At 60.2% G+C, this 56494-nt stretch carries 50 protein-coding genes, 1 tRNA gene and 1 pseudogene; 27 read left to right on the top strand and 25 right to left on the bottom strand.

Annotated features, from left to right (window positions below; translation table 11 throughout):
- Position 1: 1 nt before the first annotated feature.
- From ACSSNI_RS06845 to rpsU, 4 genes are all read right to left on the bottom strand, one after another.
- Positions 2-78 (bottom strand) — tRNA-Ile (locus tag ACSSNI_RS06845).
- Positions 79-196: 118 nt separating this feature from the next.
- The gene (gene rpoD / locus ACSSNI_RS06840; protein WP_200636388.1) at positions 197-2053 is read right to left on the bottom strand and encodes an RNA polymerase sigma factor RpoD; all 1857 of its coding nucleotides are present in this window, start codon (positions 2051-2053) and stop codon (positions 197-199) included.
- Positions 2054-2120: 67 nt separating this feature from the next.
- Positions 2121-4055 (bottom strand): DNA primase, encoded by a 1935-nt coding sequence (gene dnaG, locus ACSSNI_RS06835; protein ID WP_200636390.1) that lies wholly within the window; start codon positions 4053-4055, stop codon positions 2121-2123.
- A 138-nt stretch (positions 4056-4193) separates the two neighbouring features.
- Positions 4194-4409 carry a 30S ribosomal protein S21 gene (gene rpsU, locus ACSSNI_RS06830; RefSeq protein ID WP_003283508.1) on the bottom strand — a complete coding sequence of 72 codons (216 nt, stop codon included), beginning with the start codon at positions 4407-4409 and terminating at the stop codon, positions 4194-4196.
- A gap of 196 nt (positions 4410-4605) precedes the next feature.
- Between rpsU and tsaD the strand changes: the two genes are divergently transcribed.
- A complete protein-coding gene (gene tsaD / locus ACSSNI_RS06825; protein WP_200636392.1) occupies positions 4606-5631 on the top strand; it encodes a tRNA (adenosine(37)-N6)-threonylcarbamoyltransferase complex transferase subunit TsaD in 1026 nt (341 codons plus the stop codon).
- Positions 5632-5642: 11 nt separating this feature from the next.
- On the opposite strand, the gene plsY is transcribed toward tsaD, so the two are convergent.
- Positions 5643-6212 carry a glycerol-3-phosphate 1-O-acyltransferase PlsY gene (gene plsY / locus ACSSNI_RS06820; protein WP_200636394.1) on the bottom strand — a complete coding sequence of 190 codons (570 nt, stop codon included), beginning with the start codon at positions 6210-6212 and terminating at the stop codon, positions 5643-5645.
- Between the two features lie 75 nt (positions 6213-6287).
- On the opposite strand from plsY, the gene folB reads away from it, so the two are divergent.
- Complete coding sequence (gene folB / locus ACSSNI_RS06815) at positions 6288-6641, top strand: dihydroneopterin aldolase (RefSeq protein WP_102837367.1); 354 nt, start codon at positions 6288-6290, stop codon at positions 6639-6641.
- On the top strand, positions 6632-7168 hold the full coding sequence (gene folK / locus ACSSNI_RS06810) for a 2-amino-4-hydroxy-6-hydroxymethyldihydropteridine diphosphokinase (RefSeq protein ID WP_148923831.1): 537 nt from the start codon (positions 6632-6634) through the stop codon (positions 7166-7168). Before folB ends, folK begins: the two co-directional genes overlap by 10 nt.
- A 56-nt stretch (positions 7169-7224) precedes the next feature.
- On the opposite strand, the gene ACSSNI_RS06805 is transcribed toward folK, so the two are convergent.
- From ACSSNI_RS06805 to ACSSNI_RS06755, 11 genes are all read right to left on the bottom strand, one after another.
- Positions 7225-8442: a multifunctional CCA addition/repair protein gene (locus ACSSNI_RS06805; RefSeq protein ID WP_200636396.1), complete on the bottom strand. Its 1218-nt coding sequence runs from the start codon at positions 8440-8442 to the stop codon at positions 7225-7227.
- 93 nt (positions 8443-8535) lie between these two features.
- Positions 8536-10089 carry a SpoVR family protein gene (locus tag ACSSNI_RS06800; protein ID WP_148923829.1) on the bottom strand — a complete coding sequence of 518 codons (1554 nt, stop codon included), beginning with the start codon at positions 10087-10089 and terminating at the stop codon, positions 8536-8538.
- Between the two features lie 10 nt (positions 10090-10099).
- Positions 10100-11371 carry a YeaH/YhbH family protein gene (locus ACSSNI_RS06795; RefSeq protein ID WP_046162877.1) on the bottom strand — a complete coding sequence of 424 codons (1272 nt, stop codon included), beginning with the start codon at positions 11369-11371 and terminating at the stop codon, positions 10100-10102.
- Between the two features lie 93 nt (positions 11372-11464).
- Entirely contained in the window at positions 11465-13387 is a 1923-nt protein-coding gene (locus tag ACSSNI_RS06790; RefSeq protein ID WP_159969146.1) for a PrkA family serine protein kinase, read from the bottom strand.
- A 270-nt stretch (positions 13388-13657) separates the two neighbouring features.
- Positions 13658-13987, bottom strand: a complete 330-nt coding sequence (gene glpE / locus ACSSNI_RS06785) for a thiosulfate sulfurtransferase GlpE (protein WP_148923827.1) — start codon at positions 13985-13987, stop codon at positions 13658-13660.
- Complete coding sequence (locus tag ACSSNI_RS06780; protein ID WP_200636398.1) at positions 13984-14805, bottom strand: symmetrical bis(5'-nucleosyl)-tetraphosphatase; 822 nt, start codon at positions 14803-14805, stop codon at positions 13984-13986. Before ACSSNI_RS06780 ends, glpE begins: the two co-directional genes overlap by 4 nt.
- Positions 14802-15185: a Co2+/Mg2+ efflux protein ApaG gene (gene apaG / locus ACSSNI_RS06775; protein WP_148923825.1), complete on the bottom strand. Its 384-nt coding sequence runs from the start codon at positions 15183-15185 to the stop codon at positions 14802-14804. The genes ACSSNI_RS06780 and apaG overlap by 4 nt, the downstream gene beginning before the upstream one ends.
- A 25-nt stretch (positions 15186-15210) precedes the next feature.
- On the bottom strand, positions 15211-16008 hold the full coding sequence (gene rsmA / locus ACSSNI_RS06770; RefSeq protein ID WP_200636400.1) for a 16S rRNA (adenine(1518)-N(6)/adenine(1519)-N(6))-dimethyltransferase RsmA: 798 nt from the start codon (positions 16006-16008) through the stop codon (positions 15211-15213).
- 291 nt (positions 16009-16299) lie between these two features.
- Positions 16300-17283, bottom strand: a complete 984-nt coding sequence (pdxA, locus tag ACSSNI_RS06765; RefSeq protein WP_200636401.1) for a 4-hydroxythreonine-4-phosphate dehydrogenase PdxA — start codon at positions 17281-17283, stop codon at positions 16300-16302.
- Positions 17284-17369: 86 nt separating this feature from the next.
- Positions 17370-18677, bottom strand: a complete 1308-nt coding sequence (locus ACSSNI_RS06760) for a peptidylprolyl isomerase (protein WP_200636402.1) — start codon at positions 18675-18677, stop codon at positions 17370-17372.
- Positions 18658-21420 (bottom strand): LPS-assembly protein LptD, encoded by a 2763-nt coding sequence (locus ACSSNI_RS06755; RefSeq protein ID WP_200636403.1) that lies wholly within the window; start codon positions 21418-21420, stop codon positions 18658-18660. Before ACSSNI_RS06755 ends, ACSSNI_RS06760 begins: the two co-directional genes overlap by 20 nt.
- 131 nt (positions 21421-21551) lie before the next feature.
- Between ACSSNI_RS06755 and ACSSNI_RS06750 the strand changes: the two genes are divergently transcribed.
- The 3 genes from ACSSNI_RS06750 to ACSSNI_RS06740 are packed head-to-tail and all read left to right on the top strand — an operon-like array spanning position 21552 to position 24007.
- A complete protein-coding gene (locus ACSSNI_RS06750; RefSeq protein ID WP_200636404.1) occupies positions 21552-22574 on the top strand; it encodes an aminoglycoside phosphotransferase family protein in 1023 nt (340 codons plus the stop codon).
- Entirely contained in the window at positions 22571-23236 is a 666-nt protein-coding gene (murU, locus tag ACSSNI_RS06745; protein ID WP_200636405.1) for an N-acetylmuramate alpha-1-phosphate uridylyltransferase MurU, read from the top strand. Before ACSSNI_RS06750 ends, murU begins: the two co-directional genes overlap by 4 nt.
- Positions 23237-24007: a DnaJ domain-containing protein gene (locus tag ACSSNI_RS06740; RefSeq protein ID WP_200636406.1), complete on the top strand. Its 771-nt coding sequence runs from the start codon at positions 23237-23239 to the stop codon at positions 24005-24007.
- Positions 24008-24023: 16 nt separating this feature from the next.
- Here ACSSNI_RS06740 and ACSSNI_RS06735 read toward each other — a convergent pair whose 3' ends face one another.
- Positions 24024-25037, bottom strand: a complete 1014-nt coding sequence (locus ACSSNI_RS06735; protein WP_200636408.1) for an alpha/beta hydrolase family protein — start codon at positions 25035-25037, stop codon at positions 24024-24026.
- A 104-nt stretch (positions 25038-25141) separates the two neighbouring features.
- Between ACSSNI_RS06735 and ACSSNI_RS06730 the strand changes: the two genes are divergently transcribed.
- The 15 genes from ACSSNI_RS06730 (at position 25142) to trpC (ending at position 43970) form a co-directional block, all read left to right on the top strand.
- The gene (locus ACSSNI_RS06730) at positions 25142-27565 is read left to right on the top strand and encodes a PAS domain-containing sensor histidine kinase (protein ID WP_200636410.1); all 2424 of its coding nucleotides are present in this window, start codon (positions 25142-25144) and stop codon (positions 27563-27565) included.
- A gap of 4 nt (positions 27566-27569) precedes the next feature.
- The gene (locus tag ACSSNI_RS06725; protein WP_148923815.1) at positions 27570-28199 is read left to right on the top strand and encodes a response regulator; all 630 of its coding nucleotides are present in this window, start codon (positions 27570-27572) and stop codon (positions 28197-28199) included.
- A gap of 204 nt (positions 28200-28403) precedes the next feature.
- Entirely contained in the window at positions 28404-29513 is a 1110-nt protein-coding gene (locus ACSSNI_RS06720) for an ABC transporter ATP-binding protein (RefSeq protein ID WP_200636412.1), read from the top strand.
- 54 nt (positions 29514-29567) lie between these two features.
- Positions 29568-30599: an ABC transporter substrate-binding protein gene (locus ACSSNI_RS06715; RefSeq protein ID WP_148923813.1), complete on the top strand. Its 1032-nt coding sequence runs from the start codon at positions 29568-29570 to the stop codon at positions 30597-30599.
- A 78-nt stretch (positions 30600-30677) separates the two neighbouring features.
- Positions 30678-31931, top strand: a complete 1254-nt coding sequence (locus ACSSNI_RS06710) for an ABC transporter permease (protein ID WP_159969132.1) — start codon at positions 30678-30680, stop codon at positions 31929-31931.
- Positions 31932-31995: 64 nt separating this feature from the next.
- Complete coding sequence (locus ACSSNI_RS06705; RefSeq protein WP_159969131.1) at positions 31996-32823, top strand: ABC transporter permease; 828 nt, start codon at positions 31996-31998, stop codon at positions 32821-32823.
- A gap of 19 nt (positions 32824-32842) precedes the next feature.
- A complete protein-coding gene (gene gabD / locus ACSSNI_RS06700) occupies positions 32843-34303 on the top strand; it encodes an NADP-dependent succinate-semialdehyde dehydrogenase (RefSeq protein WP_234484364.1) in 1461 nt (486 codons plus the stop codon).
- A 158-nt stretch (positions 34304-34461) separates the two neighbouring features.
- On the top strand, positions 34462-35742 hold the full coding sequence (gabT, locus tag ACSSNI_RS06695) for a 4-aminobutyrate--2-oxoglutarate transaminase (RefSeq protein WP_200636416.1): 1281 nt from the start codon (positions 34462-34464) through the stop codon (positions 35740-35742).
- A 101-nt stretch (positions 35743-35843) separates the two neighbouring features.
- Positions 35844-36518, top strand: coding sequence for a ribulose-phosphate 3-epimerase (rpe, locus tag ACSSNI_RS06690; protein ID WP_148923808.1), 675 nt, complete (start codon positions 35844-35846; stop codon positions 36516-36518).
- A complete protein-coding gene (locus tag ACSSNI_RS06685) occupies positions 36515-37216 on the top strand; it encodes a phosphoglycolate phosphatase (protein ID WP_148923807.1) in 702 nt (233 codons plus the stop codon). The genes rpe and ACSSNI_RS06685 overlap by 4 nt, the downstream gene beginning before the upstream one ends.
- A gap of 185 nt (positions 37217-37401) precedes the next feature.
- Entirely contained in the window at positions 37402-38880 is a 1479-nt protein-coding gene (gene trpE, locus ACSSNI_RS06680) for an anthranilate synthase component I (RefSeq protein ID WP_200636418.1), read from the top strand.
- 143 nt (positions 38881-39023) lie between these two features.
- A complete protein-coding gene (locus tag ACSSNI_RS06675; RefSeq protein ID WP_200636420.1) occupies positions 39024-41189 on the top strand; it encodes a putative bifunctional diguanylate cyclase/phosphodiesterase in 2166 nt (721 codons plus the stop codon).
- A 308-nt stretch (positions 41190-41497) separates the two neighbouring features.
- Positions 41498-42091, top strand: a complete 594-nt coding sequence (locus tag ACSSNI_RS06670) for an aminodeoxychorismate/anthranilate synthase component II (RefSeq protein WP_159969125.1) — start codon at positions 41498-41500, stop codon at positions 42089-42091.
- Positions 42091-43137, top strand: coding sequence for an anthranilate phosphoribosyltransferase (gene trpD, locus ACSSNI_RS06665; protein WP_200636422.1), 1047 nt, complete (start codon positions 42091-42093; stop codon positions 43135-43137). The genes ACSSNI_RS06670 and trpD overlap by 1 nt, the downstream gene beginning before the upstream one ends.
- Positions 43134-43970 (top strand): indole-3-glycerol phosphate synthase TrpC, encoded by an 837-nt coding sequence (gene trpC / locus ACSSNI_RS06660; protein ID WP_200636424.1) that lies wholly within the window; start codon positions 43134-43136, stop codon positions 43968-43970. The genes trpD and trpC overlap by 4 nt, the downstream gene beginning before the upstream one ends.
- Before the next feature lie 60 nt (positions 43971-44030).
- Here the strand turns inward: trpC and crp are convergent, their stop codons facing one another.
- Positions 44031-44675: a cAMP-activated global transcriptional regulator CRP gene (gene crp / locus ACSSNI_RS06655; RefSeq protein WP_045430655.1), complete on the bottom strand. Its 645-nt coding sequence runs from the start codon at positions 44673-44675 to the stop codon at positions 44031-44033.
- A gap of 218 nt (positions 44676-44893) precedes the next feature.
- On the opposite strand from crp, the gene ACSSNI_RS06650 reads away from it, so the two are divergent.
- Complete coding sequence (locus ACSSNI_RS06650; protein ID WP_102837394.1) at positions 44894-45316, top strand: OsmC family protein; 423 nt, start codon at positions 44894-44896, stop codon at positions 45314-45316.
- Positions 45316-45526 (top strand): annotated as a pseudogene (locus ACSSNI_RS06645) (adenosylmethionine decarboxylase); the annotation flags it as partial. The gene ACSSNI_RS06650 and the pseudogene ACSSNI_RS06645, both read left to right, overlap by 1 nt.
- 109 nt (positions 45527-45635) lie before the next feature.
- Here the strand turns inward: ACSSNI_RS06645 and coq7 are convergent.
- Entirely contained in the window at positions 45636-46283 is a 648-nt protein-coding gene (gene coq7, locus ACSSNI_RS06640) for a 2-polyprenyl-3-methyl-6-methoxy-1,4-benzoquinone monooxygenase (RefSeq protein ID WP_200636426.1), read from the bottom strand.
- Positions 46284-46347: 64 nt separating this feature from the next.
- Entirely contained in the window at positions 46348-46689 is a 342-nt protein-coding gene (locus ACSSNI_RS06635) for a histidine triad nucleotide-binding protein (RefSeq protein ID WP_102837397.1), read from the bottom strand.
- A 78-nt stretch (positions 46690-46767) separates the two neighbouring features.
- Between ACSSNI_RS06635 and ACSSNI_RS06630 the strand changes: the two genes are divergently transcribed.
- Positions 46768-48243 carry an AAA family ATPase gene (locus tag ACSSNI_RS06630; protein WP_200636428.1) on the top strand — a complete coding sequence of 492 codons (1476 nt, stop codon included), beginning with the start codon at positions 46768-46770 and terminating at the stop codon, positions 48241-48243.
- Positions 48244-48269: 26 nt separating this feature from the next.
- Here the strand turns inward: ACSSNI_RS06630 and ACSSNI_RS06625 are convergent, their stop codons facing one another.
- The 3 genes from ACSSNI_RS06625 to hemJ form a co-directional block, all read right to left on the bottom strand.
- Positions 48270-49193, bottom strand: coding sequence for a DUF805 domain-containing protein (locus tag ACSSNI_RS06625; RefSeq protein WP_200636430.1), 924 nt, complete (start codon positions 49191-49193; stop codon positions 48270-48272).
- A 107-nt stretch (positions 49194-49300) separates the two neighbouring features.
- Entirely contained in the window at positions 49301-50275 is a 975-nt protein-coding gene (locus ACSSNI_RS06620; RefSeq protein ID WP_200636432.1) for an NAD(P)H-dependent flavin oxidoreductase, read from the bottom strand.
- 21 nt (positions 50276-50296) lie between these two features.
- Positions 50297-50722 (bottom strand): protoporphyrinogen oxidase HemJ, encoded by a 426-nt coding sequence (gene hemJ, locus ACSSNI_RS06615; RefSeq protein WP_200636434.1) that lies wholly within the window; start codon positions 50720-50722, stop codon positions 50297-50299.
- 133 nt (positions 50723-50855) lie between these two features.
- Here hemJ and argC point away from each other — a divergent pair, with 133 nt between their 5' ends.
- Positions 50856-51890 carry an N-acetyl-gamma-glutamyl-phosphate reductase gene (argC, locus tag ACSSNI_RS06610; protein WP_200636436.1) on the top strand — a complete coding sequence of 345 codons (1035 nt, stop codon included), beginning with the start codon at positions 50856-50858 and terminating at the stop codon, positions 51888-51890.
- Between the two features lie 135 nt (positions 51891-52025).
- Positions 52026-52376, top strand: coding sequence for an iron-sulfur cluster insertion protein ErpA (gene erpA, locus ACSSNI_RS06605; RefSeq protein ID WP_045430630.1), 351 nt, complete (start codon positions 52026-52028; stop codon positions 52374-52376).
- A 94-nt stretch (positions 52377-52470) separates the two neighbouring features.
- Here the strand turns inward: erpA and ACSSNI_RS06600 are convergent, their stop codons facing one another.
- The gene (locus ACSSNI_RS06600) at positions 52471-53562 is read right to left on the bottom strand and encodes an anhydro-N-acetylmuramic acid kinase (RefSeq protein ID WP_200636437.1); all 1092 of its coding nucleotides are present in this window, start codon (positions 53560-53562) and stop codon (positions 52471-52473) included.
- Positions 53563-54960, bottom strand: coding sequence for a peptidoglycan DD-metalloendopeptidase family protein (locus ACSSNI_RS06595; protein WP_200636438.1), 1398 nt, complete (start codon positions 54958-54960; stop codon positions 53563-53565).
- A 183-nt stretch (positions 54961-55143) separates the two neighbouring features.
- Between ACSSNI_RS06595 and tyrS the strand changes: the two genes are divergently transcribed.
- Entirely contained in the window at positions 55144-56343 is a 1200-nt protein-coding gene (tyrS, locus tag ACSSNI_RS06590; protein ID WP_200636439.1) for a tyrosine--tRNA ligase, read from the top strand.
- The last annotated feature ends 151 nt before the right edge of the window (positions 56344-56494 follow it).

Genomic DNA, 56494 nt, shown 5'->3' with positions numbered 1-56494 from the left:
TTGGTGGGCCCACACGGACTCGAACCGTGGACCAAAGGATTATGAGTCCTCTGCTCTAACCAACTGAGCTATAGGCCCTCAGAGGCGGGCGGATTATACCGGTGGTGTTGCGCGTGCGCCAAGCGAAGCTGTGCGTGCAGGGCTGTTTTGATAGGCCAGAAATGCAAAACCCCCGGCGCGGGCCGGGGGTTCTGGTTTACTCGTCGAGGAAGGAGCGCAGATGCTCGCTTCTCGTCGGGTGGCGCAGCTTGCGCAGCGCCTTGGCTTCGATCTGCCGGATTCGCTCGCGGGTGACATCGAACTGCTTGCCGACTTCCTCAAGGGTGTGGTCGGTGTTCATGTCGATGCCGAAGCGCATGCGCAGTACCTTGGCTTCCCGTGCGGTGAGGCCGGACAGCACTTCGCGAGTGGCTTCCTTGAGGCTCTCCACGGTCGCCACGTCGATCGGCGATTGCATGGCGGAGTCTTCAATGAAGTCCCCCAGATGCGAGTCTTCGTCGTCGCCGATCGGGGTTTCCATGGAGATCGGCTCTTTGGCGATCTTCAGTACCTTGCGGATCTTGTCCTCGGGCATTTCCATGCGTTCGCCGAGCTCTTCAGGCGTGGGCTCGCGGCCCATTTCCTGCAGCATCTGACGGGAGATGCGGTTGAGCTTGTTGATCGTCTCGATCATGTGGACCGGGATGCGGATGGTCCGCGCCTGGTCGGCAATGGAGCGAGTGATCGCCTGGCGAATCCACCAGGTGGCGTAGGTCGAGAACTTGTAGCCGCGGCGGTATTCGAACTTGTCGACCGCTTTCATCAGGCCGATGTTGCCTTCCTGGATCAAGTCGAGGAATTGCAGGCCGCGGTTGGTGTACTTTTTGGCGATCGAGATAACCAGACGCAGGTTGGCCTCGACCATCTCTTTCTTGGCGCGGCGAGCCTTGGCTTCACCGATCGACATCCGACGGTTGATGTCCTTGATGTCGGCAATCGCCAGTACGCATTCCTCTTCCAGTGCGAGCAGCTTCTGCTGGCAGCGCTGAATGTCTTCCTTGCGTGCAGCAATGGCTTCGGCGTACTTGCTCTTGCCGCTAGCCAGCTTATCGGCCCAATCAAGGTCAGTTTCATTGTTAGGAAACTGGCGCAGGAAGTCTGCGCGCGGCATGCGTGCGTCGCGAACGCAGATCTGCATGATCGCGCGTTCCTGGGCTCGGATCTGGGCCAGGGCGTCGCGTACACGTTCTACCAGCGCATCGTACTGCTTGGGGATGAGCTTGATCGGCATGAACAGGATGGCCAGTTCCTGCAGGGCATCGGTCGCCTGCTGGCTGCCGCGTCCATGCTTCTTCAGCGCCTTCTTGGCGACGTCGAGCTGTTCAGCGACTGCGCCGAAGCGAATGCGGGCAACTTCCGGATCCGGACCGCCATCGCCTTCTTCTTCTTCGCTGTCAGAATCGTCTTCGTCTTCGTCGTCCTTGTCGTCACCGGCCGGCTTTGCCGCTGTCTGCGGTGTAACTGGCTCGACTTCTGCCTGCGGGCCGGCTGCGCCGTCATCGTCAGGGTCGATATAACCGCTGAGAATGTCGGAGAGACGCCCACCTTCGGAGGTGACGCGATCGTAATCGGCAAGGATGCTGTCGACGGTGCCCGGGAAATGGGCAATAGCACTCATCACCTCACGAATGCCTTCCTCGATGCGTTTGGCGATTTCAATTTCGCCTTCGCGGGTCAGCAGTTCGACGGTACCCATTTCACGCATGTACATGCGCACGGGGTCGGTGGTGCGGCCAATGTCGGTTTCGACAGCGGCAAGTGCCGCCGCGGCCTCTTCGGCTGCGGCTTCATCGGTATCGGCTTCGGCCAGCAACAGGGCATCGGCATCCGGGGCAACCTCGAATACATTGATACCCATGTCGTTGATCATGCGAATGATGTCTTCCACCTGTTCCGGATCGGAAATATCCTCCGGTAGGTGGTCATTGACCTCGGCGTAAGTCAGGTAACCCTGCTCACGGCCACGCTGGATCAATTCTTTGAGACGGGACTGCTGTTGCGCTTTTCCGGACATATAACCCTATCCACTGACGGTTCTGGCGGGCTGAAAACAAGCTGAGCATTATAGCCGAGCAAGGACCTCACGCGCCAGTTGAGGTCGATATAGCGGGTGTTGAGTTGCGATTTAGCAGGCTGCGCAGCTGCTCTTTCTCCTCTGCGCTGAGTTCACCCTGGCGAGCTTTACGTAGCAGCGTTTCAAGGCTGCGTTCGCGTTGTCTGGCAGCAAGGCTTGTTATGGTGTCGAAAAACTGTTGTTCAAGGTTATCGGCCGAGATAAGCCATTCTTTCTCGGCAAGCGCGCGTAAAAGGCGCCCTTGGTCGGTTCCATGCCAGCGAGCTATCAATTGCAGGCTGCGCAGTTTGGGGTTCTTCTGCAGGGTTCCAAGTAGTGCGACCAATAACTGCGCGTAAGTGTCGTCTTCGGCCGCGAAGTGGCTGACATCTTCGACTTTCTGTGCGAGCTCCGGATGGTGTAGGAGGGTGCGCAGCGTTGTCAGAGCCGGTGGTTCGACTGCGGCGGGGGTTCTTGGGGCACGCGGCTTTTTAAAGTCTGGACGCTGGCCAGGTTTTTTCCAGTCCTTTTTCCACTCTTTCTTGCTGCCGGGCTTTGGCTCGGGTGGGGTGGGTGGTGCGTAATAGTCGCCTTCGTCGTGCGCGGAGGCGGTGTCGTAGTAAATGCTGTCGTCATATTCCGGCGCGGCGCTCGGCGCTGCGGTGCTCATCTGCTGGAGTGCTTCGCTGTGCAGACCGGTGATCTCCCCGAGGCGCTGCCGCATCAGTGCTCGCAGGTTGTTGCCGGGGATTTTTTCGATGAGCGGTGCCGCCAAGGTCGCCAGGTGGGCTTTGCCTTCCAGTGAGCGTGGGTCGGCTTCTTCACTGAGCTGCTGGAAGAAGTAGTCGGCCAACGGTTGCGCCTGTTGCTGGATTCGAGCCCTGAAGGCGTCGGTGCCTTCGCGGCGCACCAAGCTATCCGGGTCTTCGCCTTCCGGCAGAAACAGAAAACGCGCGCGGCGGCCGTCCTGCAGGTTTGGCAGCGCCGATTCCAGGGCGCGCCAGGCGGCCTTGCGGCCGGCTGCGTCACCGTCGAAGCAGAACAGTACGCTGGGTACGATACGAAACAGCCGCTTGAGGTGCTCGTCGCTAGTCGCTGTGCCCAGTGTCGCGACGGCATTGCGCAGCCCTTGCTGCGCCAGTGCAATGACGTCCATGTAGCCTTCTACGACCATGATTTCATCCAGGTCGCGATTGGTTTTGCGGGCCTCGTAGAGCCCGTAAAGCTCTTGGCCTTTATGAAATACCGGTGTTTCCGGCGAGTTCAGGTATTTCGGCTTGTCATCGCCCAGCACACGGCCGCCAAAGGCAATGACGCGCCCGCGGCTGTCGCGGATCGGGAACATCACCCGGTCACGGAAGCGGTCATAGCTTCGGCCGGTTTCGGCGTTTTCGATCAGCAGCCCGGCGTCAATCATTGCCTTTTGTTGAAGGGCGTCGCCGCCCAGGTGCTTCATCAGATTGTCCCAGCCGGGTGGGGCGAAGCCGAGGCCGAAATCCCTTGCGATAACGCCTGAAAGGCCGCGTCCTTTCAGGTATTCCACCGCGGCCTTGCGTGCCGGGTGCCCCTTAAGAGACTGCCGATAGTACTCGGCGGCGGATTCGAGCAGCGGATACAGCGGCGAATCCACGGGCTGGCGTGGTTTGCGCCCTGGTCCGCTTTCTTCGCGCGGCACTTCCATGCCGGCGCGCTTGGCCAGCTCCTCGACTGCCTGCGGAAATTCGAGGCTGTCGTGATCCATGATGAAGCCGAGCGCGTTGCCTCCAGCGCCACAACCAAAGCAGTAGTAGAACTGCTTGTCCGGGCTCACGCTGAAGGATGGGGTCTTTTCCTTGTGGAACGGGCAGCAGGCGGTGTAGTTCTTGCCTGCTTTTTTTAGTTGGATGCGCGAACTCACCACTTCGACGATGTCAGAGCGGTTGAGGAGGTCGTCAATGAAAGATTGCGGGATCAAGCCGGCCATAGGGGTATGAGAATACGCTCGCAGTGTTCAGGCCGGAATGAAAAAAACTCCGGCCATTCGCCTGTTAGCGAAGCGGAGTCTCCTTCAAATGCAAAGCCCGGCATTGGCCGGGCTTGATGCAGCGTCAGCTGTACTGGATCAGTACAGGCGAACGCTGCGGCGCTGTTCGCGCTGCACTTTCTTGGCGTGACGCTTGACTGCGGCAGCAGCTTTACGCTTGCGCTCAGCAGTAGGCTTTTCGTAGAACTCACGGCTGCGGACTTCGGCCAGAACACCGGCCTTTTCGCAAGAGCGCTTGAAGCGACGCAGAGCTACGTCGAATGGTTCGTTCTCTTTAACTTTAACGTTGGGCATCCAGGACGTACCTTCACTTGTTTACCGGTTACAACGCGCTTCGGCAAATATCGCGAGCACGCTGGTTTTAAGGGTTGCGGATGTTAACGCCTTGCCGCGTGGATTGCAAAGCCCCCTGATCGAAAAGCGCTGGTCGGTCGCTGGCCCCGGCGATTAATATGCGCGGCTTCATTCGCTTCTTTGGAAGGTCGTGCCCATGTTGGTACTGGGGCTGGAAACTTCATGCGACGAGACCGGCGTCGCGCTATATGACAGCGAGCACGGCCTGCTGGCCGACGCCCTGTTCAGTCAGATCGATCTGCACCGCGTCTATGGCGGGGTGGTGCCAGAGCTGGCGTCCCGTGATCACGTCAAACGGATGCTGCCATTGATCCGTCAGGTGCTTGAGGAAGCCGGGCGCGAATCGAGTCAAATCGATGCGGTGGCCTACACGGCAGGCCCTGGTCTGGTCGGGGCGCTGTTGGTTGGCGCCTCCTGCGCCCAGGCAATGGCGTTTGCTTGGGGTGTGCCTGCAGTGGGGGTTCACCATATGGAAGGGCACCTTCTGGCGCCAATGCTCGAAGAACAGCCTCCGGCGTTTCCCTTCGTTGCGTTGCTGGTTTCCGGTGGGCACACACAGCTGGTTCGAGTCGATGGCATTGGCCGCTATGAACTGCTGGGCGAATCAGTGGACGACGCCGCCGGAGAAGCGTTCGACAAGACGGCGAAGCTGATGGGGCTACGCTATCCCGGCGGTCCCGAGATCGCAGCGCTTGCCGAGCGCGGCACGCCGGGTCGTTTCACTTTTCCCCGACCAATGACCGATCGCCCCGGGCTCGATTTCAGTTTCAGCGGCCTCAAGACGTCCACCCTGACGACCTGGCAGCAACGCCAGAGTGCCGGCGATGAGGGCGAGCAGACCCGCTGCGATATCGCGCTGGCTTTTCAGCAAGCCGTTGTCGATACGCTGACCATCAAATGTCGACGTGCTCTGCTGCAGACGGGTTTGCACAGTCTGGTCATCGCCGGTGGCGTGAGCGCCAATACGGCATTGCGCCAGAGTCTGGAAAGGATGCTCGCCGAACTGAAAGGGCGGGTGTTCTATGCCCGTCCGCGTTTCTGTACCGACAATGGGGCGATGATTGCCTACGCCGGCTGCCAGCGTTTGCTGGCTGGCCAGCAGGATGGTCCCGAGATTTCGGTACAGGCGCGCTGGCCAATGGAAACGCTTCCGGCGATTTGACGCCGGTTAGCTTAAAAATGTCGCTCTCTGCCTTTAGACAGGTCGCGCAGGTTGTTACGGTGACGCCAGGCGACGAGCGCGGCCAGCAATGCCATAGGCCAAAGCGCCGTAGGTTGCATCCAGGCAAGAAAGGGCAGGCAGAGCGGTAGTGCGACCAGTGCGGCCAGTGAACTGGTGCGTGACAATGTGAAAACAGCCAGCCAGATGAGCAGCGCCAGCAATGCCGTTGCGGGATGCAGGCCAAGCAAGACGCCAGCGGCGGTGGCCACGCCTTTGCCCCCACGGAAGTGGAAGTACAGCGGATATGAGTGGCCCAGTACGGCGGCAAGGCCAATCCAGGCTTGTTGCTCGATCGTCAGGCCCAGTGCGGCGGCAAGCAGCACCGGCAGCAGGCCTTTGAGCAAATCGCCGAACAGGGTGCTGATGGCCAGGCCTCTGCCGGCCAGGCGCAGCATGTTGGTGGCGCCGGGATTGCCGGAACCGCTTGCACGGGGATCGGGTGCACCGGTCAGGCGACTGAGTAGAATGGCGAATGAAAGCGAGCCGGTCAGATAGGCGAGCAGTGCTAATTGCCAGAACATGGCATCCATCCGGGGCAGGGAGCTCCTGAGTCTAACGGCCTGTAGAGAAGTTGTCGTGCCGTGGGAGAACGTTGCGTGGATACAGTTTTCATCGAAGGGCTGGAAGTGGATACGCTGATCGGCGCTTATGATTGGGAGCGTGGCATTCGCCAATGCCTGCGTCTGGACCTGACCCTTGGCTGGGACATTCGACCTGCCGCGCAAAATGACGAACTGGACAAAGCGTTGGACTACGCCGAAGTGACTGCCGCCATCGATCGATTCGCGCAGGCGTCACGTTTCGAACTGGTGGAAACCTTTGCCGAACGCTTGGCTGGCACTCTGATGAGCCAGTTCGGCATTCCCTGGCTGCGGCTTCGGGTGACCAAGCCTGGGGTCAACCCGCGCGCCAAAGCGTTAGGTGTGGAGATCGAACGCGGATGTCTCTGACGCGCGTACTGCTGGGGCTCGGCAGCAATAACCAACGTAAACGGAATCTGACTGCTGGTCTCGATGCGCTGGAAAAGCTGCTCGGAGAGATGCGCTGCTCGCCCGTTTTTGAAAGCCTTGCTGTGGGCTATAAGGGCGACCATTTCTACAATCTCGTCGTTTCCGGTAACACCGACTTGCCCTTGATGGAGCTAGACCGACGGCTCAAGTTCATCGAAGCGGACAATGGACGCTACGCGCCTGACCGCAAAGGTCTGCCGCTGGATATCGATGTGTTGATGTATGGCGACTTGCAGGGCAATTTTCACGGCTTGCAGCTGCCGCGGCCGGAGACGCTGAAGAACGCCTTCGTGCTCTGGCCATTGGCATTGCTGGCGCCGGATGTCGTCCACCCCGAGGCGGGGCGACGCTTTGCTGAGCTGTGGCAGGAGGCGGACATCGAGCAGCAGCTGTGGCCCGTGCGTTTCCAGTGGAAAGGCGAGGAGCTGACGCCGGCGTCGTTGTTGCTCGCCGCAGATCAGCGCTAGCGTTGCCGGCGCTAACCTTCCGTTGCTTCGGCTTGCGGCGCGGTAACCGGTGCTGATCAGTTGGCGTCGTGCTGCTGAAGACGCTGGTATTGGCGGACGGCTTCGAGCCGTTCACGCTTGAGAGCTTCGCCCAGCTCGGCACCCTTGAAACCTTGATCAATAAGTGGTTTTACCTGCACGGCGCGAACGTGCTCGGCAGCGCCGCGCAGATATTCGGCTTGCGGATAGGGATGCCCTTCGTGACGACTCTGCGCGTCCATGGCGCAGCAGGCAACAAACTGTTCGAAGCGCTCCGGGCGGCGGTAGATATCGAAATGCTGCAGCAACTCGAACAGCGTTAGCGCTGGCAGCGACATCGCCTGGTGGCCGAGTTGGTGGAATTTGCCGACCAGTCTGGCCAGCTCCTGGCACTCTCGTGGCACCTTGTAGCGTGCATTGATGACGTCGATCGTTGTCGCGGCTGCTTGGGTCGGTGCCGGGCCTGGGGTATCGAGGTTCTGGGGTTGGCCCAACGGCATGAGCAGACAGGCCCAGCGCACACTTAATGGTTGAGCCTGGATGGCGCACCTATGTAGCACCTTGAGCGTGTGCTTACCGGTCTGAGCACCATCCTTGAGCGGCGCTGTTGAGGTGAACAATTGATCGACTTCTGGAAACAGTTCCTTCAGCGCGCCGCAGTCGCGCAGCACCTGCACGAATACGTCCGGACGCGGCTCCATCAGCGCGCGGGAAATTTCCTTCCAGCTACGCTCCGGTGTCAACGCCAGTAGCTCCCCCGATTCGGCGAGCTGACGCATCAGCATCTGGGTTTCGGGCGCGACGGTAAAGCCGAGCTCGGCATAACGCGCAGCAAAGCGCGCCACGCGCAACACGCGCAATGGATCTTCGGCGAACGCGGGGGATACGTGCCTGAGCTGGAGAGCCGCGAGATCGGCCTGGCCGCCGTAGGGGTCGGTCAGTTGGCCCTGCTCATCCTCGGCCATGGCGTTGATGGTCAGGTCGCGGCGGATCAGGTCTTCTTCGAGAGTCACTTCGGGGCTGGCATAGAAGGTGAATCCACCGTAACCCCGACCGCTTTTACGCTCGGTGCGGGCTAATGCGTATTCCTCGCCGGTGACAGGGTGGAGGAACACCGGAAAATCCGCACCTACCGGGCGAAAGCCCTTGGCCTGCATCTCCTCGGCACTGGAGCCGACTACCACCCAGTCCACTTCTGTCACTGGGCGTCCCAACAACCGGTCACGTACCGCTCCGCCGACTTTATAGATTTGCATGCAACCCTCCGTTGCGGCGGAGGATAAACGAATGCCCCGAGGCAGCAAGCTGCGACTGCTCTCGGGGCCTCGATTTACCGCGATTGACGACCGTCAGATGGGCGGCAGCGCCAGGTTCATGCCGGGGTACTTGGCCTCGACATCCGGCTCGGTCCTTGGCGGCATGTGGTGGGTAGCGATCAGCTTATCGTCCTGCATCGACTGTAAGTGCACGTCGAAGCCCCAGAGCCGGTGCAAGTGCTTGAGAACCTCATCGGTCGAGCCGCCCAAGGGCTTGCGATCGTGTTGCTGGTGGCGCAGGGTCAACGAGCGATCTCCGCGGCGATCGACGCTCCAGACCTGCACATTGGGTTCGCGATTGCCGAGGTTGTATTGCGCTGCCAGCAGTTCGCGGATGGCGTGATAGCCGTTTTCGTCGTGGATGGCGGGGACCAGCAGCTCGTCCTTGTGGTCATCATCGAGGATGCTGAACAGCTTGAGGTCGCGGATGACCTTGGGCGAGAGGAACTGCAAGATGAAGCTTTCATCCTTGAAGTTGTTCATCGCGAACTTCACCGTGGTGAGCCAGTCGCTGCCTGCAATATCCGGGAACCAGCGTTTGTCTTCGTCGGTCGGGTGCTCGCAAATCCGGCGGATGTCCTGGTACATCGCGAAGCCCAGGGTGTAGGGGTTGATGCCGCTGTAGTAGGGGCTGTCAAAGCCGGGCTGATAAATGACGCTGGTGTGCGACTGCAGGAACTCCATCATGAAGCCATCGGTGACCAGGCCTTCATCGTAGAGGTCGTTCAGAAGCGTGTAATGCCAGAAGGTCGCCCAACCCTCGTTCATCACCTGCGTCTGGCGCTGCGGATAGAAATACTGCGCGATCTTGCGCACGATTCGCACCACCTCGCGCTGCCAGGGTTCCAGCAGCGGCGCATGCTTTTCGATGAAGTAGAGGATGTTCTCCTGCGGTTCGACCGGAAAGCGCTGGTCTCGCTGGCGCTCATCTTCCTTCTCACCAAATTTGGGAATGGTCCGCCAGAGATCGTTGATCTGCTTTTGCAGATGCTCTTCACGATCCTTCTGTCGCCGGCGTTCTTCCTCTGCGGAAATCGGATAGGGGCGCTTGTAGCGATCCACGCCGTAGTTCATCAGCGCGTGGCAGGAATCGAGCAGATCCTCGACCGCGTCGATACCGTGGCGCTCTTCGCATTGGGTGATGTACTGCTTGGCGAACACCAGGTAATCGATGATCGAGCTGGCGTCGGTCCAGGTGCGGAAGAGGTAATTGCCTTTGAAAAAGCTGTTATGGCCGTAGCTGGCATGGGCGATCACCAGCGCTTGCATGGTGATGGTGTTTTCTTCCATGAGATAGGCGATACAGGGATCAGAGTTGATCACGATCTCGTACGCCAGGCCCATCTGGCCGCGGGTGTAGGATTTCTCCGTGCTGAGGAAATGCTTGCCGTATGACCAGTGGTGATAGCCCAGTGGCATGCCTACCGAGGCATAGGCATCCATCATCTGTTCAGCGGTGATGACCTCGATCTGGTTGGGGTAGGTGTCGAGCGCGTAGCGTTCAGCGATCCGGCCGATCTCGCGGTCGTAGGTGCGGATCAGGTCGAAGGTCCATTCCGAGCCGGTGGAAATGGGCTGTCGTTTCATGTCGCTTACCTCAGCTAGCCATGCGCCGCTGGAACAGTTCGCGGAACACTGGATAGATGTCCCCCGCCGTTACCAGCTGCTGCTGGGCGAACGAGTCGCCGAAGGCCTCGGCCACCTGGTTGTATTCGTACCACAGCGCCTGATGTTCGCGAGGGGTGATTTCAACGTAGGAGAAATACTGGACGAACGGCATGATCTGATTGATCAGGATGTCCCGGCAAACCGGTGAATCGTCGTTCCAGTTATCGCCGTCCGATGCTTGCGCTGCATAGATATTCCACTCATTGGCCGGATAACGCTCGGCCATGATCTCCTGCATCATTTTCAGAGCGCTGGAGACGATGGTGCCGCCAGTTTCGCGCGAATAGAAAAACTCTTCTTCGTCGACTTCCTTGGCACTGGTGTGGTGACGAATGAACACCACCTCGATCTTGTCGTAGTTTCGCTTGAGGAACAGGTACAAGAGGATGAAGAAACGCTTGGCGATGTCCTTGGTGGCCTGAGTCATCGAACCGGACACGTCCATCAGGCAGAACATCACAGCCTTGGAGCTGGGGTTCGGGTGTTTCACCAGCAGGTTGTACTTGAGGTCGAACGTGTCGAGGAATGGCACCCGGTGAATGCGGGCACTGAGCCGCTCGATTTCTTCTTCAGCGGCCTGGATGTCAGTGAAGTTGGCGGGTTCTTCCAGCTTGAGTCGCGCCAGTTCGGCCTTGACCTCGCGCAGCTTGGCGCGGCTGCTACCCGATAGGGCGATACGGCGCGCATGCGCCGAGCGCAGGGTTCGAACGATGTTGATACGGGACGGATTGCCTTCGTTGCTGATGCCGGCGCGGACTGTCTTGAAGGTGTCGGTACCGGTAAGGTGGCGTTTGACCAGATTGGGCAATTCCAGATCCTCGAACATGAAGTCGAGGAACTCTTCCTGGGTAATCTGAAAGACAAAGTCATCCATGCCTTCGCCGCTGTTGCTGGCCTGACCAGCCCCCTGGCCGCCGCCACCGCCTTGTGGCCGAGGTATGCGCTCACCGGCGATGAATTCCTTGTTACCCGGATGAACGATCGTTTGCCGACCGCCACGTCCGTGGTGAAGGATCGGTTCATCGGTGTCTCGGCCGGGAATACTGATCTGCTCGCCGTGCTCCATGTCGGTAATGGAGCGGCGTCCAACGGCCTCTTCCACGGCCTTTTTGATGTGTCCTCGGTATCGCTGCAAGAAGCGCTGGCGATTGACCGTGCTTTTGTTCTTGCCGTTCAAACGGCGGTCGATCACGTAACTCATACGAGCCCTCCGGGCTGAGCTGGAAGTCCTGAGCCTGGAGCCGGAAGCGTGTTGCATCTGCTTCCGGCTCCGACTCCATGCCCTCAGCTGCTCTTACTGCGATTTACGTACGCGCAGATACCATTCCGAAAGCAGGCGTACCTGCTTCTCGGTGTAACCGCGCTCGACCATGCGAACGACGAAGTCGTTGTGCTTTTTCTGATCTTCCTTGCTGGCCTTGGCGTTGAAGCTGATGACTGGAAGCAGGTCCTCAGTGTTGGAGAACATTTTCTTCTCGATCACCACGCGCAGCTTCTCGTAGCTGAGCCAGGATGGGTTCTTGCCGTTGTTGTTGGCGCGCGCGCGCAGCACGAAGTTGACGATCTCGTTGCGGAAGTCCTTTGGGTTGCTGATGCCGGCCGGCTTCTCGATCTTCTCCAGTTCTTCGTTGAGCGCCATACGGTTGAGAATTTCGCCGGTTTCCGGGTCCCGGTATTCCTGATCCTGAATCCAGAAATCCGCATAGAGCACGTAGCGGTCGAAGATGTTCTGACCGTACTCGCTGTAAGACTCGAGATAGGCAGTCTGGATTTCCTTGCCGATGAAATCCACGTAGCGCGGCGCCAGGTATTCCTTGATGAAGCGCAGATAGCGCTCGCGCACCTCGGCTGGGAATTGCTCCTGTTCGATCTGCTGCTCCAACACGTACAGCAGGTGAACCGGGTTGGCCGCGATCTCGTGCGGATCGAAGTTGAACACCTTGGACAGGATCTTGAAGGCGAAGCGGGTTGAGAGCCCATTCATGCCTTCGTCGACGCCGGCGGTGTCGCGGTATTCCTGGATTGATTTGGCCTTGGGGTCGGTGTCCTTGAGGTTCTCACCGTCGTAGACGCGCATTTTCGAGTAGATGTTGGAGTTTTCCGGTTCCTTCAGGCGGCTCAGCACCGAGAACTGCGCCAGCATCTTCAGCGTATCGGGCGCGCAATGGGCCTTCGATAGCGAGCTGTTGAACAGCAGCTTGTCGTAGATCTTGATCTCGTCGGTGACCCGCAGGCAGTACGGCACCTTGACGATATAGATGCGGTCGATGAAGGCTTCGTTGTTCTTGTTGTTGCGGAAGGTATGCCATTCCGACTCGTTGGAGTGAGCCAGCAGGATGCCGTTGTAGGGAATCGCGCCGAGGCCCTCGGTGCTGTTGTAGTTGCCCTCCTGGGTTGCGGTGAGCAGCGGGTGCAGCACCTTGATCGGTGCCTTGAACATCTCGACGAATTCCATCATGCCCTGGTTGGCACGGCACAGAGCGCCTGAGTAGCTGTAGGCGTCGGCGTCGTTCTGCGGAAATTCCTCAAGCTTGCGGATATCGACCTTGCCCACCAGGGCAGAAATATCCTGGTTGTTCTCATCACCTGGCTCGGTCTTGGCCACTGCGATCTGATTGAGGATCGAGGGGTATAGTTTGACCACGCGGAACTGACTGATATCGCCGCCGAACTCCTGCAGCCGCTTGGTGGCCCAGGGCGACATGATGGAGCTGAGGTAGCGACGGGGAATGCCGTAATCCTCTTCGAGGATCTGTGCGTCTTCAGCCGGGTTGAACAGCCCCAGCGGCGACTCGAACACCGGCGAGCCCTTGATGGCATAGAAGGGCACCCGCTCCATCAGTTGCTTGAGCTTCTCGGCCAGCGATGACTTGCCGCCGCCCACCGGGCCTAGCAAATAGAGAATTTGCTTCTTTTCCTCCAGGCCCTGCGCGGCGTGGCGGAAATAGGAAACGATCTGGTCGATGCAATCTTCCATCCCGTGGAAGTCTTCAAAGGCAGGGTACCGACGGATAACCTTGTTGGAGAAAATCCGCGACAGTCTCGAGTCGGCAGACGTGTCGATCAGTTCAGGCTCGCCAATTGCCATCAACAGGCGTTCGGCTGCAGTTGCGTAGGTTCCCCGGTCTTCCTTGCACAGGTCGAGGTATTCCTGAAGCGAATACTCTTCCTGACGGGTTGCTTCGAATCGTTGCTGGAAATGGCTGAAAATGCTCATTGACTTCACCTCGGACGATGCTCGGAGCCGGTGTTGTCATCATGCATTCAGGTACGGCCGACTTACCGGCCTGTGGAGTTCCCCCGAACACCTGATGGTCGAAACTGAGGCCCGGTAGCCGCTGCACGACTTCCACCTGTTTGGATGGCCTGCACTGAAGGATAGTTCGGATTCAGCAAGTTCAAGGGGGGAGTGACGTTTTTGCCGCTGCGTTTCGTCGGAAGGGAGGCTCAAGGCCGCATTATCTGCGGCTTTGAGAGGGTGATTTTTTCAGGCGGGATCGCCCTGTTCAGTTTCTTGCGGAAACGCCTGTCGCCAAAGTTCGAAGCCACCGTCAAGGCTGTAGACGTCTGAGAAACCCTGGTTGGCGAGGTAGGCGGCTGCACTCTGGCTGGAGTTGCCGTGGTAGCAGACGACTACCAGCGGTCGGTCGAGATCAGCAGCCGCGATAAAGTCTGGCAAAGATTGATTGTCCAGATGTGTCGAGCCGGTGACGTGACCATTGGCGAAGCTGTCCGGATCGCGAATGTCGACGAACACACCGCCTTCACCGCGCAGCGATTGCGCCTGCTCGGGCGAAATACGTTTGAAGTCAGTCATGGCTTGGCCTCACAGTCGCAGCTGTACAGTTCGTTGCTGTCGATGTTCATCAGTGTCATGGAGTTGCCCCATACGCAGCCAGTGTCCAGCGCGTATACGTTCGGCTCGTCGCAGTTGCCTTCGAGTGCCGCCCAGTGGCCGAAAATGATCTTCTCGCCGCGGGTTTTGCGAGTGGGGTGGCTGAACCAAGGGGCGAACCCTGTGGGCGCCGAGTCGAGCCCTTCTTTGGCTTCGAGGTCCAGGGTCCCGTCGGCTTTGCAGAAGCGCATCCGGGTGAAGTAGTTGGTGATCAGCCGCAGCCTCGGGATACCGTTTAGCTCCTTACTCCATTTCGCCGGCTGATTACCGTACATCCCGTCGAGGAAGGGTTGCAGCATGGCGTCATCGCGAAGCGCCTGCTCGACCTCTGCCGCCCGCCGCAGGGATTTGCTCAATGTCCATTGCGGAGGAATGCCGGCGTGAACCATGGTGACCTGGCGCTCGGCATCGTGGTGGACCAGTTTCTGCTGACGTAGCCAGAAGATCAGATCGGCTCGGTCGGGTGCATCAAGGATCGGCTGGAGCGTATCGGACTTCTTCAGCCGCTCGACCTTGTGCGTCACGGCCAGCAGATGGAGGTCATGGTTACCCAGGACGGTCACACCTGAGCTGCCCAGATCGCGCGCGAAGCGCAGCGCTTCGAGCGATTGAGGGCCGCGGTTAACCAGATCTCCCGCCAGCCATAGGCAGTCACGAGAAGGGCTGAAATCGACTTGCTTGAGCAGGCAAAGCAGGGGTTCCAGGCAACCTTGCAGGTCGCCAACAGCGTAGGTAGTCAATGCAAGGCTCCCGGGACGGCCAGCCGAAACGGCGCGATCGTGGCATCGAAGCGGTGTCCGTCTTCGGCAAGCATCTGATAACTGCCCTGCATCGTGCCGACGCGCGAAGCCATCAGCGTGCCACTGGTGTAGACGTGTCGATGGCCGGGGGCTAGCACCGGCTGCTCACCGACCACGCCTTCGCCTTGTACCTCCTGCACCTGACCGTCTCCGTCCGTGATGATCCAATGGCGGGACAGCAGCTGCGCAGTGAGTTGGCCGTTGTTTTCAATGGTTACGGTATAGGCAAAGGCAAAGCGGTTTTGCTCTGGCTGTGACTGGTCAGCCAGATAGGCTGGGCGGACCGTGACGTCGATCCTGTAGCGGAGGTCTTCAGACATGGCGTGCTCCTTCGCGTGGTCGCTTTCAGCCGCGGGCAGATAATTGATCCGATAGTCTTACGAACGCGGCGAGGTCCAGCTGTTCCGGGCGCAGGCTGCCATCGACGTCGGCGGCAGCGATTGCGTCAGCGTCCAGCAGCCCTTTGAGCGTGTTTCGCAGGGTCTTGCGGCGCTGGTTGAAAGCCTGGCGAACCACGGTCTCCAGCTGCCGGTGATCGCGTGCCGGGTGCGGCAACACCTCATGCGGGACCAGGCGCACGATGGCCGAGTCAACCTTCGGCGCCGGATTGAACGCGCCAGGGCCTACGTTGAACAGGTGTTCGACGCGGCAGTGGTACTGCACCATGATCGACAGCCGACCCCAGTCACCGCCGCCTGGCACTGCGGCCAGGCGCTCGACCACTTCCTTCTGCAGCATGAAATGCATATCGCGAATCAGACTGGCGTGATCGAGCAGATGAAAGATCAGCGGTGTGGAAATGTTGTAGGGCAGATTGCCGACGATGCGCAGGCTGCCTGGCTCCTGGCTGAGCCGTGAGAAGTCGAACTTCAGCGCATCACCCTGATTGAGCGCAAAGTTTTCGCGCTCGGAAAATTTCTGCTGGAGGATCGGGATCAGGTCCAGGTCCAGCTCGACCACGTCGAGGTGTGCACCGCTGTCGAGCAATCCTTCGGTCAGCGCGCCCTGGCCAGGGCCGATCTCGACGATCCGCTCACCCGGTTTGGCATGGATGGAGCGAAGAATGCGATGGATTACGCCTGCATCGTGAAGGAAGTTCTGGCCGAAACGCTTGCGCGCGCGATGTTGGTAATTCTCGGACATATACAGCAGTCTCAGGAGCAGCTAAGCACGAGGCTTGAAGCTGGGGGCGAAAAGGCCCGCAGTTTAGCAGCTGCGATAGCCGAGGCGAGTGCCCCGCCGATAAGGGCAGTACGAGCCATTGCCGTCTGCAGACACGCAGGAGAGTTCAGAAGCAGTCCATTGCAAATCCTGGACCGAAATCTTGGTGTCCGGTAGGTTCCAGCCGCCCCGTAGTTTGTCGGATCCGCCTCGGTTGTAGCCGTAGCCTGAGCGCAGCCTACTCCTCACCTGGATACTGTGCTGATTGCTGGTCTAGCTGCCGCTCATCTCATACGCCGTCTCCAGTGCCACTTGCAGGCTGCCGGTATCGATCTGGCCCGTGCCCGCAAGGTCCAGGGCGGTGCCGTGATCGACTGAGGTTCGCACAATAGGTAGCCCGAGAGTGACATTGACGGCCGCGCCAAAACCCTTGTACTTGAGCACCGGTAAGCCCTGGTCGTGGTACATCGCCAGCACCGCGTCGCAGTGATCGAGGTGTTTGGGCGTGAACAGCGTGTCGGCCGGCAGCGGGCCGATCAGATCGAGCCCATCGCGCCGCAGCACCTCCAGCGTCGGTTCGATGATCTCGACTTCCTCACGGCCCAGATGTCCGCCCTCGCCAGCATGGGGGTTGAGCCCACAGATCAAAATCCGCGGCCGGGCGATGCCGAATTTTTCCACCAGATCGGCGTGCAATATCCGCGTCACACGCTGCAGGCGCTCGGTGGTGATGGCGGCCGGCACATCCTTGAGCGGCAGGTGGGTGGTGACCAGAGCAACCCGCAACCCTCGGGTGGCCAGCATCATGACGACCTGCCCGGTGCCCGTCAGCTCCGCGAGAAATTCGGTGTGTCCTGAAAAAGGGATACCTGCCTCGTTGATCACGCCTTTGTGCACCGGCGCAGTGATCATGCCGGCGAAGCTGCCATCGAGGCATCCCTTACCGGCTCGGGTCAGCGTGGCCAGAACGTAGTCGGCGTTTGCTGGGGTGAGCTGGCCGCTTATGGCTGGTGCACCGAGCGGTGTGTTCCAGACATACAGGCTGTTGGCGGGTGCCGGCTGGTTCGGCCAGTTGCCCGGCGCGACTTCAAGCAGGGTGATGTCCAGCCCGAGCTCTGCTGAACGAGTGCGTAGCAGCTCGGCACTGGCGATGGCGATCAGGGCGTGTGGATGGCTGTTGCGTGCGAGCAACAGACAGAGGTCGGGACCAATACCGGCGGGCTCGCCGGGCGTCAGGGCGAAACGTTTGGTGGTCATGTTGTTGCCTTCATACGGATGAAAAGAAACGGGCCGGCCGATTGGCCGGCCCGTTTAGGCATTGCAGAGTAGCTACTTGAAGCCTGTCAGATCTTGATCTCGACGTAGGCTTCGTCGCGAATCTGGCGTAGCCAGTTCTGCAGTTCTTCTTCGTATTTACGGTTGCGCAACAAGGACAATGCCTGTTGCTCGCGAAACTCTTCGCTGGCATCGGTGGCGCGGCGCCCGAGCACTTCCAGAATGTGCCAGCCATACGGCGTCTTGAAGGGTTCGGACAGCTGCCCACTCGCCGTGTTGGCCATGACCTCACGGAACTCGGGAACCAGCGAGCTGGGGTCGATCCAGTTGAGGTCGCCGCCGTTCAGCGCCGAGCCTGGGTCTTCGGAGAAGTTTTTCGCCAGTTCGGCAAAGCTCTCGCCGGCCTGGATGCGGTCACGCAGTCGCTGGATCAGGCGTCGGCTTTCTTCTTCGCTGCGGATCTGGCTGGGCTTGATCAGGATATGACGAACATGGACCTCGTCACGTACCTGAGTATCACCGCCACGCTTGTCGAGCACTTTCAGCAAGATGAAACCCGGCGGAGTACGCACGGGTCGGGTGACGTCGCCGACCGACAGGGTGCTGACTTCGGTGTCGAAGGGGGGCGGCAGTTGAGCCGCCTTGCGCCAGCCCATGTCGCCACCTTCCAGTGCGTTTTCACTGGCCGAACGCGAGACAGCCAGTTTGGCGAAGTCAGCGCCTTGCTGAAGCTGCTGGTAGGTATCCATCGCGGTTTTTTCAGCCGCCTGGATCGTCGCCGAATCAGCCGACTCCGGCACTGGTATCAGGATATTGGCCAGTCGGTATTCTTCCGACAGCTGCAATTTGCCGAGGTCAGAGGCCAGGAAGTTTTCCACCTCCTGGTTCGACACCTGGACACGTTCGGCAATTCTGCGCTGGCGCACCCGGCTGATGACCATTTCTCGGCGAATCTGCTCGCGGGCGGTATCGAGGCTCAGGCCGTCACGCTCCAGAGCCGCTCGGAACTGGTCCAGGGTCATGTTGTTGCGCTGAGCGATGGTGCTCATTGCCTGGTTGAGTTCTTCATCGGAGATGCGAATGCCCGAGCGATCGCCGATCTGCAGCTGCAGATTTTCGGTGATCAGCCGCTCCAGCACCTGTTGTTGCATGACGTCCGCGGGCGGCATTTCCGCGCCGCGTTTCTCGATGGTCTGCTGGACTTCGCGGGTCCGCTGGTCCAGCTGGCTTTGCATGATCACGTCGTTGTCGACAATCGCGACGATGCGGTCGAGCTGTTGAACCTCGGCCGACGCGGTCAGGGCAGCAGTCGCGCTGCCCAGCAGAAGGGCGCCCGCCAGCAGGGGGCGCAGGTAATCAGAAAGCTTGATCTTCACGTTCACGGTAACCTTGTATGCCTTCGTCGAGGAATGTCTCGGTCGAGCTGCCGAACACGCCGCCGAGTCCCTTGAGGACGATTTGCAGAAAGATGCCGTTGTCCGGCTCATCGTTCTGCGATGGGTTGAGACTGGTTTCGTCGTAATCGATCCAGTAGCGGTTGATCAGGCGCAGCTTCCAGCAGCAACTGTCGTACTCGAAGCCCCCGAAGGCCTCCAGTGTGCGGTTGCGGCTGTAGTCGTGCTGCCAGCGTGCGATCACGCTCCACTGCGGCAGGATCGGCCAGATGGTGGAGATGTCGTGCTGGTTGATCTTGTAGTAATCCTCGATGTATTCAGGCGAGCCCGGCACGCCGTAGTCGCCGCCATAGGCCCACTCGCCGGTGGCTTGGTCGAATCGTACCGTGTCGTTGCGATAGCGGTAGCCGAAGTTGACGATCTTCCGCGGGTTGTCAGCCGGCTGGTAATGGAACATGGCGCTGCCTGAGTGGGTGCGGCCTTCGTCCGGGTCCCAGTTGAATGTCGAGGTAAAGCGCCAGTCGCGGTTGTAGCGATACATGTACTCGAGGGCGTATGGCGAGACGTCCGATGTCGAACCTGGACGATCCTCAAGATTCGGCAACTGCACTTCGCGGTCGCGGAAGTAGATGATCTGGCCAACGCTCAAGCGCTGACGCTCCAGTCCGTTCGGCTCGATCCAGCGATTTGTGACGCCCAGCGAAAGCTGATTGGCGTCGCCGATTCGATCCTTGCCGGAGAAGCGGTTTTCACGCCACAGCGAGGAATAGCTGAAGGTGTTTTCGCCGGTGTCGAAGACTGGAATGTCGTCCTGGTCCTCTTCTGGAACGTACAGGTAAAACATCCGTGGCTCGAGGGTCTGGCGGTAATCCTTGCCGAACCACTGGGTGTCGCGGTCGAAATACAAGCCGCTGTCGACGCTGAAGATCGGTACGCTGCGGTCGGGCGAATCATTGAAATCGCTTACCTGACTGCGGCCGGTGTTATCCAACGTCAGGTCGTACTTGGTGTACGCGTATTTCAGCGATGGGCGGACGAAGCCCCAGCTCCAATCGAGCGGCAGGCTAACCCCGGGCTCGAGGTGAAGACGCTCGCCCTCAGCACGGTTCAGTCCGGCAAGCCGCGCGTCATACCAGAGCTGCTCGGGTGTTCCCGTGTTGCCATCCTGATCCGTGAAATAACCACTGCGCAGGCTGCGCTGGAAACTGACGAACTCGGTGTCGTAGGCAACCCGCAGCCCACCTGGCTGGAAGGGCAGTGCGCCATTCAAGGTCAGCTGCGGCAGGCGCTCGTAAGGTGTGATGTCGGCAATGGTGGCGCGCTCGTAGGCGTGAACGTTCAGCTGCGCAGTGTAGGACGGTGCGCGGTAACTCAGGGTGCCGCGCTGGTCGAGGTGGTCCGGCTGATCGATACCCAGTTGGGTGTCCAGGTCCTGGAAGTAATAGGGGTCGCTGATGTCGGTGTAATCGACTTCTGCCAGCCAGCGGGTGTCCAGGCCGGTACGGTGTTGCCAGCTGTACATCCAGCGCTGGTCTTCGTATTCCGACTGCAGCTTGCGCTCGTCGTTGCTGTCGTCAAGGTAGGCGGCGCCGAACTGGCCTTCGCTGCGGCGCGTCAGGTAGCGGAACTCGCCTTCCATCAGCAGGCCGCGATCAGTCATGTAGTTCGGGTAGAGCGTGGCGTCGAAATTCGGCGCCAGGTTGAAATAGTAGGGCGTGATCAGCGACAGGCCCGTATCGCTGGATGAGCTGATGCTCGGCGCCAGGAAGCCGGACTGACGGCGATCATCGATTGGGAAATAGATGTAGGGCGTATAGAACACCGGGACACCCTTGACCCGCAGCGTCACGTTGGTCGCCGAGCCGAAGCCGGTGGCCGGGTTGAGGGTGACGTTGTTGCCCTGCAGGTACCAATCGTTATCGCCTGGTTCGCAGCGTGTATAGGTTCCGTCCTTGAGGCGGATGATGGCGTCGTCGGTACGCTTGGCGTACAGCGCACTGCCTCGAACCTTGCCTTCATGGACCACGTATTCCGCGTTCTCGACCTGAGCTTCACCGGTGTCGAGGAACAGCTCGGCGCGATCACCGACCATCAGTGCGCCGCCATCACGCAGGCGGACATTGCCTTTCAGTTCGCCGCGATTTTCCAACTGGTACAGACTGGCTTCGTCGGCTTCGGCCTGGATGCTGCCCTGGCGAAGTACCACGTCGCCGGCCAGCGTGGCAATTTCCTGCTGCTGCTCGTAACGGGTTGCCTTGGCCGAGACGTAGGTCGGCGCCTCGCTCATCGGTGTGTCGTCGAACTGACCGGGGCGGTTCGGTTCAACATAGGTGCCGGCACAATATGGCCCTGTCTCGGCCAGTTGTGCATTGGTCAGCTGATCACGCGGCACCCAATCCAGATGGCTGTAGTCGGCGCTGCGAGAGACCAACGCTCGCCCCTTGCTTTCGGTGACCAGCTTGGTGGTGGCCGCCTGGCGCTCGGCTTTGCTGGCTCTGGGCTGGGCGCTGGTGGTTTCAGTGGCAGCACCGCGGTGAGTCGGGCGCGGCGGCAAGGCCGGGCTGGCCGCATCCGCGGCGCAATTCCAACCACCATCGGCACCCGGTTGGCAGGCGAACTGTTCGGCTGCGATAACCAAGGGCGTCGCTACAGGTTGCAGTGCGAGCAGGCCGCCGGTTACCAATAGAGGGAATTTTTTACGAAAAGCGGGATATTTGACTGCCATCTTGTTTTTTGGTCCGTGCTTGCGGCGAGCCATCGGCCGGGCTGGGCCGCACGCCTCTCGATGGGCTGAAAAAGATGCTGGATAATAAAGCATGACCCGCCTATCGGCTAGCGCCGTGGAGAGCCCCTGATATGCCGCAACATGATCAACGTCTGCTGGACCTGAACGCCTGGCTGGAGCCTCATCTCCAGGCGCTTTTCGCTCGCCGCGGCTGGGGCGAAGTCCCCGAGGTGTCGCTGGTTGCGGCCAGCAGTGACGCCAGTTTTCGTCGCTACTTCCGCTGGGAGGCAGCCCCGCGCAGCTTCATCCTGATGGACGCGCCGCCGCCCCAGGAGAACTGCCAGCCGTTCGTGGACATCGCGGCAATGCTGGCCGAGTCTGGCGTGCATGTGCCGGAAATTCTGGCGGCTGACCTCGACCGCGGCTTCTTGCTGCTCAGCGATCTGGGCCGTCAAACCTATCTGGATGTGATCGACGCCGACAATGCGGATGAGCTCTTTACGGACGCCATTTCGGCGCTCATCACCTTCCAGGCCAATGCCAAGCCAGCAGCCCTGCCCTCTTATGACGAAGCGCTGCTGCGCCGCGAGCTACAGCTGTTTCCTGAGTGGTACGTCCAGCGGCATCTGGGCCACAGCTTCACGGCGGATGAACAGCAGTTGTGGGAAAGGACCTGTCGGGTGCTGATCGACTCTGCGCTAGCCCAGCCAACCGTGCTGGTGCATCGCGACTATATGCCACGCAACCTGATGCTCAGCCAGCCCAACCCCGGCGTGTTGGATTTCCAGGATGCTGTGATCGGCCCGGTCACCTATGACATTACTTCGCTGTTCAAGGACGCCTTTCTAAGCTGGCCGGAAGAGCGGGTGCTTGGCTGGCTGCAGGGTTACTGGGACGCCGCTCGTGCGCGCGGCATACCGGTGCAGGAGAGCTTTGCCGAGTTCCATCGCGCCAGCGATCTGATGGGGCTGCAGCGCCACCTCAAGGTCATCGGCATCTTTTCGCGCATTTGTCACCGCGACGGCAAGCCGCGTTACCTGAGTGATGTGCCGCGTTTCTTCGCTTATCTCGACACAGTGCTGGCGCGCCGACCTGAACTGGATGATCTCAAACAGCTGCTACAGGGGCTGCCAAAGGAGCCTGCCTCATCATGAAAGCGATGATCCTCGCGGCCGGCAAGGGCGAGCGCCTCCGCCCCCTGACCTTGCACACTCCCAAGCCATTGGTCCGGGCGGGCGGCGTGCCGCTGATTGAATACCACATCCGCGCACTGGCCGAGGCCGGCATCAATGAACTGGTGATTAATCACGCCTGGCTGGGCCAGCAGATCGAGGCGCACCTCGGTGACGGTCGGCGCCTGGGAGTCCGAATCCAGTACTCAGCGGAGGGCGAGCCGCTGGAGACCGGCGGCGGGATTCACCGTGCCTTGCCGCTGCTGGGAACGGAGCCTTTTTTAGTGGTCAATGGCGACATCTGGACTGACTACGATTTCAGCGCGCTGAAACGGCCGCTTGAAGGTTTGGCGCACCTGGTGCTGGTAGACAACCCAATGCATCACCCCAAGGGCGATTTCAGCCTGGTCGACGGCTGCGTCGGTGACGAGGAGGCCGCAAGACTCACCTACAGCGGCATCGCCGTGCTCAGTCCGCAGTTGTTCGCCGGATGCACGGCTGGGTCCTTCAAACTCGCGCCGCTGCTGCGCCTGGCCTTGGCTGACGGAAAGCTGAGCGGCGAATATCACGGCGGGCGCTGGATCGACGTCGGGACGCATGAGCGTCTGGCTGAGCTTGAGCGCATCCTTGAGGCACAGCACTAGATGTTCTGGCCAATCACTTTCCTGGGCGCACTGGTCGGTTGGCTGCTGGCGAGCATTCCGGGCGCGCTGTTGGGCGCGCTGATCGGGCAGGTGCTGGACCGCCGCTTCGGGCTCGACTCTTGGGCCAGCTTTCGGCGATTGCTTTCACGCGTCGCCCCCAGGATGCAAGGCAGCGACTTGCTGTTCTATCTACTTGGGCGCCTGGCGAAAAGCAGCGGACGGATCAGCGAGTCACATATTCAGGCTGCCCGCAACGAAATGCGCCGGCTGCGGTTGACTCCCTCTCAGCAGCGGGTGGCGATCGATGCGTTCTATCGCGGGAAATCCAGTACGGACGGCTTGCGCGAGCCACTGCAGCGCCTGAGAGGGCGTCAGGATGAAACGAAGGCGATCCTCCAGGCCTGTTGGCGCATGGCCAGGGCTCAGGGCCAGATCGATGCACGTGAGCACGAGCTGATCATGCTCTGGGGCAAGTGGATGGGCTGGGATTCTGTAGCGGTGGCAGCGCTGGATGAGCACGGGGGTCGCCGCCAGGGTGCGCCGAGCAACCCCGGTGGCGCGTACGAACAGGCATTGCGGTTGCTCGGGGTGCGTGCGGACAGCGAGCCGCAGGCCATCAAACGGGCCTATCGGCGTCTGCTCAGCAAGCATCACCCCGATAAGCAGGCCGGTGCCGGTGCCACTGCCATTGAGGTGCGCGAGGCAACTGAGCGGACCCGCGAACTGCACCATGCCTACAGCCTGATCCGCGAGCGGCGGGGCTTTCGCTAACGCGAGCCGGTGGGGCTTAGGTTTCTCGCTTGAGCCAGCCGCGGACTCGTCGAACGAGGACTTCCTGATCAGTCTGGCGTTCGCCAGTCTGCCGGGGCAACCCGACTTGTCGATAGGCTGGGTGCTGAATCCGGCGACTGGCGTTCAGCCGCTCCCGAGCCGTCTGCTGGTCGCTGGTTACATCCTTATAGTAGAAGTCGCCGGTGATCAGCTTGAGGGGCGGCACCAGCTGCGCAAGCGGTTCTTCCTGTCCATTCGGCTGACGCGGCTGGACTATCAGCAAATGCCTGACATCTTGCGGCGCCTCCTGCTGAAGGTAGCGGGCGGCCCAATAGCCGCCTGTACCTTGGCCGAAAAGCACGATCGCCTTTGGTTGCTTGCTGCGGGCAAAGGCCAAGGCCGCCTCGATACGAGCGCTGATCTGCTCGGAATGGTCGGGCTTCATCGGTGGCGTTTCGGCGGGGGCTTGCGTATCGGAATCGTCAACTGCTGGCTCGCCTGGCGCCGCCGCGGTTTCTTCGGGTAGATAGCCGGCCTCGCTTGGCGCCGGATCTTCGCTGGGCTGTTCTGCCACGGTTTCGGGCGCGTCGATCGGCTGGTCCGGCGCTGGCTCCGTGGCCATCGGCAACACCAAACCCGGCGAGTCCGGCAGGCTCAGGCTCAGGGTATGCCAGCCGTGGTCGGGCAGGCTACGACGCAGCGGGCCAATGCCGCGTGGCCAGTCGGCACTCTCACCCTCACCGGGCAGCAAGATAATGGTGCCTTTGGGTTCGGCAACATTAGCGGGACGCCAAAGCGCTACGAAGTCCGTGCCACTGGCGGTCAGGCTGACGAACTCGCTGGCAGGCAGCTGGCGCAACAGGTCCGCGGCCATGGTTTCGCTGCGCGAGGGCAGGACCGGACGATCAGCAGCCACCGGAGCCGGGGCGGCCTCCGCCTCGGCCGGCTCATCGGCGGCGCTGATCACAGGACTGCTGAAGATGACGAACAAGACGGCCGCCAAACGAGTTGAAACGCGCGCTCGGAACATTGGTTTTCCTGATATTCGCGCGCCCGGGCCACGGTGATGCTGGCGCGGGCGGCACAGATGCACTAAAACAGCGTTTCGGCACTACCGCCGATCTCGTGAGGCTTATGGTGTCATTTCTGCTGCGTTGCTGCTGCCTGTTGCTTGCATTGAGCGCACCGCCCGCAATGGCTTCGAGCGTGCCGTTGAGCGACGCGCAACAGGAATGGCTGGCGGCGCATCAGCAGTGGCGCGTGGGTGTGGTAATGGCGCCCCCTTACGCCGAATACGACCAACGCCAACGTCGCCTGTCCGGCTTTCACGTGCAGTTCATCGAGCGACTTGCGGATAACCTTGGCGTCAGCCTGCAATGGCACCGGTTCGTCGACGAGGCAGCGCTGGATGATGCCATGCGTGCCAATCAAATCGACCTGGCGCCGGGGCTGCGACAGACGCGGGAAGGGCTGCGCATCTGGCGTTACAGTGACCCGTTTCTGAGGGTGCCAAGGCTGATTATCGGCGACCTTAATGGTCCCCGTGCAATCGACCTCGAACGCCTGGACAGTAATGACGTGATCGCGCTGGAAGGGCCCGGCTCGGTGGCCGATTACATGAGCAGCAACTACCCGAGCCAGCCGGTTCTTGAAGTAGGTAGCCAATTCGAAGCGCTGCGTCAGCTGCTCGAGGCGCGCGTGCGTTTCGCGGTGGTCGATGAGCCGCTCTACGGCCGCCTCTCGCAGCGAGCGGAATACGCATCGCTCGATGTTGTAGGCGATCTGGGCAACCCCTTGTTGCTGCGCATCGGTTCGCGCCGCGACAGCCCGGTGATGAGTGCGGTCATCGACCAGGCGCTGCGCAATTTCCCCGCCCGCGAGTTCAGCCAGTTGCAGGAGCAATGGCTCAAGTCGCGCAGCATCGATCAGTCGCGCCGCATCAGTTACTGGCGCAGTCTCAGCCTGCTGTTGACGTTGCTGCTGGCCGCAACCGTAGCCATGCTGGTATGGCAGCGTCGCCAGCAGGGGCTATTGGAAAGCAGATTGAAGTCGGCGCGGCGGGACATCGAGGCGCGCGCCGCCGCCGAAGAGGCGCAGCGGCTGACGCAGTTCTGCCTTGATCACAGTACCGTCGGCATTCTCTGGCTGAATTGGGACAGCCACGTCCGGTATGCCAACCAGGCGGCCGTTGAACTGCTCGGCTATGCCTCCGACAGTCTGCTCGACCAGCCACTGCAAGCGCTGGAACCGGGCATGAGCATGGATGGCTGGATGCAGCTCTGGCGTGATGCGCGCAGCGGCGTTGAGGATCACCAGATACATGAGTGCGAATGGCAGCGCGCCGATGGGGGGCGGTTTCCAGCAGCGGTAACGCTTAGCTTCCTGCGCCTGGGTAGCAAGGAGTATCTGGTGCTGTTCCTTGCCGACATCACCGAGCGCCGCCGCGCCAGTGCGGCGCTGCAAGAAAGTGAGGTGCGACTGAAAGCCATGGCGGGCAACGTGCCGGGTTTGGTTTTCCGTCTGGAGCGACAGGACGCCGGTGCTCCGGTCAACATTGCCTACATCAGCGAGGCCAGCCAGCGTCTGGTTGGCTACTCGGCGGAGCTGTTGTTGCAACCTGGGCGCGGCATTCGCAGCCTGGTGCATCCCGACGACGAGCCGGGCTATTGGAGCAGCCAGCAGCAGGCACTCGACAGCATGAGCGACTGGTACTGGCAGGGGCGGATCCTGACCCGTTCCGGCGAGATTCGCTGGGCCGACATCCGCGCCTCGGTGCGTGGGCAGTTGGAGGGGCGTCAGGTCTGGGACGGCATCGTCTGGGACATTACCGATAACAAGCGAATCGAGTTGGAGCTGGATGCGTCACGGGCACAACTGCGCAAGCTGGCGGCGCATGTGGAAACGGTGCGCGAGGAAGAAAAAGCCCATATCGCGCGGGAGGTCCACGACGAGCTGGGGCAGATGCTTACGGTTCTGAAACTGGAAATTTCCATGTGTGAGATCAGCTTTGCCGAGCTCGACTCCGGCTTGGCAGCACGCTTGCAAGGCATGAAACGCCTCATTGCCCAGTTGTTCCAGCAGGTGCGCGACGTCGCGACCGCCTTGCGTCCGCCGATTCTGGACGCCGGCATAGCATCGGCCATCGACTGGCAGGCGCGGCGCTTCGAGGAGCGCACCGGGATCGCCTGCCTGGTGGAGGTGCCGGAATGCCCGCCGCAACTTGGCAATGCCAAGGCTGTCGGCCTGTTCCGCATTCTTCAGGAGGCGCTGACCAACGTCATGCGTCACGCCAATGCACAAACCGTGAGCCTCACCCTGCAGCAGCAAGGGGATATGCTGTGCTTGAGCATCAGCGATGACGGCGAGGGTTTCGTGGTCCAGCAGGGCCGCCAGGGACCGTCGTTCGGCCTGGTGGGCATGCAGGAGAGAGCCCAGATGCTCGGGGGCAGCTTGCTGCTGGAAAGCCAGCCGGGCGAGGGCACCTCGATTCATGTCACGGTGCCACTGGATGACAGCCCGGTCGAGCCTGTGGTTCTGATCAGTACATTGGAGAGCTAGCGCCATGATTAGGGTAATCGTCGCCGAGGACCACACCATCGTTCGCGAGGGGATCAAGCAGCTGATCGGACTGGCCAAGGACATGCAGGTAATCGGCGAAGCGGGCAACGGTCAGCAACTGCTCGATCAACTGCGGCAGACGCCGTGCGATGTTGTCCTGCTGGACATCTCCATGCCGGGCGTCAACGGGTTGGAAGCCATACCGCGGATACGCGCGCTGAGCGAGCCGCCGGCGATTCTGGTGTTGTCGATGCACGACGAGGCGCAGATGGCGGCGCGGGCGCTGAAGATCGGTGCCGCCGGCTATGCCACCAAGGACAGTGACCCGGCGCTGCTGCTGACCGCGGTGCGCAAGGTTGCCGCTGGCGGCCGATATATAGATCCGGAGCTGGCGGATCGCATGGTTTTCGAGGTCGGTCTCACAGACTCCCGGCCACCCCACGCACTGCTGTCGGAGCGTGAGTATTCGGTGTTCGAGCGGCTGGTACACGGCGATTCGGTCAACGACATCGCGGCCAAGCTGGCCCTCAGCAGTAAGACCATCAGCACGCACAAGGCGCGCTTGATGCAGAAGCTGGTTGCTCACTCCGTGGCCGACCTGGTCCGCTATGCCATGGAGCACAAGCTGGTCTGACCTGGACGGTAAGCACGAGGCCGCTGGCGACGGTGCTACGCGCCTGATGCAAACCGGGTCTGCATCTGCCGACAGGTTTCTTGTAGGGCAATCCCTACAACAGCCTCTCCGTTTCGCTGAGTGTATTCACTCCCATCTGCCGATGTGCGCTGGCTCGTGGGGCTCCTAACCTGTGGCCACGGAACAACGGATCACAGGTGCGGCATGCTCGATTCTCAAGCGAACGAAGTACTGGTCAGCTTTCGTGGCATCCAGAAGAGTTACGACGGCGAAGCGCTGATCGTCAAAGACCTGAACCTGGATATCCGTAAAGGTGAGTTCCTCACGCTGCTCGGTCCGTCAGGCTCCGGCAAGACCACCAGTCTGATGATGTTGGCCGGCTTCGAGACGCCCACTGCCGGTGAAATCCTGTTGGGCGGCCGCTCGATCAACAAGCTGCCGCCGCACAAGCGCGACATGGGCATGGTGTTCCAGAACTATGCGCTGTTTCCGCACATGACAGTCTCGGAGAACCTCGCCTTTCCTCTCAGCGTGCGTGGCATGCCCAAGCTCGACGTCAAGGAAAGGGTCAAGCGCGCGCTCTCGATGGTGCAGCTTGAAGGTTTCCGCAATCGTTACCCGGCGCAGCTGTCAGGCGGCCAGCAGCAGCGCGTGGCGCTGGCCCGAGCCTTGGTGTTCGAGCCGCAGCTGGTGTTGATGGATGAGCCGTTGGGCGCGCTGGACAAGCAATTGCGCGAGCAGATGCAGATGGAGATCAAGCATCTGCACCAAAGCCTGGGTGTGACCGTGGTCTATGTCACCCACGATCAGGGTGAGGCGCTGACCATGTCCGACCGGGTCGCGGTGTTCCATCAGGGTGAGATCCAGCAGATCGACGAGCCCCGGGCGCTGTACGAGCGGCCGGCGAATACCTTCGTTGCCAACTTTCTCGGCGAGAACAACCGGTTGCCGGCGCGGCTGGTCAGCCGCAACGGTGACAACTGCACCGTCGAGCTGGGCCGCGGTGAGCGGGTCGAGGCGCTGGCCGTCAAGGTCGGCGTGCCTGGCGCCCCGGTCAACCTGTCGATACGTCCCGAGCGGGTGCGCCTCAACGGTGCCAGCGCCAATTGCCCGAACCGCTTCACCGGGCGAGTCGCCGAGTTCGTCTATCTCGGCGACCACATCCGCATTCGCCTCGAGGTCTGCGGCATCAGCGACTTCTTCGTCAAGCAACCGATTGCAGAATTCGATCCCGCCCTGGCGGTTGGTGATGTCGTGCCGATCGGCTGGCAAGTGGAACACGTCCGTGCGCTGGATCCGCTGCAGGCGGCATAAGCAGGGCGAGCAAGCAAGAAAGCTGTTTTCAACCGCATCATGGAGCGAATCACAATGCTGAAATCTCTGAAACTGACTGCCCTGAGCATCGGACTGGTGTGCGCTGCCCAGGCCTCGGCGGAAAATATCACCGCCGTAACCTTCGGCGGGGCCAACAAGCAGGCGCAGATCAAGGCCTTCAATGAACCCTTCGAAGCCAAGACCGACCACAAGATCATCGCTGGCGAATACAACGGTGAGATGGCCAAGGTAAAGGCCATGGTCGATACCAACAGCGTGTCCTGGCATCTCGTGGAAGTTGAATCGCCCGAGCTGTCACGCGGCTGTGATGAAGGGCTGTTCGAGGAAATCGATCCAGCGGTAGCGGGTAACCCGGACGACTTCATCGAAGGTGCCATACAGCCTTGCGGTGTGGGCTTCTTCGTCTGGTCCACGGTGCTGGCTTATAACGCCGACAAGCTCGACAGCGCACCGAGTGGTTGGGCGGATTTTTGGGACACGGAGAAATTCCCCGGCAAACGCGGCCTGCGCAAGGGCGCCAAGTACACCCTTGAGTTCGCCCTGATGGCCGATGGCGTTGCACCGAAAGACGTCTACCAGGTGCTGGCGACGAAAGAGGGGCAGGACCGCGCCTTCAAGAAGCTTGACCAGATCAAACCCAGCATTCAGTGGTGGGAAGCGGGCGCCCAACCGCCGCAGTTTCTGGCCTCCGGTGACGTGGTCATGAGCAGCGCCTATAACGGTCGGATTGCTGCAGTGCAGGATGAGAGCAATCTGCAAGTGGTCTGGGACGGCGGCATCTACGACTTCGATTCCTGGGCCATCCCCAAAGGTGCGAAGGATCAGAAGGCAGCGCTCGATTTCGTCAGCTTTACCTTGCAACCACAGCAGCAGAAAGCCTTCTCGGAAAACATCGCCTACGGTCCCGCAAACAAGAAAGCGGTCGAGCTGCTTGATCAGAAGCTGCTGAAAAACATGCCTACGACGCCAGAAAACATCGCCAACCAAGTGGCCATGAACGTGACCTTCTGGGCCGACTACGGCGAGCAGCTGGAACAGCGTTTCAACGCCTGGGCTGCGCGCTAAACAAGCCTGGCCCCCTTGCATGGCCTGCCCTGAGGCGGGCCATGCGCCGCTGGAATCTGACACTTTGCGGAGTTCGTCATGGCTACTGCCATCTCCTTGCCTGTTCCCGAGCTCGCCGAGCCCAACCTGAAGCGGCGGCTGGCGCGTGCCGAACGCATGAACCGGTTGAAGTCCAAGGCGCTGATCCTGCCTCTTCTGGTGTTTTTGTTGCTCACCTTCATCCTGCCGATCGCCTCGCTGCTCTGGCGCAGCGTCGATAATCCGGAGGTGGTGGGCAGCCTGCCGCGCACAGTCGAGGCAATCACGGCTTGGGATGGCCGCGGCCTGCCGGATGAGTCGGTTTATCAGGCCCTCAGCGAAGACCTGCAGGAGGCGCGGCAAAACCAGTCGCTGGGTGATCTGTCCAAACGCTTGAACATGGAACAGGCCGGTTTCCGCAGCCTGATGACCAAGACAGCTCGCGCGCTCCCATTCAAGGAAGCGCCGACGTCCTACAAGGAGGCGCTGGAAGCTTTCGATGAGCGCTGGGGCGACCCCGCCTATTGGCAGGTTATTCGCCGCAACGATAGCGCAATCACCCCCTATTATTTGTTGGCCGCTCTCGATCACCGCATCGACGACATGGGCGAGCTGGCATCGGTATCGCCTGATCAGGCGGTCTACCTGGACATCTTCGCCCGGACTTTCTGGATGGGGCTGGTAATCACGGCGATTTGTCTGGTGCTGGCCTATCCCCTGGCGTATCTGCTGGCCAACCTGCCGGCGCGCAAAAGCAACCTGCTGATGATCATGGTGCTGCTGCCGTTCTGGACTTCGATTCTGGTGCGCGTTGCCGCCTGGATCGTGCTGCTGCAGTCCAGCGGCCTGATCAACGGTGCGCTGTTGAAGATGGGCCTGATCGACGAACCATTGCAGTTGGTGTTCAACCGGGCTGGCGTCTACATCGCCATGGTCCACATCCTGCTGCCGTTCATGATCCTGCCGATCTACAGCGTGATGAAGAATATCTCGCCGAGTTACATGCGTGCGGCGATCTCGTTGGGCTGCCACCCCTTCGCCAGCTTCTGGCGGGTGTACTTTCCACAAACCCTCGCGGGCGTGGGCGCCGGCTGCCTGTTGGTGTTCATCATTTCTATCGGCTACTACATCACGCCCGCGCTGCTCGGCAGCCCGAACGACCAGATGGTCAGCTACTTCGTCGCCTTCTACACCAACACCACCATCAACTGGGGCATGGCCACGGCGCTGGGCGGCCTGCTGCTGCTGGCGACCATGCTGCTGTACATCGTCTACAGCTGGCTGGTCGGCGCCAGCCGCCTGAGGCTGGGCTGAGCATGACCGCACTGACCAGGCAATCACCGCAAGCCATTCGCCAATTCGGGCAGGAGAACTTTCCATGCTGAGCCCCTACATGTCGCCCATCGAACGCGTCTGGTTTTATACCCTGCGCATCCTATGCGCGCTGGTGCTGCTGTTTCTGATCGTGCCGGTGCTGGTGATCGTGCCGCTGTCGTTCAACTCCGGCTCGTTTCTCGTCTATCCGCTGCAAGGCTTCTCCATGCGCTGGTACGAAACCTTGTTCAGCTCGGCCGACTGGATGCGCTCGCTGAAGAACTCGATGCTCATCGCCCCGGCCGCCACGGCGCTGGCGATGGTCTTCGGCACCCTGGCGGCGATCGGTCTGACCCGCGGCGAATTTCGCGGCAAGGCCCTGGTGATGACCTTGCTGATTTCGCCGATGGTGGTGCCGGTGGTGATTGTCGGGGTGGCCAGCTACCTGTTCTTCGCCCCGTTGGGCATGGGCAATAGCTACCTGTCGCTGATCCTGGTTCACGCGGTGCTGGGTGTGCCGTTCGTGATCATCACCGTCTCCGCCACGCTGCAGGGGTTCAACCAGAACCTGGTGCGCGCCGCAGCCAGCCTGGGCGCCTCACCCATAACTACATTCTTCCGCGTCACCCTGCCGCTGATTGCTCCGGGGGTGATTTCCGGTGCGCTGTTTGCCTTCGCCACGTCCTTCGACGAAGTGGTGGTGACGCTGTTCCTCGCCGGCCCCGAGCAGATCACCCTGCCGCGGCAGATGTTCAGCGGCATCCGCGAGAACCTCAGCCCGACCATCGCCGCCGCAGCCACCCTGTTGATCGGCTTTTCCATCGCACTGCTGCTGACCCTGGAATGGCTGCGCGGCCGCTCCGAGAAGATGCGCACTCAACAACCTGCTTAATCCGGACGCTTCCATGACCCTGCAACTCGACCACCCCGGCCTGCTGCGCCAGCAGGCCTACCTCAACGGCGACTGGTGCGATGCCGATGCGGACGGCCGCACCGCTATCTTCAATCCGGCCACCGGCGAGCTCGTTGGCGAGGTCCCGAACATGGGGCGCGCCGAAACCCGCCGCGCCATCGAGGCCGCGCAGGCCGCGCAGCCGGCCTGGCGCGCGCTGACCGTCAAGGAGCGAGCGTCGCGCTTGCGTCGCTGGTACGAGCTGATGCTGGAGAATCAGGAAGACCTGGCGCAGATCATGACCGCCGAGCAGGGCAAGCCGCTGGCCGAGGCTCGGGGTGAAGTGGCTTATGCCGCCTCTTTTCTGGAATGGTTCGCCGAGGAGGGCAAGCGCTTGTATGGCGATGTTATCCCCGCCCACGCCGGCGACAAGCGCATCCTCGTGCAAAAAGAACCGGTCGGCGTCACCGCGGCGATTACGCCCTGGAACTTCCCCAGCGCGATGATCACTCGCAAGGTCGGCCCGGCGCTCGCCGCCGGCTGCGCCATGGTACTCAAGCCTGCGCCGCAGACGCCTTTCTCAGCGTTGGCACTGGCCGCCTTGGCCGAGCGCGCGGGCATCCCGGCCGGGCTGTTCAGCGTGATCACCGCCGATGCCGTTACCTCGCGCGAAGTCGGTGCCGAACTCTGCGGAAACCCGGTCGTGCGCAAGCTCTCGTTCACTGGCTCGACGGCAGTGGGCATCCACCTGATGCAGCAGTGCGCACCGACGCTGAAAAAGCTCTCGCTGGAACTGGGCGGCAACGCGCCGTTTATCGTCTTCGACGATGCCGATCTGGATGCGGCGGTCGAAGGCGCGATGATCTCCAAGTACCGCAACGCCGGGCAGACCTGCGTCTGTGCCAACCGCATCTATGTACAGGACGGCATCTACGACGCTTTCGTCGATAAGCTTGCCGCCGCTGTGGCGCGGCTGAATGTGGGTAACGGCATGGAGGAGGACGTCACCACCGGCCCGTTGATCGACGCCGCTGCGGTGGCCAAGGTCCAGCGTCATCTTCAGGACGCGCTGGATAAGGGCGCCACCCTGCTGGCCGGCGGCAAACCCCATGCGCTGGGCGGTAACTTCTTCGAGCCGACGCTGGTGGGCGGCGTCACCGCCGAGATGGCCGTGGCGCGCGAGGAAACCTTCGGTCCGCTGGCGCCGCTGTTCCGCTTCAACGATGAAAGCGAGGTGATTCGGCAGGCCAATGACACCGAGTTCGGGCTCGCGGCCTACTTCTATGCGCGCGACCTGAGCCGGGTGTTCCGCGTCGCCGAAGCGCTGGAGTACGGCATGGTCGGCATCAATACCGGCGTGATCTCCACCGAGGTGGCGCCGTTCGGCGGCATGAAGGCCTCTGGCCTCGGCCGCGAGGGCTCGAAATACGGGCTGGATGAATACGTGGAAATCAAATACCTGTGTTTGGGTGGCATTTGACCGGACGACCCAAAAACAGGCGTGCAAAATAATGCACGGAGTTTTACTGTAATCCGAACGCCTGGGAAGGTGCGGCAGTCGATCATCGTATGCTGCCGCGCTCGCTGCCTGGCGTTCTTCATGACCCGTGCCGACGATGAGCGGCTACCGAGGAGCTTATGAGCAAGACCAACGAATCCCTGATGCAACGCCGTGTCGCCGCTGTTCCCCGTGGCGTCGGCCAGATCCACCCGATCTTTGCCGACCATGCGAAAAACAGCAGCGTGGTCGACGTCGAAGGACGCGAGTTCATCGATTTCGCCGGTGGCATCGCCGTGCTGAATACCGGTCACCTGCACCCGAAGATCATCAAGGCCGTGGAAGACCAGCTGCATAAGCTGACCCATACCTGCTTCCAGGTACTGGCCTACGAGCCGTACGTGGAGCTGTGCGAGAAGATCAATGCGCGGGTGCCTGGCGATTTCGCCAAGAAGACCTTGCTGGTCACCACGGGCTCCGAAGCGGTGGAAAACGCGGTGAAAATCGCCCGCGCCGCCACCGGACGCGCCGGCGTGATTGCCTTTACCGGCGCTTATCACGGCCGCACCATGATGACCCTCGGCCTGACCGGCAAGGTCGCGCCTTACTCGGCGGGCATGGGCCTGATGCCGGGCGGCATCTTCCGCGCGCAGTATCCCTGCGCGATCCATGGCGTCAGTGTTGACGAGTCCATCGCCAGCATCGAGCGCATCTTCAAGAACGACGCCGAGCCGCGCGACATCGCTGCGATCATCATCGAGCCGGTGCAGGGCGAGGGCGGCTTCAATGTCGCACCGAAGGAATTCATGGCGCGCCTGCGTGCGCTCTGCGATGAGCACGGCATCCTTTTGATTGCAGATGAAGTGCAGACAGGCGCCGGGCGCACCGGCACTTTCTTCGCCATGGAGCAGATGGGTGTGGTCGCCGACCTGACCACCTTTGCCAAGTCGGTCGGCGGTGGTTTTCCGATTGCTGGCGTGTGTGGCAAGGCCGAGATCATGGACGCCATTGCGCCGGGCGGGCTCGGCGGCACCTACGCCGGTAACCCGCTGTCCTGCGCGGCGGCGCTGGCGGTCGTGGATATCTTCGAGGAAGAGCAGCTGCTCGACCGCTGCAAGGCGGTGGCCGAGAAGCTTACCGCCGGGCTCAAATCCATCCAGGCGCGGCACAAGGAGATCGGCGAAGTCCGCGGGCTCGGCGCGATGATCGCCATTGAGCTGTTCGAGGAGGGCGATCACGCGCGTCCGGCGGCGGCGCTGACCTCGCAGATTGTCGCCAAGGCACGGGACAAGGGCTTGATCCTGCTGTCCTGCGGCACCTATTACAACGTGCTGCGGGTGCTGGTGCCGCTCACCGTTGAGGACGACCTGCTTGAGCGCGGCCTGTCCATAATCAATGAGTGTTTTGACGAGCTGACTTGATCGCGCGTGGCGCACCGGCATCCGCAACGGATGTCAGGTGCGCCGCAGCCCTGACCCTCGGGTACAATGCGCGGCATCTTGCCGTGCTACCCGAGGTCGTCATGCAGCCGTTCGCCATCGCCCCTTCGATTCTTTCCGCCAATTTCGCCCGCCTGGGCGAGGAAGTGGACAACGTGCTGGCCGCCGGCGCGGACATCGTCCATTTCGATGTGATGGATAACCACTACGTACCCAATCTGACCATTGGCCCGATGGTCTGCTCGGCGTTGCGCAAGCACGGCGTCACCGCACCCATCGATGTGCACCTGATGGTCAAGCCGGTAGACCGCATGATTGGCGACTTTCTGGAAGCCGGCGCCAGCTACATCACCTTTCACCCGGAAGCCTCCGAGCACGTTGATCGCTCCCTACAGCTGATCAAGGACGGCGGTGCCAAGGCCGGCCTGGTGTTCAACCCGGCCACTCCATTACACGTGCTCAAATACGTGATGGACAAGGTCGATATGGTCCTGCTGATGAGCGTCAACCCCGGCTTCGGTGGGCAGAAATTCATCCCCAATACCCTGGATAAGCTGCGCGAAGCGCGTGCCCTGATCGATGCCAGTGGCCGCGAGATTCGCCTGGAGATCGACGGCGGCGTCAATCCGAAGAACATCCGTGAGATCGCCGCAGCCGGTGCCGATACCTTCGTCGCCGGTTCGGCGATTTTCAATCAGCCCGACTACAAGGCCGTGATCGACCAGATGCGCGCCGAACTGACGCTGGCACGCCCATGACCCGTCTCGAGCAACTGTTCGACGGCCAGCTGCCGCGGTTGGTGATGTTCGACCTGGACGGCACCCTGATGGATTCGGTGCCGGACCTGGCCGCCGCGGTCGACAAGATGCTGATGTTGCTGGGGCGTGAGCCCGCCGGCATTGATCGGGTGCGTGACTGGGTGGGCAACGGCTCGCGGGTGCTGGTGCGTCGCGCGCTGGCCGGTCAGCTGCAACACGAGGGTGTAGCTGATGAGCTGGCCGACGAGGCGCTGGCGCTGTTCATGAAGGCCTATTCAGGTGGACACGAACTGACCACGGTCTACCCCGGCGTTCGCGAGTGCCTGGACTGGTTACGCGAGCGTGACGTGAAGCTTGCGATCATCACCAACAAGCCGGCCCAGTTCATCGAGCCGTTGCTGGAAGAGAAGGGTCTGGCGGGTTATTTCCAATGGTTGATCGGTGGCGACACACTGCCTCAGCAAAAGCCTGACCCAGCGGCCCTTGTTTGGGTCATGCGTGAGGCCGGGGTGTCCGCGGATGCCTCCCTATTCGTTGGCGATTCGCGCAACGATGTGCGCGCCGCGAAGGCGGCGTCGGTGCCTTGTGCGGCGCTCACCTACGGCTACAACCACGGTGAGCCCATCGCTCACGAGCAGCCGGCGCTGGTGCTTGACGATCTGCGCGAGCTGGTTGCTTCGGTTTCGGGGCTGCGCTAGTGTGGCCTCTGTCTTTTGAACCCTGCAGCCGAGATCAGATCGTGGTGGTCACCCGCAAACAGTGGATGAATGTCATCAAGGCCCTGGCCCGTTGGCGCTGGCGCGCCTGACATCTTCTGCCGGCTTTGCCCGGTACGTTTGCACAACTCGACCTTATGTAGCTCCCCTCCGACCACGAGGCTGACATGACCCGCGAAGAATTCCTGCGTTTGGCCGCCGAAGGCCATAACCGCATCCCCCTGTCGTTCGAAACGCTCGCCGACTTCGACACCCCGCTCACGCTTTATCTCAAGCTCGCCGATGCGCCTAATTCCTACCTGCTCGAATCCGTGCAGGGCGGGGAAAAGTGGGGGCGTTACTCGATCATCGGCCTGCCCTGCCGCACTGTATTGCGCGTGCAGGATCATCGCATCAGCGTGACCACCGACGGCGTCGAAACCGAGGCCTGTGAGGTCGACGATCCGCTGGCGTTCGTCGAGGCGTTCCAGCAGCGCTACCGCGTGGCGCCGGTGGATGGACTGCCGCGCTTCAACGGCGGTCTGGTGGGGTATTTCGGCTACGACAGCGTGCGCTATGTCGAACGCAAGCTTGCGAGCTGCCCCAACCCCGATCCGCTGGGTACGCCGGATATCCTGCTGATGGTGTCCGACGCCGTGGTGGTCTTCGACAACCTGGCCGGCAAGCTGCATTGCATCGTGCTGGTCGACCCGGCACAGCCGGACGCCTACGAGACGGGGCAGGCGAAACTGCAGGCGCTTCGAGAAAAGCTGCGCCAGTCGATCACGCCGCGCCTGGGCCTGGATTTCGAAAAGAGCAACGGTAACGAGCCGACTTTCCGCTCGAGCTTCGGCCGCGAGGACTACGAGCAGGCCGTCAACCGCATCAAGGACTACATCCTCGCCGGCGACTGTATGCAGGTGGTGATTTCCCAGCGTATGTCGATCCCCTTCAAGGCCGCGCCAATCGATCTGTACCGCGCGCTGCGCTGCTTCAACCCGACGCCCTACATGTACTTCTTCAACTTCGGCGATTTCCACGTGGTGGGTTCGTCGCCCGAAGTGCTGGTGCGGGTCGAGGAAGGGCTGGTCACCGTACGGCCCATCGCTGGCACTCGCCCCCGAGGCGTGAACGAGGAGGCTGATCAGGCGCTCGAGCAGGATCTGCTCAGCGACGCCAAGGAGCTGGCCGAACATCTGATGCTGATCGACCTGGGCCGCAACGACGTCGGCCGTGTGGCCGAGAACGGTTCGGTGCGGCTCACCGAGAAGATGGTCATCGAGCGCTATTCCAACGTGATGCACATCGTCTCCAACGTCACCGGCCAGCTCAAGGCGCCGCTGACTGCCATGGATGCGCTGCGCGCCATCCTGCCGGCGGGAACCCTTTCCGGCGCACCAAAAATTCGCGCCATGGAGATCATCGACGAGCTGGAGCCGGTCAAGCGCGGCGTCTACGGCGGCGCCGTCGGCTATCTGGCCTGGAACGGCAACATGGATACGGCCATCGCGATCCGCACCGCGGTAATTAAGGATGGCGAGCTTCACGTGCAGGCTGGTGCCGGTATCGTCGCCGACTCACAGCCGGCCCTGGAATGGGAAGAAACGCTGAACAAACGCCGCGCGATGTTCCGTGCGGTGGCCTTGGCAGAGCACAGCAGCGACTAGCTTCGGCGCGGCTCATGGGGATGTTCGGCAACTGCGACTAAAGTCCTTATTGGTCGTATGGTAATGGCTATTGGCTATGCCTATAGTCGTGGAAGCTGAGCAGGAACGCCCGGCAATCCAACCCCAGCCCATACGAGCCAGCCATGCCGTTACTGCCGAGCCCCCGCCCTTCGTCCGTTCGCCAGTCCTGGCCGTCGGCCTCGTCGTTGGTGATCGCTCTCACGGCGCTGCTGGTGCTGGTCTGGTTGTTATCGAGCCTGGCGGATCTGAACGGAAGCCAGGTGTGGTTCCCGTTGTCGCTGCATATCACTGTCGAAACCTTCTCGATTGTCGTGGCGGGATTGGTGTTTGCGGTGGCTTGGCATAGCCAGCAGCCAGTGTCTCTTTCGAACCCGCTGCTAGCCTGTGCGTTTTTGGCCATCGCGTTGCTGGATCTGGCGCATATGCTGTCCTACCGGGGTATGCCCGTCTGGGTGACGCCCGCCTCGGCGGAAAAAGCGATCGCCTTCTGGCTGGTTTCCCGCGTATTGCTTGCTTTCACCCTGCTCGCGGTGGCGTGCCGTCTGTGCCACCGAAGCATTGCTCTGCCGCGGGTCCTGTTGCTTTCATCGTCCCTGGGACTGGTGGTTTTGGTGGTTTACCTGCAGCTGTTTCAGCCGCAGCTGTGGCCTCGGACCTTTATCGACGGGGAGGGGCTGACCCGCTTCAAAGTGCAGATGGAGTGGCTGATCATCAGCCTCTTCGCACTGGCGGCATGGGTGTTCTGGCGCGCTCGAGAGGTTGCAGACCGTGACTATTTCGACGGCATGCTGGCTGCGACACTGGTTTCGATTCTTGCCGAGCTGTGCTTCACCGCCTACAGCAGTGTGAACAGCTTTTACAGTCTGCTCGGGCATCTGTACAAGATCGTCTCCTACGGCTTCATCTATCAGGTGGTGTTCGTGTCGAGTGTGCGTGCGCCATATGCGCGGTTGGCAGTCGAAATGAACGAACGGATCGCTGCACAACAGCGCGCCGACTATATGGCTCACTTCGACAGCCTGACGGGGTTGCCCAATCTGACCCAGCTGGAAGAGCGGACGCGCCAGGCAATGGCCAGTGCCCTGAAGCTCAAGGGTGCAGTTGCGGTGCTGTACGTCGATCTCGATCATTTCAAGATGGTCAACGATTCGTTCGGGCGCACTTTCGGTGACCAGCTGCTCTGCACAACCTCGGTAAGACTGCAGCAGGCATTGCCCGATAGCGCCATGCTGGCACGGGCCGGCGGTGATGAGTTTGTCGTGCTGTTGGCCGATCTGGAGACTGCCGAGGGTGCATCCGCTGTGATCCAGCGTGTACTCGATGAGTTAGCCGACCCCTTCATGATCGAGCGCCAGCAGATAGTGGTGTCGATCTCCATCGGCGTCGCGGTTGGCCCGAGCGATGGCATGGACTTTCCCTGCCTCCTGCGTAACGCTGAAATGGCGATGTACAAGGCCAAGGAAGCCGGGCGCCGGACGTGGTGCTATTACAACGCTGCGCTGGATACCGAGATGCGGGGGCGGTTGTATCTCATCAACGGCCTGCGGCTCGCTCTCGAGCGAGCGGAGTTTTTTCTGGAGTATCAGCTGCAGCTGGACCTCACCAGCGGCAGGGTAGTGGGCGCGGAAGCCCTGTTGCGCTGGCAGCATCCTCAGTGGGGTCTGGTCGCGCCCGGGCAGTTCATTCCCGCAGCCGAGCAGAGCGGTCTGATCGTGGATATTGGCGAATGGATAATCCTCGAGGCGTGCCGACAGGCCAAACGCTGGCAGGCTGAGGGGGTGGGCATCCCGCGTGTTGCAGTGAACGTCGCTGCGATACAGCTGCACCAGGGGTCGCTGGAACAGACTGTCGCTGCCGCCTTGGCGCAGACCGGTCTGCCAGCTTCGGCGCTGGAGCTTGAGCTCACCGAGTCCAGCCTCGTCGACAACACTGAGCAGGTGATGATTGCGCTGGCCGGTCTGAAAGCCCTCGGCGTCACGTTGTCCATCGATGATTTCGGCACCGGATACTCCTGTCTGGCGTATCTTCGGCGGTTGTCGGTGGATACGTTGAAAATTGACCGCTCCTTTGTAAGCGATCTGCCAAATGAAGACGGCCATGCCATTGTCGCCGCGATCATCCATATGGCTGAGTCGCTCGGGCTGAGCACGCTGGCAGAGGGGGTCGAGGACGAGGCCACTGCTGCGGAACTACGTCGACTTGGGTGTCGGCAGGCGCAGGGTTTTTTCTACGCTCGGCCGGTTCCGGCCTCCGCGTTGCCTGCCGCTATCGCGTCGCTGCCAGTCTAGGGCGCCAGACTGGCTGTAGCGGGCAGGCAATGCTCTGCTATAGTCCGGTTGAAATCGTGGCCTGGCATGGGCTACTTTGCGTTGTCAGCTCTGCGAGACCTTTTCCGTGAAATTCAGCAGCACCCTCCTGATGCGTCTGTTCAAGGCACATGCCCGCTGGCGTTGGCGCGCCTGATCCTCGTTGCTGGCTCCGTGCCGGAATACCCCGTTCACACCTGTACTACCGATCGTTCTGCCGAGGCGCCTTTGCGCCGGCTCGGGCCGTCATGGCAGGTGGTGGATCAGCCTCAAGCCCTAGGGTGACGCAAATGCTGCTAATGCTGGATAACTACGATTCCTTTACCTACAACGTCGTGCAATATCTCGGCGAACTCGGCGCGGACGTCAAAGTGGTGCGCAACGATGAGTTGAGCGTTGCCGAAATCGAAGCGCTGAACCCGGAGCGGATTGTCGTCTCTCCTGGCCCATGTACCCCAAACGAGGCGGGCGTTTCACTCGACGTCATCCGCCATTTCGCCGGCAAGCTGCCGATTCTGGGGGTCTGTCTCGGCCATCAGAGCATCGGGCAGGCATTTGGAGGTGAGGTCGTGCGCGCGCGTCAGGTCATGCATGGCAAGACAAGCCCGGTCGCTCACGAGAGCACCGGTGTGTTTGCCGGGCTGAACAATCCGTTAACGGTGACGCGTTACCACTCGCTGGTGGTCAAGCGTGAAACGCTCCCCGACTGTCTGGAAATCACTGCCTGGACGCAACTGGAAGACGGCAGCGTCGACGAGATCATGGGCTTGCGGCACAAGACACTGAACGTAGAAGGCGTGCAGTTTCACCCTGAGTCAATCCTCACCGAGCAGGGACACGAACTGTTCGCCAATTTTCTGAAACAGACCGGAGGCGTGCGCTGATGGATATCAAGGAAGCCCTCAACCGCATCGTCGGCCAGCTGGATTTGTCTACCGATGAAATGAAGGCAGTGATGCGCCAGATCATGACTGGCCAGTGCACCGATGCGCAGATTGGCGCGTTCCTCATGGGCATGCGGATGAAGAGCGAGACCATCGATGAAATCGTCGGTGCGGTGCAGGTGATGCGTGAGCTTGCCGAGCCAGTGCATTTCGATACCCATCGATTGGTGGACACCTGCGGTACCGGTGGCGATGGGATGAACATTTTCAATGTCTCAACCGCCGCAGCCTTCGTGGTCGCCGCCGCGGGTGGCAAGGTTGCCAAGCACGGCAATCGCGCAGTGTCGGGCAAGAGTGGCAGTGCCGATCTGCTCGAAGCGGCCGGTGTTTACCTGGACCTCACGCCCGCACAGGTTGCGCGCAGTGTCGATGCCGTGGGCGTCGGCTTCATGTTCGCGCCAGCGCACCACGGCGCGATGAAATTTGCCGCCGGTCCGCGCCGTGAGCTGGGCTTGCGCACGCTGTTCAATATCCTTGGCCCGATGTCCAACCCCGCCGGTGTCAAGCATCAGGTGCTCGGGGTGTTCAGCAAGGAACTCTGCCGGCCCATGGCCGAAGTGCTGTCGCGCCTGGGAAGTCAGCATGTGCTGGTGGTGCATGCACAGGACGGGCTCGACGAGATCAGCCTGGCGGCGCCGACTTATGTGGCCGAGCTGAAAGGCGGCGAGATCACCGAATACCGTATCCAGCCGGAAGACTTCGGGATCAAGAGCCAGAGCCTGATCGGTCTTAATGTCGAAGATGCACAGGGCTCGTTGGCTCTGATTCGCGATGCATTGGGACGGCGTAAGACGGACAACGGACAAAAGGCGGCTGACATGATCGTCCTCAATGCAGGTGCTGCGCTCTATGCAGCCGACATCGCCAGCAGCCTGAAACAGGGCGTGGATATTGCTCACGATGCGCTGCATACCGGCTTGGCACGGGACAAGTTCGAGGAGCTTGTGTCCTTCACCGTGGTGTTCAAGCAGGAGAGTTCCCAATGAGTAACGTGCCGACAGTTCTGGAAAAGATCATCAGGCGCAAGCGGGAGGAAGTCAGCGAGCGTCGAGGTCGGGTCGGTCTGGCTGAACTCGAAACAATGGCGGCCGCAGCGGACCCGGTTCGCGGTTTTGCTCGCCGGCTGCAGGAGCAGGCGCGTAACAAGCAACCGGCTGTGATTGCAGAAATCAAGAAAGCCTCACCAAGCAAAGGGGTGCTGCGGGAGGATTTTGTCCCGGCGGACATCGCCAAAAGCTATGAGGCAGGTGGCGCCACCTGCCTCTCGGTATTGACCGACATCGACTTCTTTCACGGCGCCGACGACTATTTGAAGCAAGCGCGCTCAGCCTGCAAGCTACCGGTCATCCGCAAGGACTTCATGGTTGACCCCTACCAGATCATCGAGTCCAGAGCCCTGGGCGCTGACTGCGTTCTGTTGATCGTCGCTGCGTTGGAGGATGGTCAAATGGCCGAGCTCGCCGATGTGGCAAAGTCTCAGAATCTCGACGTATTGGTAGAGGTCCATGATGGCGCAGAGCTGGAACGCGCGCTGCGCCTCGACACGCCTCTGCTCGGGATCAACAACCGTAACCTTCACACCTTTGAACTCAGTCTGGAAACGACGCTTGACTTGCTGCCGCGCATCCCACGCGACCGTCTGGCTGTGACCGAGAGCGGCATACTTCATCGTGCCGACGTGGAGTTGATGGAAATCAACCAGGTGTATGCGTTTCTGGTGGGAGAAGCTTTCATGCGAGCAGAGCAGCCGGGGCTCGAACTGCAGCGATTGTTCTTTCCGGGACGTAATCGACCCCAATCAGCTGCCGATCCGGAGTGATCCGCTGCAATTGAAAAAGCCGGCAAGTTGCCGGCTTTTTCAATCGTGCTGAGCTAAGGTTCAGCGCGTACCAAACACCACCATGGTCTTTCCCTTCACGTGCACCAGCCCCTGTGACTCGAGGCTCTTGAGCACGCGACCGACCATTTCCCTCGAGCAGCCGACGATGCGGCCGATTTCCTGGCGGGTGATCTTGATCTGCATGCCGTCAGGATGGGTCATCGCATCGGGTTGCTTGCACAAGTCAAGCAATGTACGGGCGACGCGGCCGGTTACATCGAGAAACGCCAGATCACCCACCTTGCGTGTTGTGTTGCGCAAGCGTTCGGCCATCTGGCTGCCGAGTGCATAAAGAATATCGGGGTCTTGCTGGGTCAGTTCACGGAACTTGGCATAGCTCAGTTCTGCTACTTCGCATTCAGTCTTGGCGCGAACCCATGCGCTGCGTTCCTTTTCGGATCCTTCCTTCTCGAACAGTCCCATCTCTCCGAAGAAATCCCCGGAATTCAGATAGGCAATGATCATCTCGCGACCATCGTCATCCTCGATCAGGATGGTGACCGAACCTTTAACGATGAAGAAAAGCGTTTCGCTACGATCACCGGCATAGATGATGGTGCTTTTGGCGGTGTAGCGCCGACGATGGCAATGCGCGAGTAGTTTGTCGATGTTCTTGATCTTGGGCGTGAGTGTAATAGCGACCATGCTGTAGTCCCGGAAGATGTGTCCAATTAGAAGGCAGTTCTTATTATGTATGACTAAGTTCTGTTATCAGGCACAGCGAGCTTAACAGACCGGTCTGGGTCGACAACAAAACTGCGACACGAATATCAACTTTCGGGCATTCATTTCGTCGGGTTATCGCCACCGGCGTCCGCCGGTCGTCATGCTAAGCTTCGCTCCTTTTCAAACGGAGTCTATCGATGAAAGCGCGCATTCAGTGGGCTGGCGAGGCAATGTTTCTTGGCGAGTCTGGCAGTGGTCACGTCGTGGTGATGGACGGCCCGCCTGAGAATGGTGGACGAAATCTAGGCGTCCGTCCTATGGAGATGCTGTTGCTGGGGCTCGGCGGCTGCAGCAACTTCGATGTGGTAAGCATTCTGAAGAAGTCGCGTCAGGCGGTGGAAAGCTGCGAAGCCTTTCTTGAGGCGGAGCGTGCGGGGGAAGATCCCAAGGTGTTCACGAAGATTCATCTGCACTTCGTCGTCAAGGGGCGTGGGCTGAAGGAGGCTCAAGTCAAACGTGCCGTCGAACTGTCCGCTGAGAAATACTGTTCTGCCTCGATCATGCTCGGCCGTGCGGGTGTCGAGATCAGCCACGACTATGAAATCGTCGAGCTGAGCTGAACACTATCCTGGCGCACTTGGACAAGAGTCTCGTCACGGTGCATACCGATCCAGAAATCCATCCGGTCGAAGGTATCGCAACCCATCGCGTGGATATCGACGTTTCTACTTGCGACGTTAATTCAGCGCTTGAGGCTCGCAACTATATTGAATCCCCAGGTCGACACGGATATCGTCACTGTCGATTATCGAGTTCGTGGCGTTACTCGTGTGCACCATGAAATGCTGGAAGTTTTCTATGCCCGCAATATCCCGAACTAGGGTGACGGCAGTAGAAACCAGAAGGGCGCCTCTCAGGCGCCCTTCTACGTTATGCCCGTCATATCCGGTAGGTGGTCTTGGTCATCACTTTGGCCATCAGGCTCATGCCGAACTTCACCGGCGCCGGAAAGCGCAAGCCGCCTGCATCTAGGGCAGCAGTCGAATGTTGCGCTTCATCCGTGCGCATCTGTTCGAGAATAGCCCGGGACTTCTCATCCTCTTGTGGAATCTGCTCGAGATGCTCATCCAGATGCTTGCAGACCTGATCTTCCGTGGCGGCGACGAAACCCAGGCTGATGCGATCGCTGATCAAGCCCGCCGACGCACCGATGCCGAACGACAATCCGTAGAAAAGCGGATTGAGAACGCTGGTGTGGCTGCCCAACTGATGTATGCGCTGTTCGCACCAGGCCAGATGATCAATCTCTTCGTCTGCGGCGCGCTCCATCGCCTCGCGCACCCTGGGCAGTCGAGCGGTCAGCGCCTGTCCTTGGTATAGCGCCTGCGCACAGACCTCACCAGTGTGATTGATGCGCATCAGTCCGGCCACGTGTCGCGCTTCGCTTTCGCTCAGCTCGGCCTCGTTCCTCAGCACGGCGGGCGTCGGTCGCTGAGGTTGGCCGCTGAACGGTAGCAGCGTCCTTAACGCGGCATCGGCCTGCAACAGCAGGCGGTCGGCAGGAGAGTATTGGCGTTGGTTGGGCATGTCGCCTCCAGGTGGTTCGGAGCAGGCGTGAGCAGTCGGTACTGCAGTTGGGGTAGCAGATGTTTTAACCAGGTGGCCAATGCATCTGGCGCTGACCGAGCACATGCATATGGATGTGATGTACCGTCTGACCTCCAAGGTCGTTGCAGTTCATGACAACCCGAAAGCCTTCCTGACAGCCCTGCTCTTCGGCCAGACGCTGCGCGGTAAAAAGGATATGGCCAGCGAGAAGCTTGTCGTCATCCTCACTGAGGTCATGCAGGGTTGCGATGTGTTTCTTTGGAATTACCAGGAAATGCGCAGGCGCCTGGGGCGCGATGTCATTGAAGGCGATAACCTGTTCGTCTTCATAGATCTTCTGCGCGGGGAGGGTCCCGGCGACGATCTTGCAAAATAGACAATCCACGGCGTTTCTCCAGAACTGAAACAAAAAGCAGTGTAACAGGCGATTTTCGGACTGGTTAGCTGGCATGGAGCATAGCGAATGAAGAATGATATTCACGACCTTGCACTGGTACTCGAGTCAAGGTTGCGCTTGGTGCTGATCGAGTCATGGGACGAGCGTCGAGTGCTCGAGACGCTGAGTGGATTAGCTGTGAACCGGGGGATGACCCTTCATGTGTGGTCTGTAACGGAAGGTCTCCGGCATCTCGCGTTTGGCGGCGAGGCGCTGGACGCTGGCGAAAGCTGCTCGGCTGAGGTCGCATTGAGGCGAGTCAAACACGATCCGCTGGGAGGGCTGTACGTCTTCTGCGACTTGCATCCGTTTCTCGACGAGCCGCGTCTGGTGCGCTTGTTGAAGGAAATCGCAATGGGCGAAAGCGCCACCGCACCCACGCTGGTGCTGGTGTCGCATGCCCTCAAGTTGCCCCCTGAGGTCCAGCGTCATGCGGCTCGCTTCAGTCTCACCCTGCCCTCCGAAGAAGAGCTGTTGAGTATTGTGCGTAATGAGGCGACTGTCTGGAGCGAGCGTAATCGAGGCGCCCGGGTGCGGACCGACAATCGCACCCTGCAGCAGGTCGTGAAGAACCTGCGTGGACTCAGTCATGCGGAAGCGCGCAGCTTGGCGCACAGCCTGATCTGCGATGATGGCGCGATCACACAGGAAGATCTTCCAGAGCTCAACCGTAAGAAGTTCGAACTACTGGACATGCAAGGCGTGCTGGGCTTCGAATACGAAACGGAGCATTTTGCCGAGGTTGGCGGGCTTCAGAATTTCAAGCGCTGGCTGGGGCAGCGTCAGGCTGCCTTTGTTGCCGGCAGCCACTCGGACATGCCGCGCGGGGTGATGCTTGTTGGCGTGCAGGGCGGCGGGAAAAGTATGGCGGCCAAGGCGGTCGCGGGGTTCTGGGGTTTGCCGCTGCTGCGCCTGGATTTCGCGTGTTTGTACAACAAGTTCTTTGGTGAAACCGAACGCAATCTGCGCGAGGCGCTAAAACTGGCCGAACAGATGGCGCCTTGCGTCCTATGGATGGACGAGTTGGAAAAGGGGCTCGCAACGGGAGAAATGGATGGCGGCGTCAGTCAGCGCGTCCTGGGTACCTTGCTTACCTGGATGGCTGAGCGTGAAGCGCCGGTGTTCATGGTTGCGACGGCCAACGCAGTGGATCGGCTTCCGCCAGAGCTGTTACGTAAAGGGCGCTTTGACGAGTTGTTCTTTGTCGACTTGCCCGATATATCCACGCGGGCGGAAATTTTCGGAATTCATCTGGCACGGCGTGAGCTGAAAGCCGAACAGTTCGATCTAGAAGCACTTGCGGTCGCTTGCGATGGTTTCTCAGGCGCCGAGATTGAACAGGTAGTGGTTTCGGCCGTCTACGCTGGTCAGGCCCGGTCCGTTGAACCGAACCAAGACATGCTACTGGATTGTATCCGCGCGACCGCACCGCTTTCGGTGGTAATGGCCGAAAGGCTGGATGAGCTTCGTGGTTGGGCTTCGGGGCGAGCGGTATTGGCCTGACTGGCTCGCCGAATCACCCTAGCGCGCTACTGATAAGTTGGCAGGATGATGGCGGTCAGGATGCCAATGATAGGTACAAGCAGCCATAGCGCCGCGAGAAGCTTTACGGCGCTGCTGTTCGGCGGCTGCGGCGGCCCGAACCGATTCGCCCCAGTGTTGCCTGGCATCAGCAGTACCACCAGTGGAAAGAACGTGCCGACGACCGGCAGCAGATAGAGCAGCATGAGCCAGCCGGACCAGCCCAGATCATGCAACCGTTGCACGCCGATCTGGACGCTCACGAGTAGAAAACCGATGCCGAGCACGCCGGTGACAATTATGCCGAGCACTGCTGAGGCAGCGAACGTCGTGCTGGCAATCAACAATAGGCCGAGCGCCGCAGCCATCAACGCCATGGACCAGGCTAGATAGCGCAGCCGGCCGATCCTGCCTTGTGTCGTGAAAACCTTTAGTTCGCTGTACTCCGCAGTTGGCTCGCCGACCTCGGCGCGCGGTGGTGCATAGTGATGGGCAATGCTCCGGCTCTGGAGCGACGTTTCGCCCAGCTGTGCCTGGCGTGCCAGATATTTCTCGATAACGATGCCACAACTGCAGCACTCGATGGCGGTTGGCTGGGTATGGCCGCATTTGGGGCACGCCATCTGCTCAGTCTGAACGGGTGTCTCGCTCGGATTTGCGGTCGCGTAGTCAGCGATGGTCAGCGCAATACCTTTCGTTGGTTCGGCTTCCTTGCGTGCCTGGACCCCAGCACGCTGAAGCGCTTGCAGGTATCGGTCAGCTTCCGGTGCACTCAGTTCACGCTTGAGTGGGACCGAGCCATGACCGAACAGACGCTCGACTTTGCCAGCGTCGCATTTGAACAGATGGGCCAGGTTGTTCTTGGCGGTGTCGAGTGATACGCCCGGTAGGAGCTCACCTTCGAAGACGATTCGGTATTGATCAGCGCTCATCCAGCGTCCCTGTTGCCGGTTTTTCGCGCAAGCCTAATGCGCGGTAGGGAGGCCAACAAGTCTCGCCCTACAGAGTTGCTCGAGGCGTGTAGCAACTGCGAGGTGTGTCACGGTTGGCGTAGCCAACGCTGGGACAGCTGCAACGCCTGATCGTGGGCGGCACGGTATTCTCGATCCAGCCGGGCAATCAATTCTTCGCTGCTCGGCAGGTCTCTTATTTCCCCTACGCCCTGGCCTGCCGACCAGACGGTTTTCCAAGCCTTCGCCTCATCGCTGACGGGCTTGAGTTTTTCGCCGTAGTTCATTTCGCCTTTGATTCTCAGTCGATCATCATCGTAGCCGGCTTGTTGCAGGCTTTGACGCAGGAAGCTGGCGGGCACACCTGATACCGCTGCGGTGTGAACGATGTCGGCAGCATGCGCCTGCAGCAGCATTTGCTTGTATTCATCCGAGGCCTGACTTTCCCGCGTGGCAATGAAGCGCGTTCCCATGTAGGCGAGGTCCGCACCGAGTAGCTGCGCGGCGAGTATCTCGTGACCATGGTTGAGGCAGCCGGAGAGCAGCAGTGTCTTGTCGAAGAATTGGCGGATCTCGGCCACCAAGGCAAATGGACTCCAGGTGCCCGCGTGGCCGCCGGCCCCAGCAGCCACCGCTATCAATCCGTCAACTCCGGCTTCAGCCGCTTTCTCCGCATGTCGCCGTGTGGTGACATCGTGAAACACCAGCCCACCATAGCTGTGCACGGCGTCCACCACCTCTTTAACGGCGCCAAGGCTGGTGATCACAATAGGCACCCGCTGCTCGACGCATATCGCGAGATCTGCCTGAAGTCGGGGGTTGCTGTGGTGCACAATCAGGTTGACGGCATACGGGGCGGGTTTGTCAGCCACTTTCAGGTGCTGGTCTATCTCCTGCAGCCAGTCACGAAATCCGCTGCTTTCTCGTTGATTCAGTGCGGGAAAGCTGCCGACCACACCGCTGGTGCAGCATGCGGCTACCAGCGCGGGGTTCGATACCAAGAACATGGGGGCTGCGACCAAAGGTAGACGAAGGCGCTCTTCGAGGGTGGCTGGCAATGTCATGGCAGTTTCCTTGAGTCAGTTTCAAAAGGGTTTGATCACAACAAGAATGACGATAGCCAGGAGCAGCAGCACCGGAAACTCGTTGAACCAGCGGTAGAAAACATGGCTGCGCGTGTTTTCGTTACGGGCGAATCGATTGAGCTGAGCGCCACACATATGGTGATAGCCAATCAGTAACACAACCAATGCGAGCTTGGCGTGTAACCAGCCCCCGCTGAAGAGCGCAGGGTTGAGCGCAATCATGCCTATACCAAAGGCGAGCGTGGCGATCATTGAGGGGATCATGATGCCGCGATAGAGCTTGCGTTCCATGACCTGAAAGCGATCACGGCTGATCGCGTCCTCGCTCATGGCGTGATAAACGAACAATCTCGGCAGATAGAACAGCCCGGCGAACCAGCAGACGATTGCAACGATGTGCAGGGCTTTCAACCAGAGATAGAGCATTCGGAAGTTCCTTGGGTTCAGAGTCGGTCCGATAGTAGTGGCTTGAGGGCCCGCGCGTCATCTCGGTGGTTGGCCCTGAGCGCAGGCCCCTTTATCATCGACGCTCTTATCGTTCCACTGCGAGAGGCAGCTCATGGTCAAGGTCGGAATCGTTGGCGGCACAGGCTACACCGGAGTCGAGTTGCTGCGTCTGTTGGCCCAGCACCCCCAGGCGGAAGTAGCCGTGATCACTTCCCGCTCCGAAAACGGGGTCAAGGTAACGGATATGTATCCGAACCTCCGAGGTCACTATGACCAGCTGGCTTTCAGTGTCCCGGATACCGCAACACTCGGCGCCTGTGATGTGGTTTTCTTCGCCACCCCCCATGGTGTCGCACATGCGCTGGCAGCTGAGTTGCTGGAGGCAGGCACTCGCGTCATCGACCTGTCCGCGGATTTCCGCCTGCAGGATGCGGATGAATGGGCCAAATGGTACGGCCAGCCACATGGAGCTCCAGCGCTGCTACCCGAAGCGGTTTACGGTTTACCCGAGGTAAACCGTGAGCGGATCAAGGGGGCGCGGTTGATTGCTGTTCCTGGTTGTTATCCAACGGCAACCCAGCTGGGTTATCTGCCCTTGCTGGAACAGGGGCTGGCCGATACAACCCGCCTCATAGCCGATTGCAAGTCGGGCGTGAGCGGCGCCGGGCGCGCGGCGAAGATTGGATCGCTGTTTACCGAAGCGGGCGAAAGCATGATGGCCTACGCGGTTAAAGGTCATCGTCATCTGCCAGAGATCAGCCAAGGGTTGCGGCGTGCAGCCGGCGGTAACGTTAGCTTGACCTTCGTTCCTCATCTAACGCCGATGATCCGCGGCATCCATGCCACCCTGTATGCGACGGTCCTCGACACCTCGGTGGATCTCCAGGCGCTTTATGAAACTCGTTACGCGAGCGAGCCTTTCGTCGACGTGATGCCTGCCGGCAGCCATCCGGAGACCCGGAGTGTGCGTGGTGCCAACGTATGCCGTATCGCAGTCCACCGGCCACAAGGCGGGGAACTGGTGGTCGTGCTGTCAGTCATCGACAACCTTGTAAAAGGCGCATCTGGCCAGGCGCTACAGAACATGAACATCGTCTTCGGTCTGGATGAAAGGCTCGGCTTGGGCAACGCCGCTTTGCTGCCTTGACTTGGCTGCCATAGATATCGGTTGGGATAGGGCAGTGTCTTTCTCTGTTACGACGAATAGTTGACCGATTTTCTAGGATAAGCCGATAATGCCCCGTCCAAGCAGTAATGTGCGTTCACGCGCCAGGAGAACCAAATGAGTGTCGAATCCTTCACGCCCACCGCGATCCAGTTCAGTCAGGGTGCCGCGAGCAAGGTGAAGAGTCTGGTCGATGAAGAGGGCAACCCGCGGCTGAAGCTGCGTGTGTTCGTCACCGGCGGCGGCTGCTCTGGTTTTCAATATGGGTTCACCTTTGATGAGGAGCTCGCCGAAGACGACACCATCATCGAGCGTGAGGGTGTGAGTCTGGTGGTGGACCCGATGAGCTACCAGTACCTGGCCGGTGCTGAAGTGGACTATCAGGAAGGCTTGGAAGGTTCACGCTTCATCATCAAGAATCCGAACGCTACGACAACGTGTGGCTGCGGTCAGTCGTTCTCGATTTAAGGCTCGTTCTAGCAAAAGACACCGTGCCTCGGCACGGTGTTTTTGTTTCCGGGTCAGGACGGTAGTGGGGCAGTACGGCAGTCGACGCCAAGAGCTATGCCGGATAGATCGCGCCAAGGGTCCTCAACCCGCGAGCGCCTGTTACGCTTGGCCGGTTCGCGGCAATACCCTCAATGCAGCAGTGCGCCAACCAGGCGAACGCCATAGCTTCCAGCCAGTCAGGTTCGATCCCGTAATCTGCAGTGCTTGCCAGCTCGCATGCGGGCAGTAATGCTTGCAGCCTTTGCATTAGCGCAGTGTTGTGCGCACCGCCGCCGCAGATCAGTACATCTTCTGTATCAGGTTGAGCTTCAATGAGCGCTTCGCTGATGCTGCGGGCTGTCAGTTCGAGCAGCGTAGCCTGCACATCTTCAGGGGCGAGGTCGGGAAAAGATGCGAGGTGGGTGTCCAGCCAGGGCAGGTTGAATAGCTCCCGCCCGGTACTCTTTGGGCCGTGGGTAGCGAAGAAGTCGTCACTTAACAGTAGCGTCAGTAGCTGGTGATTGACCTGGCCGCTGGCTGCCCAGTTGCCGTCGCGGTCATAGGGCCGCCCTTGGTGGCGATGAATCCAGGCATCAAGGAGCACATTGCCTGGGCCGCAATCGAAGCCGCGTGTCGACGTGCCTGAACGTAGCAAGCTGACATTGCTGAAGCCGCCGATATTGAGCACCGCTCTGATCCGTTTCGCATTACTGAACATGGCCTCATGAAAGGCGGGCACCAGCGGTGCGCCTTGGCCGCCGGCAGCAATATCACGTCGACGAAAATCGGTCACTACGCTGATGCTGGTTAATTCTGCGAGGAGAGAAGGGTGCCCGATCTGGATAGAAAAGCCGCGTTGCGGCTCGTGCCGCACGGTCTGTCCGTGGCTGCCAATCGCGCGAATAGTCGAAGACGAGAGTTGCGCCTTGTCGAGTAACTTATGAACCCCAGCACTTGCGAGTTCGGCCCAAGCCTGTTCGGCAAGGGCGGCCCTGGCTAGTTCATCAGGTGCGGATGCGCAGAGATCGAGCAGATCCTGCTTGAGCTGCGCTGGCATCGGTTCGTAATGCGTTTCAAGCAAGGTCGTCCCTTGACTCTGCTCGATCAGAGCGAAATCCAGACCATCCAAACTGGTGCCTGACATTACTCCGATGTAGAGCGGCATCTATTCGCTCTTCATTGCCAGCATGGTTGCGCGCTCATCGTCCATACGCGCCATCAGCGGAGTGCTGAGCTGCAGAAAGCGCTGTTTTTCATTCTTAGCTATGGGGTCGGCCATTGGCAGTTTTAGCCCCAAGGGGTCGACATGTACGCCGTCGACCTGAAATTCATAATGCAGGTGCGGGCCAGTCGATAGGCCAGTAGTGCCGATATAACCAATGATCTGCCCTTGTTTGACAGAGGAGCCGTTGCGTACGCCTTTGGCGAATCCCTGCATATGAGCATAAAGGGTTCTGTAACGATTGCCGTGTTGGATAACAACGGTGTTGCCGTATCCACCTTTGCGGCCGGCAAGAAGGACCTTGCCGTCTCCTGCGCTCTTGATTGGCGTGCCGCGTGCGGCAGCATAATCTACGCCCTTGTGCGCGCGTATCTTGTTCAGGATGGGGTGCTTACGGCCGTTAGAAAAACGTGAACTGATGCGTGCGAAGTCGACTGGCGTACGAATGAACGCCTTGCGCATGCTCTGGCCATCAGCGGTGTAATAACTGCTGTTTCCCTGCTTGTTGGTGTAGCGAACAGCTGTATAGCTCTTGCCGCGATTGGTGAAACGGGCCGCAAGAATATTACCTGTTCCTACTCGGTCGCCAGCGACAGTCTTTTGCTCGTATATAACCTCAAATGAATCGCCTTTACGTATGTCCATGGCGAAGTCGATGTCGTATCCGAATACGTTGGCCAAATCCATCGTCAGGTTGTGACTGAGGCCTGCGCGCTTCGCAGCGAGGAACAAGCTGCTCTCTATACGACCATAGGCGTAAGCAGTACTGACGTCCGGCTTGACCTGCTCCTTCTTGAACACATACTTGGTGCCTGACCTCTCCAGCTCCACGCTTTCCAGCTTGTTCAGCTGGCTGCGTAGCCGGGCTAGGTTGCCCTGGTCGTCCAGCTCGAACTCAAGGCGCTGACCAACCTTCAGGCGGGCAAACTGTTTTGCCTCTTTGCTGCTGGCCAGGACGTCGTGCACGGTTGCTTGCGGCAGGCCAACCTTTGCAAACACAGTCGACAGCGTGTCCCCATTCGCCACTACCACTTCTTTTGACGAGGGCTCGGCTTCCTTAGCCGCTTCGGCTTTTTTCAGCTGCAATGACTGAAGTTCCGGTGCGATAGGTGTTTCGGTCGGAGCGAAGGGGCGCTCAACCGAAAGGCTGACAAGAGGTTGTTCGCTCACGGCTGCAAGTTCAGCAGCGGTATCGAGGCGCAGATCAAGAAAGGTCTTCTTGGCTTCGACTTCGCGGGATGGAAATACAAGGAGTGCCAGGCTCAGAAGCGCAGCTACACCGCTTGCAGCCAAGAGGTGGCTTTTCGGGTAGAGAGGTGCTTTCGATTTTGAATAGGTCATTAGAAAGTCTGGGATGTCTGGCGAAATTTTGTACAGAGAAAATATCTGCCTAAAATATAAGCAAAGTGGTGTCGAGGCAACCCTTGAATCCCCTGGTCGCGGCCTGGTTCGCGTTCGATAACGTTGAATTTTCCGGGCGTTCTTGTAAGGTTTACCGCCTTATCTTCTGGCGTGGGGCCTCCAATGAAGTCGGTTCAAGAGCAGTTGTCGGTGATCAAGCGGGGCGCTGACGAAGTGCTCGTCGAGGCGGAGCTGGTTAACAAGCTGGAGCGCGGTCTTCCGCTTCGAATCAAGGCCGGTTTCGACCCAACTGCGCCGGATCTCCATCTTGGTCACACCGTGCTTATAAATAAGCTGCGCCAGTTTCAGGATCTCGGACACCAGGTGGTCTTCCTCATAGGGGATTTCACCGGAATGATCGGCGATCCGAGCGGCAAGAGCGCAACGCGTCCGCCGCTGACGCGCGATCAGGTGCTTGAGAACGCGGAGACTTATAAAAGCCAAGTGTTCAAGATCCTTGACCCGGCCAAGACTGAGGTGGCCTTCAATTCCACTTGGATGGATCGTTTGACGCCGTCTGACTTCATTCGTCTGGCGTCGCAGTACACCGTGGCTCGTATGTTGGAGCGTGACGACTTCAGCAAGCGTTACTCGACCAATCAGCCTATCGCGATCCACGAGTTTCTCTATCCGTTGGTGCAGGGTTACGACTCCGTAGCGTTGAGGGCGGATGTGGAGCTAGGTGGGACGGATCAGAAGTTCAACCTGCTCATGGGCCGCGAGCTGCAGCGCTCCTATGGGCAGGAGTCGCAGTGCATCGTCACCATGCCGCTTCTGGAGGGTCTGGATGGTGTGAAGAAGATGTCTAAATCGTTGGGTAACTACGTGGGGATCCAGGAAGCGCCTGGCGTGATGTATAGCAAGCTGGTATCGATCCCGGATGCGCTGATGTGGCGGTATTTCGAGCTGTTAAGCTTTCGAGATATGGCAGAAGTCGAGGAGTTCCGCATCGATGTGTCGCGTGGTGCCAATCCTCGTGACATCAAGATCAAGCTGGCAGAAGAAATTGTCGCGCGCTTTCATGGTGAGGATGCCGCTGCCAGCGCCCATCGCTCGGCTGGCAACAGGATGAAAGAGGGTGAGTTGCCCGAGGATATTCCTGAGATTGAGCTTTGCTCGATGGAAGATATGCCGATCGCGTCGGTGTTGAATCGGGCAGGCCTGGTCAAGAATGCTGCCGTGGCCCGGGATTTGTTGGCTTCTGGTGGGGTGCGAGTCGATGGGCAGGTTGTTGATCGGGCGTTTGTCTTTCGCCTTGGTTCCGCTCACATCTGTCAGGCAGGGAAAAAGGCATTCGGGCGCGTGTCGCTTAAGGCCGAATAAAACGGTTGACGCGAGTTTCTGAGTGCCTATAATGCGCACCTTCTCCGGCGCAGGCCTTTGGCGAAACCTCTTGAAAATCAAGAAGTTAGCGAAAATAAAGGCTTGCACGGATGGCGAATTCGAGTAGAATGCGCCGGGCTGGCAGGGTGGT

It is taken from the genome of Stutzerimonas tianxiuensis (assembly GCF_053470365.1).
The sequence above is the reverse complement of the archived record's forward strand: the minus strand, read 5'-3'. Positions and strand labels throughout refer to the sequence as shown.

Coding starts and splice junctions, on each gene's coding strand:
- rpoD (WP_200636388.1), bottom strand. CDS start 2,053: ATGTCCGGAAAAGCGCAACAGCAGTCCCGTCTCAAAGAATTGATCCAG.
- dnaG (WP_200636390.1), bottom strand. CDS start 4,055: ATGGCCGGCTTGATCCCGCAATCTTTCATTGACGACCTCCTCAACCGC.
- rpsU (WP_003283508.1), bottom strand. CDS start 4,409: ATGCCCAACGTTAAAGTTAAAGAGAACGAACCATTCGACGTAGCTCTG.
- tsaD (WP_200636392.1), top strand. CDS start 4,606: ATGTTGGTACTGGGGCTGGAAACTTCATGCGACGAGACCGGCGTCGCG.
- plsY (WP_200636394.1), bottom strand. CDS start 6,212: ATGTTCTGGCAATTAGCACTGCTCGCCTATCTGACCGGCTCGCTTTCA.
- folK (WP_148923831.1), top strand. CDS start 6,632: ATGTCTCTGACGCGCGTACTGCTGGGGCTCGGCAGCAATAACCAACGT.
- ACSSNI_RS06805 (WP_200636396.1), bottom strand. CDS start 8,442: ATGCAAATCTATAAAGTCGGCGGAGCGGTACGTGACCGGTTGTTGGGA.
- ACSSNI_RS06800 (WP_148923829.1), bottom strand. CDS start 10,089: ATGAAACGACAGCCCATTTCCACCGGCTCGGAATGGACCTTCGACCTG.
- ACSSNI_RS06795 (WP_046162877.1), bottom strand. CDS start 11,371: ATGAGTTACGTGATCGACCGCCGTTTGAACGGCAAGAACAAAAGCACG.
- ACSSNI_RS06790 (WP_159969146.1), bottom strand. CDS start 13,387: ATGAGCATTTTCAGCCATTTCCAGCAACGATTCGAAGCAACCCGTCAG.
- glpE (WP_148923827.1), bottom strand. CDS start 13,987: ATGACTGACTTCAAACGTATTTCGCCCGAGCAGGCGCAATCGCTGCGC.
- apaG (WP_148923825.1), bottom strand. CDS start 15,185: ATGTCTGAAGACCTCCGCTACAGGATCGACGTCACGGTCCGCCCAGCC.
- rsmA (WP_200636400.1), bottom strand. CDS start 16,008: ATGTCCGAGAATTACCAACATCGCGCGCGCAAGCGTTTCGGCCAGAAC.
- pdxA (WP_200636401.1), bottom strand. CDS start 17,283: ATGACCACCAAACGTTTCGCCCTGACGCCCGGCGAGCCCGCCGGTATT.
- ACSSNI_RS06755 (WP_200636403.1), bottom strand. CDS start 21,420: ATGGCAGTCAAATATCCCGCTTTTCGTAAAAAATTCCCTCTATTGGTA.
- ACSSNI_RS06750 (WP_200636404.1), top strand. CDS start 21,552: ATGCCGCAACATGATCAACGTCTGCTGGACCTGAACGCCTGGCTGGAG.
- murU (WP_200636405.1), top strand. CDS start 22,571: ATGAAAGCGATGATCCTCGCGGCCGGCAAGGGCGAGCGCCTCCGCCCC.
- ACSSNI_RS06740 (WP_200636406.1), top strand. CDS start 23,237: ATGTTCTGGCCAATCACTTTCCTGGGCGCACTGGTCGGTTGGCTGCTG.
- ACSSNI_RS06735 (WP_200636408.1), bottom strand. CDS start 25,037: ATGTTCCGAGCGCGCGTTTCAACTCGTTTGGCGGCCGTCTTGTTCGTC.
- ACSSNI_RS06730 (WP_200636410.1), top strand. CDS start 25,142: ATGGTGTCATTTCTGCTGCGTTGCTGCTGCCTGTTGCTTGCATTGAGC.
- ACSSNI_RS06725 (WP_148923815.1), top strand. CDS start 27,570: ATGATTAGGGTAATCGTCGCCGAGGACCACACCATCGTTCGCGAGGGG.
- ACSSNI_RS06720 (WP_200636412.1), top strand. CDS start 28,404: ATGCTCGATTCTCAAGCGAACGAAGTACTGGTCAGCTTTCGTGGCATC.
- ACSSNI_RS06715 (WP_148923813.1), top strand. CDS start 29,568: ATGCTGAAATCTCTGAAACTGACTGCCCTGAGCATCGGACTGGTGTGC.
- ACSSNI_RS06710 (WP_159969132.1), top strand. CDS start 30,678: ATGGCTACTGCCATCTCCTTGCCTGTTCCCGAGCTCGCCGAGCCCAAC.
- ACSSNI_RS06705 (WP_159969131.1), top strand. CDS start 31,996: ATGCTGAGCCCCTACATGTCGCCCATCGAACGCGTCTGGTTTTATACC.
- gabT (WP_200636416.1), top strand. CDS start 34,462: ATGAGCAAGACCAACGAATCCCTGATGCAACGCCGTGTCGCCGCTGTT.
- rpe (WP_148923808.1), top strand. CDS start 35,844: ATGCAGCCGTTCGCCATCGCCCCTTCGATTCTTTCCGCCAATTTCGCC.
- ACSSNI_RS06685 (WP_148923807.1), top strand. CDS start 36,515: ATGACCCGTCTCGAGCAACTGTTCGACGGCCAGCTGCCGCGGTTGGTG.
- trpE (WP_200636418.1), top strand. CDS start 37,402: ATGACCCGCGAAGAATTCCTGCGTTTGGCCGCCGAAGGCCATAACCGC.
- ACSSNI_RS06675 (WP_200636420.1), top strand. CDS start 39,024: ATGCCGTTACTGCCGAGCCCCCGCCCTTCGTCCGTTCGCCAGTCCTGG.
- ACSSNI_RS06670 (WP_159969125.1), top strand. CDS start 41,498: ATGCTGCTAATGCTGGATAACTACGATTCCTTTACCTACAACGTCGTG.
- trpD (WP_200636422.1), top strand. CDS start 42,091: ATGGATATCAAGGAAGCCCTCAACCGCATCGTCGGCCAGCTGGATTTG.
- trpC (WP_200636424.1), top strand. CDS start 43,134: ATGAGTAACGTGCCGACAGTTCTGGAAAAGATCATCAGGCGCAAGCGG.
- crp (WP_045430655.1), bottom strand. CDS start 44,675: ATGGTCGCTATTACACTCACGCCCAAGATCAAGAACATCGACAAACTA.
- ACSSNI_RS06650 (WP_102837394.1), top strand. CDS start 44,894: ATGAAAGCGCGCATTCAGTGGGCTGGCGAGGCAATGTTTCTTGGCGAG.
- coq7 (WP_200636426.1), bottom strand. CDS start 46,283: ATGCCCAACCAACGCCAATACTCTCCTGCCGACCGCCTGCTGTTGCAG.
- ACSSNI_RS06630 (WP_200636428.1), top strand. CDS start 46,768: ATGAAGAATGATATTCACGACCTTGCACTGGTACTCGAGTCAAGGTTG.
- ACSSNI_RS06625 (WP_200636430.1), bottom strand. CDS start 49,193: ATGAGCGCTGATCAATACCGAATCGTCTTCGAAGGTGAGCTCCTACCG.
- ACSSNI_RS06620 (WP_200636432.1), bottom strand. CDS start 50,275: ATGACATTGCCAGCCACCCTCGAAGAGCGCCTTCGTCTACCTTTGGTC.
- hemJ (WP_200636434.1), bottom strand. CDS start 50,722: ATGCTCTATCTCTGGTTGAAAGCCCTGCACATCGTTGCAATCGTCTGC.
- argC (WP_200636436.1), top strand. CDS start 50,856: ATGGTCAAGGTCGGAATCGTTGGCGGCACAGGCTACACCGGAGTCGAG.
- erpA (WP_045430630.1), top strand. CDS start 52,026: ATGAGTGTCGAATCCTTCACGCCCACCGCGATCCAGTTCAGTCAGGGT.
- ACSSNI_RS06600 (WP_200636437.1), bottom strand. CDS start 53,562: ATGCCGCTCTACATCGGAGTAATGTCAGGCACCAGTTTGGATGGTCTG.
- ACSSNI_RS06595 (WP_200636438.1), bottom strand. CDS start 54,960: ATGACCTATTCAAAATCGAAAGCACCTCTCTACCCGAAAAGCCACCTC.
- tyrS (WP_200636439.1), top strand. CDS start 55,144: ATGAAGTCGGTTCAAGAGCAGTTGTCGGTGATCAAGCGGGGCGCTGAC.